The organism is Micromonospora sp. AMSO31t (assembly GCF_008868175.1).
In the GTDB taxonomy this organism is placed as follows: Bacteria; Actinomycetota; Actinomycetes; order Mycobacteriales; family Micromonosporaceae; genus Micromonospora.
In genome coordinates this window covers 1-57,671 of sequence record NZ_WBKT01000011.1, presented here as the reverse complement: position 1 = coordinate 57,671, position 57,671 = coordinate 1, and the positions used below count along the sequence as shown (strand labels likewise).

The following is a 57,671-nucleotide window of genomic DNA, read 5'->3' as shown; positions in this document are numbered from 1 at the left end:
GCCTCCCGGCGCAACTCATCGCCGATTTCAGCGGCGTGGCGCTCGGCCACCGCGTCGTAGCTGCGGCGCATACCCATAGGTGTCCTTCCTCCCGCCAACGCCGCTCCAGGCGCGTGCCGGCGCCCCGCCATGCGCTGCGTTCCGGTTTGCGGACCGACACAGCTCACCAGAGCAAGCGGCGCTGTGGACTCGCCGTCACCGGCACGAAGGGTCGTCGAAGTCGGCCTCGTCGGCCCGGGTCATGTCGAACGAAGCCGTCGGTGAACCGGATCCGGCGGCGACCGTGCCATCGGCGGCCAGCGTGGTGAACGACGTCCGGACCCGGAGCAGGTCGCCGTCCCAGTCGCCGTCGAGTTCGTTCAGGCGCTGGCCCGGCCCCTCGTCCTTGGAGCGGGTGTGCAGCGAGAAGCGGGTGCCCCGATAGTTGATCGGGTCCCCCCAGATCTCGTAGGTCTCGGCCCGCCCCGCCTGGCAGACCTTGATGCCGCCCTGGAGATCGGGGCAGTCGCCGCACCGGTCGGTCGCGCTGGGCTCGTCGTCGGTCAGGTGCAGCACGACCCGCCGGTCGTCGCCGGGGCCGTACGCCACCACGCCCTGCCAGTAACCGGTCAGCGCCGGCCGGCCCGGCAGCGCCAGGGCCCACGGGTTCGCCGCAAAATGAAGCCCGTATACCAGGCCGAGGCCGACGACGATCAGCCCGGCGAACATGGCGAAGAAGCGCACCTTGTTGGGCTTGCGCCGCGGTCGGACGGCCATCCGAATCTCCTTCGAGTCGGCCCGCCCACACCGTACGCGCCACGATCGTTCGCCCGCCGCCCCATCACCCGGGGCTGTGGATCAAAAGCCGCTGACCGAGCGCATGGCACCGGCCTGGCGGAGGTGACGATCAGCCAGTTCGGTCGTCAGCGGGACGCTGGTCGGTCGACGGCTGCGCCGCCAGCCGGGGCTCCACATCCTCCGGCAGCTCGGCACCGCAGAGCGCGCAGACGTAGTCGTCGTCCCGGATCAGGTTGCGCTCGCCGCAGTCGAGGCAGCGCCGGAAGACGACGGCCACGGTGAAGTCGTCCGGGCGGTCGATGCCCGCGCGGTCGAGGGCACCCGCCACTGCGGTCCATGAAGTGGGATCGGGGCAGTACCCGGTGGAGTGGTTGCTCACCTCGGTGACGACCCAGCCGCCCCGCTCACCGGCGAAGCCGATCTCCCCGGCGCCGAGGACCTCCCCGCCGCCGGCGCAGGCGACGTGCTCGCTGCGTCTCGGCGCGAGCCGTAACGTACCGCCGGTGTCGACGACGTAAGTGAACGGCTCGTCACGGTCGCGGGGATCCGCGGCCACCAGGTAGGTGTCGAGATCGCCCGGCGATCGGACGGGCCTGCCCTCGGGCGCGCCGGCGACGGACGCCTGCACGTCCGCCGGGCCGACGTAGCGGTATCGACGCTCCGCCCCTACCACGCTGCCGACCCTACGCCGGTGCGGCCGAGCACGGCGGAACGCCGCGGTCCAGCGGGCGAGAGTCGCGAGGAAGGGTCCGGGCAGGACCTTGTGGTCCTGCCCGGGCGCCCGGTTGTCATTGGTGCGTGCCGTGGGTGTCAAGCACGATGGCGACGGTGATCAGCCCGGCGTCGACCAGCCCGGTCGAGCTGAGACGGTCGCCGAGGAACAGCGCCGCCACTGACGGCGAAGGCCAGCCGCTGAGCGACAACCTCCTGTCCACGGCTCCGATCCTCGCCCTGCACAGCGGGTTCGGAATCGGCCCGGCGGCCGGCCGGTTGGCCGGCCGCCGGGGCTCGGAGTCTCGCCGGGGCGGTCAGTGACGCCGCTCCCCCACCCGGTAGGTGACCAGGTTGGGGTCGGCCCGCAGCTGCTTCTCGGTGTACTTGATGGTGTCCCAGCCCTTGCCCGAGTACAGGCGGGTCTGGTCGGCGTACCAGGGTGAGTTCGGGTTGGCCGACTGGGAGTAGGTGAGGATCTGCCGGCCCGACGGCCCGTTTCGGCCCAGCTCGACGGCCATCACGAACGACGAGCCGTGCTGGACCTTCGTGTAGCCGACGCCGGGCTGCAGCACCCCGATGATCATGTTGAAGACGCCGGCTTCCGCGCGGCCGCCGTGGATCGGGATGCGTTCGCCGCCGCGCGGCTCGGTCTGGATGTCGCCGAGCCGGGCGTCGAGCGGGATGCCGTCCAGCTTGCGGACCGCGTTGGCGAGAGCGGTGCGTACCCTCGGGTCGTCGACGGCGAGCCGGCTCGGCGTGGTGAGGGGAGCGGCCGGGTCGAATGGGTCGGCGAAGCGCAGGCCGCCGGCCAGGGCGAACTCGGTGAACAGGTGCGCGCCCCGGCTGTCGAGGTTGACCTTCAGGTCCCAGCCGCGCAGGGCGGCGCAGGCGGCGGTCAGGTCGACGGTGGTGCCGTCGGAGGCGGTGGCGGTCGGCTGCGCCTCGCAGGCCCGGACCAGGTCGTCGCGGACCAGCTCACCCCCGTACGCCCGGTCGCGGAACGTCACGTCCCACAGCTTGCCGGTGGTGAAGCCCTTGCCGGGGAGCCCGTCGGTGCCCGCGATCCGCTGCTGCACCTGGTGCACGCCGAGCCGGGTCCGCAGGCTGCGCGGCGTCCGCTCGTCGCCGATGATGCGCGGGTAGCCCTCCAGCGGGCGGGCCGGGTTGGCCAACCAGTAGCTGTCGTTGGAGTTGGTCACGTAGTCGCCGCGGACCAGCGCGGGCAGGTTGCCCGGGCCGAGGATGCCGGGCACCGCGGCATCCGGGTCCCGGCCCAGCTCACAGGCGGAGCGGGAGCCGTCGAGGACGGCCTGGCCGCTGCTGGCGTACAGGGGCTGGAAGGGCGCCGGGATGCACGCGGCCGCGAGGGAGCCGGTGACCCGGGGCACGACGGAGTGGTCGGCGTAGAGGGCGCGGCCGTCGCGGTCGGCGGCGATGACGTTGACCCAGGGCAGGAACTGCCGCCGGTCCAGCACCGCCCGCAGCTCACCCACCGACTTCGCCCGTCCCATGGCGAGCCAGCCGTCGAGCGCGCGGTTGTTGGCGGCGTTGACGTCGGTGATCGCGTACGCGGCCTGCGCCGTCCAGTCGAAGGTGCCCGGCACCACGACGACCGGGCCGAAGTGGGTGTCGTAGAAGGTACGGGTGACCGGCCCGCCCGGCGTCTGGACGGTGACGGTGCGGGAGGTCATCTTCCGGGGCTGACCGTCGTAGAGGTAGCTGGTCGGGTCGCCGGGCACCAGGGTGAGCCGGTGCCAGACGAAGCGGCGGGCGGTGGAGACGGTGTGCGACCAGGCGATCCGGCCGTTGTGGCCGATCTCGACGATCGGGTCGCCGACCAAGGCCGCGCCCTCGACGTCGTAGCGGCCGGGCACCTTGAGGTGCATCCGGTAGAAGCGCTCGCCGCCGTCCCACGGGAAGTGCGGGTTCGCGAGCAGCATGCCCGCGCCGCTGGCGGTGGCGTCACGGCCCAGGCCGTACGCGTTGCTGCCCACCCCGGCCGGCGCGCCGTCCCGGGCGGTGACGACGGCTTCGGCCTGCGGGGCGCTGCTCTTGTTCGTGGTGGGCGGCGCGCTGGTCCCGGCGGGCGGTGCGGCGGCCACGATCCCGTCGGCGAGAGCGCCGGAGCTGGCCCGGATCATCCGCGTCCAGTTCGCCCGCCACATGTCCAGCTCGGTGATCGGGCGTACCCAGTCCTTCCCCTTGCAGGCCGGGTCGGTGATCTTGTTCTTGGCGCCGCGGAGGTAGGCGTTGTAGCCGGCGACGAAGCCGCGGATCTGGTCGCGTACCTCATTGGAGGGTGCGTGGAGGCCGTCGCGCGGGCCGGTCAGCCAGCGTTCGGCGGCGCGGGCGTCGATGGCCTTCTGGTGGAACAGGTCGCTGGTGACGTTGCTGGTGGTCGCGCCGAACCAGCGGGATCGCTGGGCGTTGACGGTGACCATCTGCTCGGCGATCAGGCAGATGTTGTCCTCGGCCTGGACGTGGCCGACGCCGTAGCCGAGGCTGGCGAAGTCGTGGGCGGTGATGTGCGGTACGCCGTACGAGGCGCGCTGGATCAGGGCGGAGTAGCCGCGGCCGTGGGCGGCGGCGGTGCCGGCGTTGATGGTGAGGCCGGCGGCGACCAGCCCGATGGCGGTCGCCGCCGCTACGAGTGGACGCGTCCTCATCGGGCGCTCTGGTGGTGGTGTGGACGGAACATTGGACGTCCTCCCCGGGTAGTGACTGTCCAGATCCGACCGACGCTAGCTGTGAAAGTTGCTCAGGTCACGCGTTGATCGTCGCCGATTACCCTCATCCCGTCCATGGCCGTGCCGGCGCTCGAGGCTTTACTGCTCGGGCAGGTGGCGCTGGGCGTCGGCACGCACGCTCGCCGGGTCGACGTCGAGGAGACGCAGCAGCCGAGCTGCCGGACCGGCGGGGTCGGCCAGCAGCTCGACGAGCAGGTGGGTGGTGCCGGCGTACGGGTCGCCGCGCCGGAAGGCGGCGAGGCTGGCGCCGCGCAGCGCGCTCAGCTCGCTGCGGCCGTGGGCGGGCGCGGCGAACGGCGCCTTGGGCTCGTGCCAGCCCTTGTCGGGCAGGCCGTCGAGCCGCCGCTCATCATCGACCGACGGCAGGCCGGGCAGGGCGTGTACGGCGGCTCCGGCCGTGGCGCCGTGGCTGACGAGGATCTCGCCGGCCTGATTCCACCGGTGGACGTCCGGCCGAACCGGGCGCCCGTCGCGCAGCAGCTCGTCGTGCATGGCCAGCACCGCCATCAGTACGTGTGCGCTGGTCACCACGTCGGCGCCCGCCCGTACCGCCAGCTGTCTCGCTCGTTGCTCGACGAGCAGGAGCATCGGATGGCCGTACCGGGCGCCGTGCCGGCGGTACGGACGGCCCAGGAACGCCCCGGTGACCAGCCGGACGAGGGCCAGTCGCAACGGTTCGGTGGCCCCGGGCGCACGGTGGGGCTCCACGATCCGCGGGAGGGTCAGGTCATCGGCCGCACTGCTGCGAGGGGTGACCGGCAGCCGGCGGGCCACGCGCCGCACCTCCTCGTGGAGATCGCTGCCCGGCCCGGCTGGGCTGCCCGCGGCCAGGGTCAGGACCCGGACGGCAGCGGCGTCGGGCACGCTGAGCCCCAAGGTGAGGTGAGCGGTGCCGACGTGGCGCAGGCCCGCCCGGCCGCCCTCGTGCAGTGCCTCGTAGACCGCGTGCCGGACGGCCGGGGTGAATGCAGGCAGCGGCGGTCGTCACCCGCGGTGCAGGGCGCGGGCGCGGTCCGCACCGTTGTAGGCGGCCTCGCGTAGCTCCGCCTCGGCCAGCCGGGTGATGTCGTCGTCGAAGCCGGGGGCGAGCCTGCTCCGTTGCGGCGGCTCCGGATCGGTCAGCTCGCTGCGCCCCCGCCGCACCGCCCGCACGGCCGGGTGGCGGAGATCCGGCCACAGGCCCCCGAGCGTGCGGACCCGGACGAGGGTGAACCAGAGCACCAGGTCGGTGCCCACGAACGGCAGGCCGTGCCGGACCGCCCGTCGGTAGGCGTCCGCCAGCGCGCCGCTGAACCCGACACCCGCTTCGATCACGGAGTCCTCCTTCCACCGGCATGATCGCTGACCAGGGCAAGCCCTTCCACCGTGCGCGGACGTCCCTATCCTGCCGCCCCGGTGGGACGGCGAGGCTTCGGCAGCCGCCGGCTCAACCGTGGCTTGAGGGCCAGGACCAAGGTGCCTGTCGCCGGTCTGGCGGAACGTGCCCTGGCGGATTGCGCTGCACTGGACTGGCGTCACAGTTCGGTGATGAGCAGCACGGAAATCGGGGGTTGACTCGGCGGCCGTTCCCGGGGCGTACTCGATATGCGTTCCCGCACGGCCGGCTGGCGCGGTCGGACAGAAGACGAGCGCGGGCGCCCTCAGCACGGGGTGCCTGCCGTCGTTCGCGCAGGTGTTGCGGAGGACATGGAGAGATGGGAGGTCCCACATGAAGGATCACTCATCGGCGAGTTGAGTCACACCACTGTGGCGCTCGTCCAGCGCTGCCGGTGACGAGAGTCGTGACCCTTGTGGCGCGTCCTGGCCCTCTGCCCTCCTACGCTGCCCGTTGACCTTGACCTGCAGTACGCGTCGTAGCGGCACCCACCCGCCCGGGTGCCGTGCCCCCGGGTTGTTTGCCGGCTCGATCACAAAGAAGTGTTGGGCGACTTCCGCACGCACAAAGGGTTCCGCCTTGCCGGGCATACCCCGGCAAGGGGCCGCCGCGCGAGAACAGACCAGATTCGCGTAGGCGCACCCGACGGCGCTGTTTCATCGCTGGTGAATCCCTACAAGTGAAGCTGGAGCACGAACATGATCTCAACCCCCGTCAATCCGAACGGGCTGGCGACTGCCTTGCCGGTCCGCCGGACCAGGGTGACGCCATTCGAGGCTCCACCCGGACGACGTGTCGACAGGTGGTGGGCCGTTGGCACCACGTAAGCAGCGGCCGCCGGACCTGCCCGCCGAGGTGCGGTCGGGGCGGGAGCGGCTGGAGAACCGGATCCAGGTGCTGATCATGCTGTTGATCGGCGGCGCGGCCGGCGCAGCCTCGTTCCGTCACGTCCATGACGTCGCCGCGGCGCACGGCCAGCCGGGCTGGCTCGCCTGGGCCGACGCTGTCGTCCTGGAACTGGCCTCCATCTCCGCCGGCCTGGAACTGCGCCGCAACCGGCGCTGGGGCAAGAGCATCGCCTTCCCGGCGACCGTGCTGACCGTGGCGGTGTTCCTGTCCCTGGCGGCCCAGGTCGTGGAGGCCGAAGCGTCGGTGATCGGCTGGGTCGCCGCCGCGCTGCCGGCGCTCGGCTTCCTGACGATGGTGAAGATCGCCCTCGGCCGCGCCGACCCGGCCCCACCCGACCGCACCGCCCGACCCACCCGAGGCGAGCCAGGACCGTCGCATCTCGTGGACGTGGTAGTCCCGGACACCCGCAACCCGGTCCCGGGACCGCCGCCGGTCCCCACGAGCACTGCCACGGTCCGGGACCGCACCGCCACGGTCCCGGCTGCAGCGGACTAGGACCGGGCGGTCCGGGACCGCCGCCGCAGCGGCCCGCCGGTCCGGGGCCGGAGCCCGGACATCGGCTTGCTGGTCCCGGCCGCCCGGACCGCCGCCCACACGCTCGCCACCCACGGGATCCCGCTGTCCCGCAAGGAACTCGCCCGGCAACTCCGCGCGGACGGGCACCACCTGTCCAACGCCACCGCCTCCGCACTCGTGCGCGTCCTGCGCGCGGAGGCCACTCCACCGGCCTCGGCCTCGCCGAACCTGTCCCACCCGGAGGCCGCGTGACAGACCGACACCCCGTGACTCCTGTCAGACCGAGCCGCCCCGGTCAGACCAGCACCTGTCAGGAAGCCGGCTACCTGACAGAACCTGACCGGACCTGTCAGAGCGAACACCGTCGCGCCCGCCGCGGCGCAGCAGCCAGTGCACCCGCTGCCCCTTCAGCCGGATCCCGACCCGCACAAGGAGCAACGAGCATGTTGAACCAGGTCAACGACCCCCACCCGCGCCACCAGCGCTGCCCCCAATCCGCATCACCCGCCCTCGCACCCCTGGGTCCAGGCGGTGTGCCCGGCAGTGCCGGTGTCGGTGTCGATCTCCATCTCACCGGCCGCCTTGATGTTGACCCCCAAGCCGACCCCGCTTCCTCGCTGACAGCCCAGGTCAGGCCCACTGTCAGCGGCGCCGATCGGTTCCAGACACACCCTCATGTGTGGGGTGTCCCCCCAGGGGCCGCCCATGCGTAAACCGCTGCCAGCCGCGGATCCGCTGCTGCGTCTGCAGGCCAGCATCACCGCCCGCGACGACCTGCTCCTTGGCTGGCTCTACGACCACGGACTGCTGACCACCGACCAGATCGCCGTGGCCCTGTTCCCGTCCCTGGATTTCGCTCAACGCCGGCTGCGCCGCCTGACCGTCCTTCGCGCGGTGGACCGGTTCCGGCCCAACAAACCCGACGGTGGCTCCTACCCGTACCACTACGTCCTGGACCAGCTCGGCTACAGCCACGTCCGTGCCCAACGCGGCCTGGGACCACCACGCCGGGACCAGGCCCGCCGCCGCAAGCAATCCCTTACGTCGCGCCCAGACCTACCCCACCTGCTCGGCAGTAATCAGGTCTTCATCGACCTCGGCTGCCACGCCCGCACCCACCCCAACAGTTGTCTGGACCGCTGGCAGCCCGCCTCCGCCTTCCACGAACCGGGCGTGTTCTACCGCGAAGGCGGGGACCCGCAGATCATGGTCCACGGTCCGAGCGGCTTGCCCCGCCCGGACGGCGCCGGGGTGTGGACCGAGCAGGACCGGTCGGTGCCGTTCTTCCTCGAATACGACACCGGCCGTGAACGCCTCGACATCCTCACCGAGAAGATCGCCAAGTATCAACGCTTGTACGCGATGAGCACCTGGGCATGGCCGGTCCTGTTCCACCTACCGTCGGCGCGACGGGAGGCGAACCTGCACCACCGCCTCACCGGCACCACGCCACGAGCGGTCGTCGCCACCACCACCGCCGACCTACGCGCCGCCACCGCCGCGAGCCCCGCTGAGCAGGTGTGGCACCTGGTCGGTGGCGCCGCCGGCCATCGCCGCCTCATCGACCTGCCCTACATCGACGCCCGCCACGACCAGGAGTTCCCCACCCGCACCGCGCCCGACCCGCACGGGCGAGCATCCTGATGGCCTTGACGGTGTGAGCAGCTCGGTTGACCGGGCTGCTCACACCGTCTTTTCCGTGCCGGCGGGTGCGGGAGGACCGGAAGCCGGGCGGGCTCCTGCGAGCAAGCGGCAAGCCAGCCGTGAGATCAGGGAGCTTGGTATGTCCGCTGCTCCGACTGCCATGCCCGTAGCGCGCCCTTGATCCGCTGGTTCTCCGCCCGCACGTCGTCCCGCTCGCGGGTACACCGCTGCAGCTCGAAGGCAAGGCGATGCAGCAGGGCATCGACTTCGTCGACCTGGTAGCCGCGCCGCCCTCGTCGGGTCAACGGCAACGGCGCCGCGGCGATCCGATCCGGGGTGAGCGGGCCGCGCAGGGCGTGCCGGCTGCGGTAGACGGTCACCGTCACGGGATCCGTTCCGACAGGTGGATCCGCTCGCCCGGCACCCCGGCGGCGAGCAGCCGCAACCGCGCGCCGGCCAGCATCAGCGGCGGACCGCAGACGTAGACCTGCTGCTCACCGCGCAGGTGGTCGAGGGCGACGGTCAGCGCGTCGCCCCGCTCCCCCGGCTCAGCGAGCGAATCGTGGGAGAACGCCGGCACGACGGTCAGCCAATCGTGGGCCTGCTGAAGCTTGTCGAGGGTGATCGCGTCGTACAGGCTCGCCACGTCACGGCTTCCCGCGATCAGCGTCACGCGCCGGCCGTCCGGGGCGGCGGCGGCCTGCTCGACGATCGCGCGCAGCGGCGCCAGCCCGGTGCCGCCGGCGATCAGCAACAGGTCCCCGTCGTGCAGGCTCAGCCCGGTGTCCGCCGGCGGGCCGAGGTGGAGCAGCTCGCCGGGGCGGACCTGATGGACCAGGCTGGTGGAGACGGCGCCGCCGCGGACTGCGCGGACGTGCAGCTCGACAGTGCCGTCCGGACGCGGCGCGTTCGCCGGGCACAGCCAGCGCCACCGACCGGGCCGGCGCGGCGTGCAGACCGGCACCGCCTGGCCGGGCCGGTAGAGCAGCCGCCGCCACGGCCGCACCGTGATGACCCCGACCCCGTCGCAGGCCAGATCATGGTCGAGCACCTCCACCGGCCACCAGGCCGGGCCGTCCCCTGCTCTTGTGGCTGCCCGCTCGACTTCTTGCCACGGCACGGTGGTCCGTAGCGCGTCGTCGATGACCGCCTGATGCTCTGGTCGCAGGCCGAAGCGGTGGTACGCGCGGCCCAGGACGCTCAGCAGCGCCACCTTCTCGGGGCGGTCCGGGCGGCCGGTGAGCCGGCGCAGGGCGGCCTCGATCAGCGGGGCGTACCGCTCGGGCAGCAGACCCGGGCAGCGGTCCTCGACCTCCTCCCAGAACGAGGGCCGCCGCAGGTAGCTCTCCGCGCGGCGGTGCTCGGCCTCCGACCAACCGAGGTACGGCAGCTCGGTGTTGGTGGTCAACGCTCTTGCCACCTGCTGCGTCAGGCGGTCCCGGTCCACGCCGATCAGGTACGGGGACAGTTCCGCGTCCGCCGCGACGAGGCTGAGCCAGCGGGCGACCGCCTCGGGCGGCGTCTCCTGTTCCGTCACGCCGGCTCCCCGAGATGCTCCTCGGTGAGGCTGGCGGCGTGGATGGTGGCGTGGGCCCAGCGGGCCGGGCCGCACGGGTACGGGACGCGTTCGCTGCGGCACGCCTGGCCCTGCGGCGAGAGCTCGGGGGCGTGGACGCGGACCGTGTGGACGGCGAGCGTCAGGTCCTCGTCGGTGACCGGGGTGAGCACGGGACTCTCGGCGAGTACGGCGGACATGGGTGGGCGCCTCCGGCGGTGGGGTGCGTGGAGTGGCGCCGGGGCGGGCGAGGACGGCCGACGCCGCACGGGGAACGACGCGGCCGGAGCCCAGCACCCGCCCCGGGCCATGCGATCACTGTCCAGTCAGTTCAGGGGTGCCGGTATGCCGCGATGATCGTGCGCCCCATGCACGCTGTGCATACGGCTGGTCACGCTGATAAGGCTGGAACGGGCTGCTGGGTCTGCGGTGCGCCACGTCTTCGCGGGCGGCGTGGGTGAGCGGCCAGCGATGGGTCCGGGCGTGGTCCGCCGCAGCCGGCCCAGCGCTGCGAGAATCGTCGATATGCGCCGCGCGTATACCGCAGGCCCGAAGAACCGCTTGAATGGATGGGCTCGACTGAGCACCATCGAGATAGCCACCCCGAATGGCGAGGTTGTCGGTGACACGTTCGAACTGCCCCCGCTGCGGGGGACGCCTGGCCCGCGACAACGACAGCGGACGCTGCGGCCCCTGCCAGGCCGCCGAGCGCGATCGGCTGAGCAGCCCGCCCGTGGTGCCGGCAAGCTTCTGGGAGCACGAGCCGGTACGCCACGCGCTCGCAGAGCGGCACCTCGGGCGAGCGATCCGGGCGTGCCGGTACCACCCGTACCACGGGCGGAACCCGTTGCCCCAGACCGTGGTCGCGGGGTGGCTGGGGATTACGCAGGCACAGTTGAGCCGAGTGGAGAACGGGTTACCGCTCGTGCACTTGGACCGGCTCGCGCACTGGGCAAGCCTGCTTGGGATCCCGGCATCCCGCCTCTGGTTCGCGCTTCCCCGCAAGCTCCCCGTCGTCGCGGACCTGTCAACGATCACTCCCGAAGAAGGTGGCGCCACGAACCGCCGACAGTTCCACGCCGTAGCCGCTCTCACTGGGATTCAGGCGAGCGGCTGCTATGACCTGCTGCCGCCGCCGGCCGATCTCCCGCCGACCGTTGGGATGGAGCAGGTGCGGTACGCCGGCTCGCTCGTGGATGAGTTCCGCCGGGCGGACGCGGCGGTAGGCGCCAACGCGCTCTGCGACATCGCAATGCAGGTACACAAGCGGCTCTCGGCCTGGGCAGCGATGGCGGCCTACAGCCGATCGGTGGGTGACGCGCTGCAGAGCGCTCTGGCGGATCTGGCGATCCAGGCGGCCTGGCTCGCCATCGACGCGGATCGCCGAACGGAGGCACGCCCCTTTCTGAACGAGGCGATCACCCGGGCACGGATTGCGGACGACTCACGGGTCGAGGTGCGGGCCTTTGCCTGCATGTCGTTGCTGCTGCGTGAGGAACAGCCTGGCGAGGCGGTTCACTGCGCCGAAGCAGCTCTGCGTGCTTCGGCCGGGTGGGCCACGCCGAGGTTGAGCACGCTCTTGCACCTGCGGGCGGCCTACGCCTACGCCACACTCCGGGACATGCTCGGCTTCGAGCAAGAGATGACCAGGGCTCGCCGGGCCTTCGATGGCGGCACCCACGAGGACGATCTGCCGTTCATCTCGTTCGTGACGGCACAGGAGGTCACCGGCATTCAGGGCCTGTCATACCTTGTGCTTGACCGGCCCGATCGAGCGGCCGAATGCTTCCGTTCCGTGACAGGCTCCCCCTCCGCCGCTCACCGGCGCAACCAGGTCTACTACACCGTCCAGCTCGCCCTGGCGGCGAGCCGGCAGGGTGATGTCGGCGAGGCAGCACGGGTGGGCATGAGGGCGTTGCCGAAGGTGAACCGGGTGCGATCAGGCCGCGTGACCCGGTTGCTCGCCGAGGTGCGGTCCGATATGGCCGTGGCTGGCCGCTCGGTGCCGCAGGTTCGCGAGTTCGTCGAGGCCTACGACAGAGCGTTGGTCTGATGTTGGAGAACCTGCGGCTGCGGCACTATGGCGCAGAGCGAGCTCAGGAGCTGGTCGATCAGCTCATGGACGTATACCTGGACGCGCATTCCGAGGACGGGCCGCTCTACAACGCGCAGCGGTACCAGCGGCAGCTCACGTTGCACATGCCAAGGGCCGGCTGGGAGCTGGTGGCGGCGAGGGTCGACAGGGAGCTGGTCGGCTACATCTACGGGTTTCCGCTGGCACCGGACACGCGGTGGTGGGACGGGATCCAGGAACCCATCCCGGTCGGCTTCACGCATGAAGACGGCCAGCGGACCTTCGCGATCAGTGAGCTGTTGGTCCGCCGCAGATGGCAGCGCCGAGGCATCGCCCGGGCTCTGCACGACGAGTTGATGAGCAGTCGGACTGAGGAACGTGCCACCCTCCTCGTACGTCCGGCCAACACGGCTGCTCGGAATGCGTACCGCGCGTGGGGTTGGCAGTCTGTCGCCAGCCTCCGGCCGGCCTGGGAAGATGCGCCTACCTTCATGGTCCTGACGAGAAAGCGAGATCAGCGCCCATCAACCGGCGCCGAATGATCATCGGACGGACGCGGCTGCCGCCTACCCCCTGCCAGGCAATCAACGTCAGCTTTCCGGAGTGTCGGTGCGACGCCCCATCCGCACTCATCCAAGAAGGATCTCCTCCGGTCGCTGCGCCTCTACACCGGCCTGCTCGGCAAGCCGGAGACGGTTGTCCCGGACTTCGAGTACGCCAGCTTCGACCAAGGCGCCGAGACCGTCCTCGCGATGGTCGGCGGCCGCGCGGCGGAGGCGGTGCTGCCGGTGGGCCGGGGTGACGGCGGGGTACTCGTGGTGGTCCTCGTGCCCGACGTTGTCGCCACCATCGCCGCCCTTCCGGCCGACGTGGTGGTGGCCGCGGCCGCCGACCGGCCTGGGTGGGGTGTGCGCTCGGCTACCTGCGCGACCCGGAGGGCAACCCGGCGCACCGCAGCATCCTCATCGAGGATGCGGAGAAGGCGCTGCGGCACTCCCACTTCTGGTACTCGCACCTGGTGCTCCTCCAAGCGCTCACCCTGCTGGCCCTCCCCCGGGATCCCAGCAAGACGCTGCGCGAGCGGGGACACGGTTCGGACTCACAGCCTGGTCACCTACTGGACCTCTTTCGCCGGCGGCGGCATCGCGCCCCCGCTGCCCGGCAGCGGTGCGGCACACCCGCTCGTCCTCGAGGTCGCCGACCTGTGGGTCGAGGCGCTCACCGACCGCCACCCGGAGCGGCACTGCTGGGTGGACGGGCGGGAGATCGTCGGGCGGGTGGGGTGGTCAGCCCTAAGCCCGGCGTCCGCCGGCTCTAGGACTCCGGGTTGCCGCCGTCGCACGGCTGGGCTGTCCTGCAACCGCGGGCCCAACGGTTGCTGGCCGACGTGATGCTGCTGCTCAACCTCGCTGACCGCGGACAGGACAACTCCTAGCGGGCGCGTCGGCTCAGCCGGGCCAGCCGGGCCGTGCTGCCCCCATGCCTCACCATCGACCGCAGCGCCATGCGGTCACCCTGAGCCGCCGCCAAGCCCACCACGTCCAATCGGGCGCCACCGGCATCGACGACTGCCCGCTCCTGCTGTGCCCGCTGCCGCCGAAGGGCGACGAGCTGCCTTACCAGTTGGACGAGGCCTTCTGCTCGCACCAGGTCGGTCGTCGGGCGCTGGCTCCGCTCGCCGGGGCGGCGGACTGGCAGGCGGTCAACGGTTGCGTCCACGGAAGTGGTGTACGACTTGCCCGTGATGGGCGTGTTGCGTAGATAGGAGGCGGCCACCGCGCGATCCTTCGAGACGGCTAAATCCAACGAAGGAGAGTGATGCGCGATTACACCACCAGCGCGGACGTGACCGCGACGGCTTTCCACCCGAAAGCTTGCTTGCCCGCTCCACCATCAGCCGTTTCATCGATGGAAGCGGCAAGTGTCCGGGATCTGACACGGCTAGGGTTGTCCGACACGAGTGATAGGGAAGACGGCGTGCAGGAGCTTAGGGGCGCCACCACAGCAGCGTGCGGAGTCGTGGCGATGACTAGCGGATCCGGAGGTTTGCCTGGCGGTCGGCAGCCAGCACCGTTGAGCGAAGCCGTCTCCAACCAGATGAGGCGGATGCGCCGGGCCTCCACCAAGCCCGAGCTACTCGTCCGCCGAGAACTACACCGCCGCGGTCTGAGGTTCCGGATCAACCATCCTGCGCTGCCGGGACGACCTGACATCGCCTTCACCAGAGCACGTCTGGCCGTCTTCGTTGATGGGTGCTTCTGGCACCAATGTCCAAAGCACGGGGTGATGCCGAAAAACAACCGTGAGTGGTGGCAGGCGAAGCTGCGTCGAAACGTCGAACGGGACCGGGAGAAGGACGCGGCACTGACGGCGCTGGGCTGGCAGGTTCGGCACTTTTGGGAACACGAGGACCCTGCGGCCGTGGCGGAGGAGTTGGAGCAGACATGGCGGCATCTGCGGACACCGCCGGCTCCTGTTTCAAGATCACGACGTAGGTTGTGACATCCTGGTCGTCACCAGGGACGACTTGACGGAGGTGGGCGGATGCCCGGCAAGACGTGGTTCGACGTCGCACCCTCGGCTGCACGCCTGACGAACTCGCTGCGCGACATCGGTTACGACTTCCCGACCGCAGTGGCGGACATCGTTGACAACAGCGTCGCCGCCGGCGCGTCGCGGGTGGAGGTGATGATCGAGTTCGCTGGGTCGAAGACGCGGGTTTACATCGCTGACGACGGACGCGGCATGTCTCCCGGAGCGCTGCTCGAGGGACTCCGGCTGGGCACACGCCGGACGTATAAGGCTGGTGAACTCGGCCGCTACGGGCTGGGGCTGAAGACGGCATCCCTGTCGCAGTGCCGCTCGGTGGCCGTGATTTCCCGGAGCAACCCCGACGTCGTGCGGACCTCAGCCCGAGTCCTCGACCTTGACATCGTCGAGGAGTGGGACCAGTGGGTAGTGGTCGACCCTGGCGCGGATCCGGATGTTGCCAGAGCTCGCCAGTGGCTGGCCGAAGGGACGGGAACCGTCGTCCTCTGGCGCAACCTCGACCGCGTGCTTCCTGAGAACCGCCCCGAGGGAGGTTGGGCGCGCCGGCGACTGGAAGCGCTGGCGACGAAGACAGCGGAACACCTCGGGATCGTTTTCCATCGATTCCTGGAAGGGGTGGGCGGACACGCCCCGATCGTCATCACTGTCAACGGTCAGAAGGTACGACCGTGGAACCCGTTCGCCCCTGACGAGGACGGTCGTTCTGAGCTGCCCGCACAGCGCTTCGAGGTCGCCGTCGGCAACGTGTCCGGGCACGTTGACCTACGCCGTTTCATCCTGCCGTCCCGTGACAGGTTCTCCAGCCCGAGCGAATTCGAGCGACTGTCCGGGCCACTGAACTGGAACCGACAACAGGGGCTCTACGTCTACCGCGCCGACCGGCTGGTGCAGTGGGGTGGCTGGAATGCCATCCGCGGCATCGACGAACACACCAAAATGGCCCGGGCTTCGCTCGACTTCAGCACGGACCTCGACTCCGCCTTCAACATCAACGTCGCGAAGATGCGGGTCTCACTGCCAGCCCAGCTGCGTCAGATGCTGGAGGCACCGGTCAACGAGCTGTGCCTCTACGCCAACGACGCCTACCGCAAGAGCGCCCGGGTGAAGGCAAAGCCGTTGCCACAGGACCTGAACATGTCCTCGGACGTCCGGTCCGCCACGCAGGCGGCGACGACCACCGGGCTCGCCCTGAGAGCGGCGGCGATGCAGTCCGGCGAGTGGGCCGCCTGGCAACGGATCGCGGCGACCCTGCGCAAGGACGCCCCCGAGATCGCCCAGTCGCTGGGTCTGGAGCCATGAGCCGCTGACGGACCCGGCTCAGAAGAGCCGTAGCGGGTCCGCGCGCGACTCCGAGCAGAGCTTCTGGAGCGGGCAGGCGTTGCACTCCGGTTCCACCGGACGGCACAGGCTGTTGGCCAGCTCGACCAGCCCCAGATGGGCTCGCCGGGCGTCCGAGTCGGCGCCGATCATCCGGGCGATCTCCAAGCGGCCGTCCGTGAGTCGGTTCCGACGATCGACAGGATCACCGCTGAAGCGGGCGGCGACACGGAGTACACCCTTCGTCACGAGAACCGGCTCCTCGGACTCCTCTTCAGTGTGTGCGGGCACCACGAGAATCGCGAGATCGGCCACCGCTTCAGTCAGCCCCGGGACCTGGCGGAGCTGGTCGTCGTCCCGGAGCAGCTTCGGGTTGTCGGCGAGTCGGCCGGCCAGTTCCAGAATCGCCCCCGCCCGACCCGGCCGCCCTGCCCACTTGCTGATCTCCAGCAACTCAGCCTCCGCGAGGACGGTTTCCTGCGGCTCACGCCAGCGGGCCAGAAGTGGCCAGATGAAGCGCACCACCTCGGCCGGCGCGCGGTCCAGAAGCATTTCGGCCTGAATCACCTGCCAGCGGGTTTCCGCCCTCAGCCACGGAAGGCCGCGGACCACAGCGCTGTCGAACCACGCGGCGAGAAGCGCAGCAATGTCCTGCGTCGTCGCGGGCACCGGTCGGGGATCGTCCAGAGCCGCGCGGACAGCACCGGCGAGGTGCTCTCCCAGCAGCGGGGGAACGGCGTTGCCGATCTGGCGGAACGCCGCAGACGGCGGCCCGGCAAAGCGGAACCAGTCCGGGAACGTTTGAAGTCGTGCCGCCTCGCGAACCGTGATGGTGCGGTTCTGCCGCGGATGGATGTACCAGTAGCCGTCCTTTGCGATGTGCGCGGTGATCGTGCGCGACAGGTTGTTCTCGTCGAGCCGCTTGTACTTGTCGTCGAAGATGTCCTCGCGGTATCGCTTGACCTCATCCGGGAGATCCCGGTACCGCGTGGTGGCGTCCATCGCTTCGAAGGCGCGAGCGTCATCTTCGCGGACGGGGCGCGTGATGTGGTCGAAGATCTTGTTCGCGTCGTCCGCAGGCACCGACTTTCGCATGCGCCGCTGAAACTCGCTCTGCGGTCGGTCGTAGTCGCTCCAGCCCTCCGCCCCGCCCTCCGGCCGCCATCCACCTTCCACTTCCGGAAGATCACCGATTGCGTTCCAGACCGTCACCCGCTCGCGCTGCTCCTGCGGCCAGGCAAAAGCTGCGCCGCCCCGAAGCGCCACCAGAATGAGCCGCTGGCGGAACTGCGGAACGCCGTAGCGGAAGGTCTCGACCGAGCGCTCCTCGACCGAGTAACCGATCGACTCCAGCTCATGCACCATGGTCCGGAGAATGAACATCTCCTTGTCCAGGGCCATGTCCGGCACGTTCTCCATGAGCACGGCCTGAGGGCGGGCGGTGCGAGCGATCTCAAGGAAGGAGCGCCACAGGTCCCGGCGCTCGTCGTACGGGTCGCGCAGCCCGTGACGGACCCGATGCCTGATCTTGGAACGCCCAGCCTTGGAGAACGGCTGACAGGGAGGGCCGCCAGCCAGAAGTTCCACTCCCGCCGTCTTGATCAGTTCGGCCACCTGTCGAACCCGCTCCGGGTCCCCGAGGTCCCAGTCAACGCTCATCCCGCCGTGGTGGTGTCGATGCGTTTCTATTGCTTCCTCGTCGTGATCCACCGCGATCACCACCTGGTAACCGGCAGCTTCCAGCCCCAAGCTGAGGCCACCAGCACCGCTGAAGAGGTCGGCGGCCAACCTGCCACCATTTGCCCTCAGCCTCGACGCCAAGGAAGCGAGCTCCTCGGGCTCGGAGCAGGCGTCAGGGTGAGGAGCAAGCCGAACGAAAGGACCGCGCACCAGCTTGACCCCGTACCCGCGGCGACGAACAGGGGCGGCGGCGGGTTGGTCTTCACTGGTCACGATCAGGCAGGTTACCGCCAGGTCGCCTGTCTCGACGATCGCCCATCCCGACACACCGCCGACTCATTGCGTGCTGCTGTCAACCCGACCGTTGGCCTGAGCAACCAACCACCCGTACGGGTGGAAGCATCGCGGACAAAAGATACATAACGCTCGGAAGCGCAATAAGCGATCTTGACGTACCTCGTGAGAGGAGCGTCACCTCCCTATACTCGCGCTGTCCGATTCAGCTCCAACGCTGCACCCCACTTCGGGGCGCTGACCCGGTCGGACAGCAACGAACGCAACTGTGCGGCGCCCCAAGCTCCGTGCCCGACTGGAGCCGACCTGCTTTGAGTTACGACATCGCCAACCCGGATCCCGCCGGAACCATCACCTCGCTGCGGTCCTTCGGGTACAGCGTCGAGGCCGCCGTCGCGGACCTGGTTGACAACAGCGTCTCGGCGGGCGCCCGGCACATCGACGTCTACTTCACCTGGGCGGGTCCAGCCTCGTGGGTCGCGGTCGCCGACGACGGCAGAGGCATGACGACCGAGGACCTGGTCAGTGCGATGACCGTTGCGGCTCGCGGCTCCTTCAAGGCTCGCGCATCCGAAGACCTCGGCCGTTTCGGCATGGGTCTGAAGTCTGCCTCGTTCTCCCAGGCCTCGCGGTTGACTGTCGCAACGAGGCCCGGCGCCGGCACCGCCGAGGCCGTTCGCACCTGGGATCTGGGCGTCGTCTCCGCAACCAGTGAGTGGCGCCTGCTGCACGGCACGGATGAAGAGACCAGCGCAACACTCACCCAGCTGCGACGGCGCAGTGGTGCCGGCACGACGGTGATCTGGCGGAGCCTGCACCGGTTCAATGTCGACGGCCTGACGGTGGAGGACACCCGAGCGCAGAAGCAGTTCTACACGGAGGCGACCCGCGTCGAGGAACACCTCGGCATGGTGTTCGCCCGCTTCCTGACGGGCCGAAACCGAATCGCGATGACGGTTAACGGCACTCCGGTGGAGGCGTGGGACCCGTTTCTCAGCGGGCACCCTTCGGTCCAGCGACTTCCTACCGAGGACCTGCCGGCTGGTTCGCACACCGTCCGGATCGAACCATTCATCCTGCCGCACCCCAAGAAGCTCGACTCACGGCAGCAGGAACAGGCTGCCGGACCCGCTGGCTGGCTCGACCAGCAGGGCTTCTACGTGTACCGACGGGACCGACTCATTCTCGCCGGCGACTGGCTCGGCATCCGCGGGTTCCGACGTGACGAGCGGTACAACCTCGCGCGGATCGTCGTGGACGTCCCCGCCGAGGCGGACGCCGAATGGGCCATCGATGTGCGGAAGTCGACGGCGGTCCCTCCGGTCGGTGTGCGGCGCCACCTCCAACGCATCGGCACGGCTACTCGCAGCAGGGCCGCCGAGGTGCTCAGCCATCGTGGTCGGATCGCTGCCCGGGAACACGGCGCCGAGTTCATCTACGCATGGCGGGTGGACAAGCGCGACGGCAACATCCGGTGCCGCATCAACCGCGATCACCCCCTGGTCCGGGAGGTGATGCAGGGCGGTCCCGACGCCGCTGTCGACGCGAAGGCGCTGATCAGGCTCCTGGAAGAGACCGTCCCGGTGGCCGCACTACGGATCATGCACGACGGTGACGTGGCCGACGACCCCGAGCCGTTCCTCGGAGCCGCGCCCAAGGAGGTGGGCGACGTGGCGAACCGCATCTATGCCGCCTTCGTCGCCCAGGGCCGCACTCCCCGCGAGGCGAAGGAGCGACTTGCGCTCATGCCGCCCTTCGACCAGTTCGACGGTTTCTGGCAACAACGCTGACGGCCCTACCGCCGCCGACCGCACATCAGATCAACGGGGAGGGCCACATGACCGCGCATACGCAGGACAGCAATGACGCGATGCAGCAGGCGATCCGGCTCGTGCTCGCACTGTTGCCTCAGGACCGGCAGGCGACGCAGGAGGAGATCGCAGAAAACGTCGACCCGATCTGGGTGATGCAGCAATCCCGTGGGCAGCTGCTTGACCGGGACGTCCTGTTCAAGGAGATCGAGTCGCGGGTTGCGGTGTGGCAGGACGACTCGGTCGGCTTGAAGGACGATCGCAACCACATCGAGTGGCTCACCGAAGCTCAACTGGAGCGCAGCTGGGACTTTTGGGACCGCTACCGCCGGTATCTCGAGGACGTGCGCCTTATGCCGCCGAGGGTTGTCCGCCGGCTGGACCAGAGCACGGATCGCATCCTGCGCCAGATCGAGGACCCACGGCGTCCGGGCGCTTGGCGTCGTACCGGCTTGGTGGTCGGCCAGGTGCAGTCAGGCAAGACTGGCAACTACATCGGCTTCGCCTGTAAGGCGGCCGACGCCGGGTACAAACTCATCGTCATACTTGCCGGTATCCACAACAGCCTCCGGAGCCAGACTCAGCTCCGGGTCGACGAAGGCCTGCTCGGCTTCGACACGCAGTACCAGCAGCGCTACGACGAGACGACGAAGACGGCACGCATTGGTGTCGGAGTTATGCCAGGCGTGAAGCGGCTGAAGATCGCGTCACTCACGAACAGCTCGGAGGGTGGAGATTTCAAGCAGCAGATAGCCAGGAACCTCAACCTGCCGATCGGTGACTACCCAGTCGTACTCGTGATCAAGAAGCACAAGAGCATCCTCGAGAACGTCCGCAAGTGGATCGTCGAGGTTGAGGGTGTGCCCGCCGGGGACGGTAAGTCCAAGGTCGTGCGGGACATTCCGCTCCTCGTCATCGACGATGAGGCGGATCACGCATCCGTCGACACGACCAAGGACGATGACACCGACCCCTCGACGATCAACCGGTCGATCAGGCATCTGCTCAACAGCTTCGACAAGGCGGCGTACGTCGGATACACCGCGACGCCCTTTGCCAACATCTACATCAAGCCGAAGGCGGACCACGACACGTTCGGGCTCGACCTGTTCCCCGAAAGCTTCATCGAGAGCCTGCCCGCGCCTTCGAACTACCTGGGACCGGAACGGGTGTTCGGACTGAGCGCGACGGACCCGGAGGACGACGGGATCAAGCCGCTCCCGATCTTCCGCCCCGTTCATGATCACGAGAAATGGATGCCTCGCCGGCACAAGAAGGAATGGGTGCCGTCGGAGGAACTTCCCGTGTCACTCCGCGAGGCGATCGATGCCTTCGTTCTGACGTGCGCTGCCCGTCGGGTGCGGGGACAGGGCAGTCAGCACAACTCGATGCTCGTGCACGTCACACGGTTCGTCAGCGTGCAGAATCGGATCCGCGACCAGATCGAAGAATACGTTGAGCTGATGCGTGACCGGCTCCGCGACGGGATGGGCGGGGAGGCCGCCCAGTTGCTTGCCCAGCTTCGGGACCTGTGGGAGCGGGACTTCGCCGTCACCAGTGCGACGTTCCCGGCCGAGGAGGCCTCGCCGACAGGTTGGATTGACGTCGAGAAGGAGCTGCGACCGGCTCTCCGGAAAATCGATGTGCGGGCCGTCAATGGCACCTCCCGCGACGCGCTCGAATACTACGAGAAGCGCAAGGCCGGGCTGTCCGTGATCGCCGTGGGGGCGGAAAAGCTCTCCCGCGGACTCACGCTGGAGGGTCTCAGCGTGAGCTATTACCTGCGAGCGTCGTCCATGTACGACACGCTCCTGCAGATGGGGCGCTGGTTCGGCTACCGACCCGGCTACGAGGACCTGTGCCGGCTGTACACGACGTCCGAGCTCTTCAAGTCGTACGGGGAGATCACTGCTGCGGACAACGAGCTCCGTCGGGACTTCGAGGAGATGGCCCGCCTCGGTCAGACGCCGGAGAGCTTCGGATTGCGGGTCCGCGCCTCTCCCGCCGGGCTGGCGGTCACCGCCGCCAACAAGATGCGACGCGGCGTCAAGGTGCGGCTCAGCTACTCCGGCGAGCTCCCCGAGACGACGGTCTTCAGTTTGCACCCTGAGGCTGTCCGGCGGAACTTCGACATCCTCGAACGCTTCATCACCGGCTTGGAACAGCAGGGCGGTCCTGAGCACGACGGGACCAGCCTGGTCTGGCGAGGCGTTCCGCCAACCGAGATCATCGACGGCTTCCTCGACGGGTACATCTCCGACCGCGGCTCCTACCGCGTGCGTCCGGCGCTCATCGCCCAGTACATCCGCGGCTGCGTCGCGGTGGGCGAGCTGTCCCACTGGACGGTGCGGCTGGTGGGCACGCCCACCGGAACGTGGCGTGAGATTGGTAAGCACCCAGTTCGTCTCGTGACCCGCTCCCGTCCCGAAGGCATGGAGCCGGAAGAGGGGCGGCACACCATCAAGCGGGTCCTCAGCCCAACGGACGAGAGCAGGGACCTCTCCGATGAACTCCGAGCACGCGCTCTGGAGGCGACGAGCGCCGCTCGCCGGCTCGAAATGGCGCGCAAGGGGAAGAAGTTCAAAGAGCCGAGCATCCCCACCGGCCAGCCGCTCCGAAGGTTCCGACCCGTGCAACAGCCCTTGCTCCTGATATATCCGATCGAACACCCCGAGCGGGAAACCGACGCCAGCCTTCCTCCACTGGTCGGCTTCGCGATCAGCTTCCCGTTCTCGGAGCATCCGACTGAGACCGAGTACGTGGTCAATGACGTCTGGAGGCAACTCGAGATCGATCTCTTCGATGACGAGGATCCGGACGAGTGAGGATCCGAGAAGAGGACTGGGCGCCTCTCGAGGCTGAGCATCACCCATATGGCATCGTCGCCCGGCGCCTGTTTCCACGATCGCGGCACGACATCTTCCTGGCGGTTCAGCAGCCAACGGGGAGGCGGGTGCTCCTTCTACGGGTACCGGCGTCTGCCGGTCGGTCGGTGGCCGAGCGGTATCCATCATTGCCCAGCACCCGAGGTCTTGCGATCGAGTTCGCGACGGCTCCTGACGGACGCACCGAGCTTCGGGTCGTCCTTACCGCCGACGAGCGGCGGGAGGTCTTCAATCCGCTGATCGCCGACGTGGCCGCGACCGCAGACGCAGCGGAGGGCCCCGTCGAGGCTCTGACTGCGGCCATCGAGCGCTTCGAACACTGGCGTCATCTCCTCCAGTCCATACGTGACACGGGGCTCAGTGACGAGGCACGACGAGGTTTGTTTGGAGAACTGGTCGTCCTACGCGACCACCTTTGTCCGGTCCTGCCGCCTCAGGAGGCGGTGTCGGCTTGGCGCGGGCCGACGGGGGCGAATCAGGACTTCGAACTGGCAACCTGTGCCATCGAGGTCAAGACCGGGACGGGAAGAAGCCCTCGGAGCATCGTCATTGCGAGCGAGCGTCAGCTCGATGACACCGGGACGGATCATCTGCTGCTGGCCCACCTCTCGCTGGACGAGCGACGGGGCGGGTCGGGCGAGTCGCTCAACGCCATCGTCGGCTCGCTGCGGGAGAGGTCACCCTCGGCGGTGCGAGCAGAACTGGATGATCTGCTCATCAGCGCCGGCTACCTCTCCGAACACCGGCATCTGTACAACGAGCTCCGCTACACCGTCCGGGGAGCGGACTTCTGGCACGTCACCGGCGACTTCCCGCGCATCACGGAGGCTGACCTACGGCCAGGGGTCGGAGGCTGCCGCTACCGAATCAGCACTGTCGGACTGGACCAGTACGGTGTCTCCGCCGAGCAGGTCGCCAGCATTGTCAAGGGGGAGGCATGAGCCAGACCAGCCTGTCGGCCTACGCGCAGGAGCTCGTTGCCGACGTGCTCGCAACAGCGGAGGCGGAGAACGCCACCGCTCCGGACACCTTCACCCGCCGGGTGCTGGATGAGTTGGAGCAGGCCGGTGAGGTGGAGAACACCTTCACCGCATACCACAAGGCGCTCGGTCTTGAGGTCAACGGCTACGGGATGAACGAATCCCTCGGGACCCTGGATCTGTTCATCACCCAGTTCAGCCTCCAGCCGGAGGAAGGTCGTCTGACCCGAAGCCAGGCCGAGGGGCACTTCAAGCGGCTGCTGACCTTCGTCCGCAAGTGCCGTGACGGCTTGGCCAAAGACATCGATGAATCGTCTGACGTGCATGACATGTGCGTCTCGGTCCAGAAGGCTCTGCCCGACGCTCCGCGGATCCGACTGTTCCTCCTGACGGACACCGTCAGCGGAGTCTCGACGCTGCCGCCCGGCGAGCTGGACGGTCTCACCGTCACTCATGAGGTCTGGGACCTCACCCGGCTTCACCGTTTGGCCTCCTCGGGCACACTCAGCGAGCCGATCGCGGTGGAGTTCGATCCACCGCTCCCCTGCCTCGCCACGCCCGAGATCGACCGCAACTATTCCGTCTTCCTGGCGATCATCCCGGGACAGGACCTCGCTGACCTCTACGGCCGGCACGGTACACGGCTGCTGGAGCTGAACGTCCGGTCGTTTCTGCAGACCAAGGGTGGGGTCAACAAGGGCATTCGGGAGACGCTTCTGCAGAACCCCGACCGCTTCCTGGCCTACAACAACGGCATCACCGCCACTGCTTCGACCGTTGAGTTCACTGAACTGCCCGAGGGCGGTCAGGCCATCACCAAGATCCACGATCTGCAGATCGTCAACGGCGGTCAGACCACGGCCTCGATCCACTACGCGCACACGCGTGACAAGGCGGATCTCAGCCGGGTGCACGTGCAGATGAAGCTGACCCGCGTCTCTCCCGACCGCCTGCAGGAGATCGTTCCTGAGATATCCAAGTACTCGAACACCCAAAACAAGGTCACGGTCGTCGACTTCAGCTCCAACCATCCGTTCCATGTGGCGATCGAGCAGGTGACGCGATCGCTCTGGGCGCCGGCAGCGGACGGAAGCGGGCAGGAGACGAAGTGGTTCTACGAGCGTGCCCGAGGGCAGTACACCGACGCTCTGGCCCGCGAACGCACCCCCGCGAACCAGCGCAAGTTCAAGGGCCTGCATCCGACCGGCCAGAAGTTCACCAAGGCTGACGCGGCCAAGTTCATGCACTCCTGGGCCGGTCTTCCTTACCTGGTGAGCCGAGGGGCCGAGAAAAACTTCCGCGAGCTCATGGTGCGAATGGGTGAGAACGTCCCGGACGTCAACATCAGCTACGCGCAGCGTCTGCTTGCCAAGGCGATCCTGTTCAAGGCCACCGACAAGATCGTCGCGTCGAGGGACTTCGGCGGCTACAAGATCAACATCACTTCGTACTCCATCGCCCGGCTGGCGGAGGCCACCAATCGACGGGTCGACCTGGACCGCATCTGGCGGGAGCAGCGCCTGTCGCCTGCGCTCGCCGCCGCGCTTGATGGCCTGTGCGCGCCCGTCCGCGAGGTGATCGTCAACCCTCTCAGGGGAGGCGCCAACATCGGCGAGTGGGCGAAGCGCCCGGACTGTTGGGAGGCCGTGCTCGCCATCCCGTGGACGGTCCCCGACGACCTCGCGGCGGAGCTGACCGATCAGCCACTCGATGACAGCGCACCGACAGACACGGGTGACAGCACCAGCGGTGATGTGACCTTGGTGCTGGCGATTCCCGCCCCTGAATGGTTCGCCCTGGCCCGATGGGCCAAGGAGACGAGCAACCTCCAGCCGTGGCAGCGGCAGTTGGCTGACAACGTGGGCCGCTACGTCAACAACAGCTGGACAATCAGTGACAGGCAGGCAGCGCAGGCAATGCGGGTGATGGCCGAGGCACAGCGACTCGGGTTCAGAAGCACGCCCTGACATCGTCGCTCACCGTACGAGCATGAGAGGACCACTGCGTGACCAGCGCACCGTTCGGGGATCTCCCTCCCGAGGCGTATCACGACGCGCTCTGGACCCGGGTGCTGCCCTGGCTTGCCCATCACACGCCCGCCACAGCGCGGGAGCTGACCGATCTCACCCCGTCTCCCGACTGGTGGCTCACCGAATCACCTGCTGTGACGACAATGATGGCCGAACACGAAGTGCTCTGCCGTCACCTGGCTCGGTTCTTCCTGGCCCGGCATCTGGACGCGACCTTCGGAGAGAGCTTCCCGACGGTGCCCGGACGGATGCCGCTTGCCACTCTCACCACGGGAGCCAGGGCGCGGACGGCCTTCCAGAGACTTCAGGTGCAGACGGTCGCCGAGCTTGAGCCACTGTCGGTGAAGGATCTCTATGACGTCCGCGGCACGGGCCAGGGCACTGTGGAGGAGGTTGTCGCAGCGCTGGTGTCCGCTGCCATCATCCGGTCCGGCGATCTGCCCGAGATCGACGTCAGGGCAGAAGACACTCCATCCACGAGTTCATCAACAGTGAGCCTGCCACCGGCACAGGCTCAGCTACTCGAGGATCTGGCTCAGCTTGCCGCATGGCACCATCTTCGGCGACGCAGCGGTCAGTCTCTGCTGAAGGTCGTCATCGAGGACGGCGCACCCGAGCAGATTCAGGAAGTGGCGCTGCGGCTCAACTCCCTGACGGCAGCCGACATGGTGTCCAACGGCGCCAGTCCTGACCCGGTCCTGGAGTTCACCGCCTTCCTGTCCGAGCTCGATGAGCGGCAGTTGCAGATTCTCCGTGACCGGTTCCTCGGCAGACCACCGAGAAAGTTGGCTGAACTGGCGGTTGATTTCGACATTTCCCGCGAACGGGTGCGCCAGATCGAAGTCCGGCTCAAGGAACTACTGGCACGTACCTTCCACTTCGGCACCAGCATCGGAAACCTGCTGGCCAGTCTTCGGGCCGAGATCCAACCGATCGCTGCGCTTGACCGGTTAATCACCCTGCACCCCGATCTCGCCCGTGATGTTCCGGGTGTTGAGGTGCCCCTGTGGCTGGTGCTCGACCGCTTGGACGATTACTTCGAGGTCAGTGACGGGTGGGCCGCAGCTCCCGATGTGGGAGCCGCGCGGGAGCAGACCCGGATCCTGCTCGAGGACTTCGCGACCGAACACGGTCTTGTCGATCTCGCTGCGGCCACCTCCGCCACCGCGATGCCGAAGGCGGAGCTGCTCGCATGGCTGACCTGGTGCGGCTATGTCGTTTACAACGACCAGATCCTGACCCGTACGCGATCCCTCAACGATCACGCGGCGAGCCTGCTGGCAGCGACGGGTGAACCGCTGCAGACCGACGAGTTGCACCAGGAGATGGGCCGGGACACCACCATCCGGAGCCTGACCAACGTGCTCGGCAGCGACGATCGGTTCGTCAGGACCGACAGGGCGACGTGGGGACTGGCGAGCTGGGAGGTTGAGGAGTACACGTCGATCCGCCAGCAGATCGGGCTCGAACTCGCTGCAGCCGGTGGGCAGATCGAACTCAGCCGGTTGGTGGAGTCGATCACGAACCGGTTCGACGTGTCGCCGAGCAGTGTCCAGGCTTACGCGGGCAACGGCGAATACGAGATCATCGGCCGCGTCGTACGGCGCCGGGAATCTCCAGCAGCGCCTCGGAAAGCCCCCAGCGCGACCCGTAGGCTGTTCCGACATGGCGATGTGTGGAAGCTCCGCATTGCCATCACCCGTGATCACCTCCGTGGATCCGGCTTCCCTGTGCCGTCAGGTGTCGCGAGCCTCGTCGGATGTGTGCAGGGCGAGGTGGTTGAGCTCGATTCGGATCTCGGCACCCAGAGCATCCGCTGGACGGGGCTCCAGCCTGCCAGCGGCACCATCAAGAGGTTCCTGGACCAGTCGCAGGCTAGGGAAGGGCAGAACGCCTTTCTCGAGTTCAAGCCGTACGGCCGCTTCAGCCTTACAGTCCGTGAGCCGGTTGCACCCGGCACGGATCCGTTGACCCAGGCTCTTGAACTGGTCGGTGCCGCCGACACCCGCGATGTGGAGGCCGCCAAGGCCGCCCTGGCCACTGCAGTCGACCTTCCTGAAGACGCAAAGCCTCGACGCATCCTGGCGGCCTACCGGCAGCGCGGCGACGACGACATCGCGGCGCTCCTCGAGCAGGTGTGGACACGCCAGCGGGACAACTGGACTGGCCAGCAGACCACCGCCGAGAGCCGGTCGGAGGCGTTCAAGCTCTCCATGGTCGAAGCCGACCTGCCGACGTCAGTGGACCTGGAACGTGACGCCGCACCGCACGCCGACGATCTGCACGTCAATTCTGTGAACACGGAAGACGCTGTTCGCGGCGACGGAGGACTGGACGAGGATTCGTCGGCCGCTTGGGTGCCGGTGCCTGCGGGGTATCGCAGCGTCGGTTGGGTTCGTCCCCACGAGGCGGAAGCTGCCGTCCTGGCGTACCAGTTGCACGCCGATGTACCCGTGCATGACGGTGATGAGATCACCGGCTGGGCTCGTTACGTGGACGAGGCCTCGACGAGGGCTCTCGATCTCAACGCCAACGTCAAGCTGGTGAGAACCCGTGGCCAGAGTGAGCGGATCGCCTGCTGGATCAGAGAGCATGAGGCGTTCAGCGTCACCCAGGCTTCGGCTGAAAGGCGTTCCGTTGCGGTGACCGGGCCAGACGGCGAGGCGGCCGGACTGGTGGAGTATTACCAACCAGGCAGCGAGGAGGCCACGCGCTTTCTGAGTTCGACGAGGCTGCTCCGGGGCCGCCCGCCGGGCTGAGGGAGAGCTGCCGTCCTGTTATGGGCAGGGACGGCAGCCATCTCAGCGTCACTTCAACGCTTCACGACGATGCTGCTTTCACACGGCTCCGGGCGACTTCTAGTTCCTGCTCAGTGAACAGGGCGTGGAACTCCGGACGCAGTGCGAGCGCCTCTGCCGTGAGATCCACTCGTCCCCGTTCCCACAGTGCGGTGAAGCCATCTGAGATCGCGGGGTTGTGCAGCAGTTGTCGCGCGCTGGCCAGTCCGCCCTTCTCAGTCACCAGGCGCAGCAACAGGCTCGGGTGATAGCTGACCTCGTCCCTCGCCCGCTGACAGATGCGGACCATCTCCCGGTGGAAGTTTGCCTCAAGGCTCCCCCGGTCAACGGCGCCGATTCCGGGAGCCACCGACGGGCCGGAAGTTCCGCCTTGTCGTCCATTGCTCTCGCCCGGCATCGCTGGGAACGTAGCGAGTTCATCCTCACCCGTCTTCTGCAGCAGGGCAGCCCGGGGCTCCGAATTGTTTGCTCCCTCAGGATTCACACCGGCTGGAACCTGCACCTCGCCGACGGGCGCCTTTTCGCTGTGTGGTGCAGCTTCCTCCCAGGAAGAGCGCAGCAGACGGGTGACGCTCCGGTTCCGGATAGCAGCCGGGCTGGTCGGGGCAAAGTATTGAACCAGCCCCTCCCTCCGACCGTCGTCGGTGTCGCAAGGGCTGTCCTTCCTTGTGCTCGCCGTGCGGACGACGGCCTCCGCCTCGTTCTGGCGTACCCAGCAGACGAAGCGCGCCCCCCCGGCGTCGGCTCGCTCGATGCGGACATCTGCTCGGTGGGGACGAGCTTCGGTTGAGGTGCCACCCTGATGCCGGGCCCAGCCCAGAACCTTGCCGCCATGACGGATGGGAGTGTCACGGCCGTGTCGGTAGCTCTCGAGGGCAGCCATCGCCTCGTACGGACGAAGCCAGGCGATGCTGCGGTAGCCGGGAGGCACCCACTCATCCAGACCGCTCTCGTCCTGACGCTTGCGGACCGGTGACGTGGCCGGATCAGGCATCGTCTGTACGGGAGCCACGACCACCGTCGGAACGACGGGTGCAGCGACGGCCAAGTGAGCTTCAGGAACATCGACGGCTTCAGGCCTGAGGCTTGGCGTCCCATGGCCTGTGGGTTCGGTGACGCCGATCTGCACAGATGCCTTGTCCTCATCCTCGGCAGCTTCTGGTAAGCCCTGCTCGCCACTTGTCGCGGAAGCGTCCTCGGCGGGCTCGACTGACGCCTCGGTCGCAGTCGGAACACCACTGTTCGCCGGTTTCGCCGCACGTCCAGCGGCCCCGCCAATGAGGCTCTCGCTCTCATCGATTCGCGAACGCTGATCCGGCACCCGCAGATCGGTCCGGACCTCGGCCGACTCGTTCCCGCCGGCAGGTGCCGCAGTAACTGGCAGGTCTCGGGAAGGCTCCCCAGTCGGCTCGGGAACAACGACGCCGAGTTCGTCGATGCGCTGCCACAGCGGCTCCAGCGCCGCCTCCGGATCCCGGCTGAACACGCTCCCCCGGATCCGTACGAAGACGCAGTTGCCGACGCGCTCCAGCACCGCCTGCCGGCGCATGTCGCTCTCCCACTGGTCCGGCCCGTGGTACGCGTCACCGTCACATTCGATGGCGAGCCGCCGCCCGTCTCGTGCGGGGAGGACGAAGTCGATCCGGTATCCACCGATGCGGAACTGTGGCATCGGCCGGTACCCGCGGCGCAGGATGCGGCGGAGCACCTCGCGTTCGAAGTCGCTGTCGCAGCGCTTCTCCAGGTCGTCGTACCCCTCGTCGACAGCGGCAACGTTCTGGCAGTAGGTGAGCAGCAGCCCGCGGGCGTCGTCCTGGCGCAGGTCGGCTGGCTGCACCGAGTGAAACACCCACATCTGGTCCCTGGCCCGGGAGGCCGCGACATTGACCCGCCGGTGGTGGTCACGCTTGGTGAAGGCGGAGACCGGGCCGTGGTGCGGCTCCACGACCATCGACACGAGGACGATGTCCCGCTCGTCGCCCTGGAAGGTGTACGAGTCACCGACGCGCAGCCGACGTCGTTCCATCTCCTCCTCGCCGATCTCCTCACGGAGCCGCGTGAGCAGGTAGAGGGCCTGGCCGCTGGTGCTGAGCAGGCTCACCACCCCGATGCTGCGTCCCTCGTAGGCCGGATCGGCGACGATCGTCGCGACCCGCGCGACGAGGGCTTCGGCCTCGGGGACGTTGACGTCGCCGTAGCTGGCGACGTTCTGGCGGATGCCCTCCGGCACGTGCACGGCGATGACCGGGTCGCCGATGCCGGCGGGCCGGTCTGTGCGCAGCGGTTCGATCTCCCCGCCGTAGTACGTCTCGCTGGAGAAGCCGATGATCGCCGGCACGGAGCGGAAGTGCTCGGTGAGCAGGATCCGCTCAGGGGAGCGTCGGACGGCGTGGTCGTAGAGGCTGCTCTCGGGGTCGAAATGCTCCGCGGAGGGCACGTCGACCAGGTGCGAGTTGATCAGGCCGGTGACCGTGCCGACGAACGACAGCTGCGGGCCGATCTGCTGGTCATCGCCGACGACGACGGCCCGTTCGGCGAGGCTGAGGACGGGCAGGGAGAACATGTCGGCCTGCGACGCCTCGTCGACGATTACGACGTCGAAGTGCGCGCCGCCGGCGAACTGCTCGATGGCCCGGTCGACGGACATGACCCAGACCGGCACGGCGTCGACGGCGGCGCTCATGGCCCGCTGGGCGTGCGCCTGCCACTGGGCGGCGTTCTTTCCCGTACCCTTGCCGATCTTGCGGAGGGCGGTGGTCCAGTCGGCGAGCGCGGCCCGCCGACGGTCGTCGAGCGCCAGGGAGACCTCGAGCCAGGAGGAGGCGACGACGAGTTCCTGGGTGAGTCGCCGGATGCGGTCCCGCGTCTGCTCGACCCGCCGCCCGAGCGCGACCGGGTCGACGCTGCCCACGACGGCGTCGAACCAGGTCTGGGCACGGCGCCAATGCCACCGGTGCATGCAGTCACCGCCGGTGCCGGCGAGGGCGGACGCCTCGCCACCGTCGATCTCGGCGGTCCACGCGGGGGCCGCCGGACGGAGCCGTTCGGCGAGCTCTACGAACCGCTGCGCGTCCGGGCGCAGACCGGCCAGGCGCCGCACCTCGTCCAGGAGGCCGTCCCAGCCTTCGACATCCGCCCGCTGGCGGGTCTGGTCCAGCAGCCGCCACAGCTCGCTCGCCTCGGTGTTCGACATGCCGTGCTGCAGCAGCGCACCGAGGTTCTGCTCGTCGGTGACGAGCCGGTCGTACTCGAAGACAGCGGCGCACCGGGCGACCGTGTCGGTGAGCGCGGTCAGCCGGCGTACGTCGACCGCCGGCTCGACCCGGGGCACCAGGCGGAGGATCGTCGCGTGCAGGGTGGGCCAGCGCCGGCGGTCCCAGTCCAGGGCGGTCGCCGCGTCGGTGAGCAGCCGGCCGGCCCAGAGTTCGGGCTCGCCGGTTTCCTGCGGCAGGTTGAGCCGGGTGCGCCACTCGGTCCACCGGGTGGCCAGTTCCTGCCGGAGCCGCAGGCGGTTGACGTACGCGAGGACGACGTCGACATCATCGGTGGCGCGCAGGATCTCACCGTCGATGCGGCAGTCGGCCGCGAGCTTGGCGAGAGCCCCTTGGAAAAGTTTGCTGACGCCCTTGCCGGCGGCGAAGCGCTGACGCAGTTCGCCGAGCTGAGCCAGCAGCCGGCGCGGTTCGGCGAGGTGCGCATCGGGGACGATCACCCGGTGCCCGGCAACGACCCGGGTCGCGGCAGCGAGCTCGGCGAGCGCGCGCTGGCAGGCCGCGACGTGGTCCTCCCACATGGCCCGCCAGTTGGGGTCTGCCTGCAGCAGCCTGGCGAGCATGTCCGTCCAGGCGCCCTCGCGGGCGGTCAGGAGGGCGAGCGCCTCGCGCAGGTGTCGGACCAGTTCATCGAGCGCGGGCCGGCCGAACGCCCGTACCTCCGCGAGCATCACCCCGTCCACGATGAGCCGGTCGAGCTCGGCGCGGGTGGCTGCGAGTTCCCGCCGCGCGGCGAGGAGCGCCGAGGCGGTCGGCAGCGCGGCTGCCGTCGGCAGGTGCCGCAGCGACTGCGTGCGGTCCTGGCGGACGGTACGGCGGGCGATGTCGAGCAGGTCGGTGAACTCCTCGACGGAGAGCGGGGCGTCGAGGTGCGGTGGGATCTCGTCGGGAATGTCGCCGTACCGGGCGGCGCGGTCACGTAGCCAGCTGCCGACGTCGCTCGGCGACAGCCGGATGCCGTCGATCTCGTAGTGTGCCGATTCGTTCTCGGCGAGGGTGCGCAGCGCGCCGAGCGCTTGGCCGAGGTCCCGTTCGGCATCCTCGAGCTGCCGGCGCAGCCGGTCCACCCGCTGCTGCTCGCTGCGCCGGTCCAGGGTTGCGCCTCGGTCGGAGAGTTCCCGTGCGGCGAGCTGAAGCTGGACGAGCTGGTCGGTGGAGCGGCCGAGTACCGCCAGGCAGAGCGACTGGATTTCCTGAGGCAGCCCGTCGCGCAGGACACGCAACGGGTCCTCCTTCTGGGCGACCACGAGCACCCGCTTACCGTGGGCCATCAGGTGGCAGATCAGGTTGCGGATGGTGTGGGTCTTACCGGTGCCGGGCGGGCCCTGGACGGCCACGTTGCGGTGCTGGGCGAGGCGGCGGGCGATGGACTCCTGCGCCTCGTTGGTGGGCAGTGGCATGAGCAGCCGCTCTCCCAGCGGCGTCCACCGGTCCGGCTGGTCGTGCGGCATCTCCAGGCGGCTCGGCTCGTGCGCGAGAATGGCGGCGAGCGCACCGATACTCGCGGTGTCACCACTGAGCAGGCGAGCGCGCAGTTCCTCGAGGAACCGGCGCAGCATCCGCTGCCGAGGCCGGACGAAGAGCACTCCGGTGTCGTGGACGTACGAGCCGGCGGGGGCGGGAGCGTCGGCGGCGCGAAGGGTCGGGTCGAGCCCGAGCCGACGCAGCGCCCGTCCGAGGAACTCCTGGCGGGAGAAGTCTTCCCAGACGTCAAGGTCGAGCTGACCGCCGGGACCGGCCAGCGCGAGCAGCTGGCTGAGGTACCGCTCGTCGAGACCGGTCAGCGGATCGGTCTGGAGGCGGCCGGCACCCTGCGGCACCACCGTGATCATCGATCGGTCGGCGTCGAACTCGATGGCCACCGGGGTCACGATCAGCGGGTACTGCACGCGGTTTGCGCCCACGTCCGTGCGCAGGACGCCATGCCCCCACACCAGCTCGTGGGTGGCCGCGTTCATGTCGACGCGGTGCTTGAGGTCGAACAGGCTCCGGTGCAGCCGACGTACTGCCTCCGTACGCCGAGCCTGCTCGGCCCACGGACGCCAGTCTCGCTCCCGCCATTGCTCGAACCGCTCACGCAGGCGCTCGACCGTCTCCTCGTCGCCAGCCAGCCGCGGTTCGGTCTCGTACGACAGCGGCCCGGCAACATACGGGCTGAATTCCGCGGGTGCCCGGAGCTGCTTCGGCGCGGTCGGGAGACCGACCCGCAGCCAGGCGCTGCCGTCGGGCGAGACGCCCACCTGGCAGTCTGCGTGAGCGGGTAGTTCGTGCTGCCAGAAGGCGTCGGCCTGCGACACCGTCCGGGCCGGTTTCTCCATCTGGGCGCGAACGGCCATCAGGTACTCGACCAAGGACGTGGCGCGGTCGAGGATCAGCGACGGCGATTCCGACGTGGGCGTGGAGCGGCTGAACATGTAGCACCTTCGGATCAGGTCAGCGGGCTGCGCAGCCAGCCCGACGACCGGTGAGTCTCAGGGGAACGTGTGTCGGGAAACGTGAACCCGAGCGAGGCACTGCAGCGTTCAGCCGGCAGATGCGTCTGCGGTGGGCCGAGCCCACCGACCTTGCAAGAGAGACCCCCGTCTCCCGTCTGGGCTCAGTCACCAGCCCAGCATGCACGGACCCACCTCCCCATGGCGGTTCTGCCGACCCTACAGCCAAGGGTCCTGCCAACGGGCCCCCCGACCGGCCACCGGTTCGCTACCAGTTGCAGGCCACAGGGCGGACTGAATGATCAATGTTGCGAAGGAAAGTATTGCGGTAGAAAGCACTGCCATGGGTCGAGCATGGAGCTTTCTGACGATCGACGATGACGACCGCCAGTTCGGGGGCAACTCTGGCTATCGGGACATTCTGGGCAGCCGCTATGCGTGGGACAACACCGTTCCGCATCATGCCTCCGTCCGGCCGGAAGACCTCGCCGTGCTACGTGACCGCAACTTCGTCCTCGGGGTGGGCTGGATCGACGAAGTCCACACCGAGACGCAGACCAAGGTGAGGCGTCGTTGCCCCGAGTGCCGGAACACCTCGTTCAAACCGCGTAAGGAGGCAACACCGCGCTACAAATGTTCACCCTGCCAGGCGACGTTCGATCTGCCGATTGAGGAGAGCATCGACGTGACGGTTTATATCGGTGACTACACCCGTACCTGGCGGCCGACCACCGATCTCCGCGTCACCGAGCTGGCACCCACCTACCTTTCCCGCTCCCAGCAGCACTCAATTCGGGAGCTTGACCCCGACTTGGTGATGCACCGTTTCTCCGAATCTGCCGACCCAGGCCTGCAGTGGTGGATAGCTGCCACCGATCCGCAGATCGCCGGCGGACACCGCAACATGCTCGGCCGCTACCGAATCGGTCAGGCGAAGTTCAGGCAGGTGCTCCGCCAACGGTTCGGTGACCGCTGCCTTATCACGGGTCCGCAGCCCGCTGCTGCCATCGAAGCCGCCCACCTTTACCGCTACTGCAATGCCGGTGAGCACGATGTACAGGGCGGCATTCTGCTTCGCCGGGACCTGCACTCGCTCTTCGATCAGTTCCTGCTGGCTGTCGACCCGTCCAGCTGGACCGTACACGTAGCGCCCCCGCTGTTGTCTTTTCCGGAGCTTGCGCTTCTCGACGGCAGGGTCTTAGCCATTCCACCTCAGGTCCGCCCCCGTCCGGACTACCTAGAGGCCCACTTGGCCTGGGCGCTGGACCTCTGGTCGTCGAAGGGATCGCAGGTATGAAATGTATTGCACCCTTCGTGCACTCCGGCACCAAGCCGTCTGGCCGAGGGCGAGGCCGGTAGCGGCCTCAGCCGCTCAGATACGCGAGCACCGTGAGGGCGCCGGCCGTACCGCAGCGACCGGCGCCGCAGTACGCGCGACGTCAGCCCACTCAATACGGGGCCGGCTTCCACAGACTGGTGGCCGCCGACGTGCAGTCGGCGGCCACCAACGTTCAAGCGGCGAACTGGCCTACTGAACGGCCACCCGCTGCTTGTTGTAGTTCTTACCTGGACCCTCCGGCTTGTAGTTGCCCTCAACGTTGCCCGCGATGTCGATCGAGAACCAGTTCACCGTGGTGTCGCTGTTCACCGTGATGTTCTGGACGCCCTCGCGCATGCCGGCCAGGGCCAGCTTGGGCGAGTTGTACGTCGGCCGGCTCCCGTCGAGCGTGTAGTACACGTTCGCCGGCTCACTGGTGCTGAACGTGAACGCCGTAGCCCCCGGCTCCCGCTTGACGACCTCCAGCGATGTCCGAGGCTGGCTCTTGTCCGTCGCGTACGCCCGGGCCACCTCGAGGATCGCGATGTTGCCGTTGGCGAACTCCATCGCCTCCTCGTGCCCCTCGGCGAACGGCGGCTGGAAGCCGACCGCGCTGAACCGCCCGGTCGCCGGGTCGTAGATGTCGGCGCCGACCTCGAAGTCCCAGCCGATGATCCCCCGGTTGTACCAGTGCTCGTCGGCGCTGTTGCCGGCCGCCGAGTAGAGCACGTCGGTCACCGGCCCGGTGCGGCCCGGCCAGATCGCCGTGCCGCGGTATTCCTGGACCCGGGAGAGGATGTAGTCCGAGGAGGTCCAGAAGTACGCCTCGGTGCCTTGGTCCACCCGCGGCAGCACCTCGCGCCCCTCGGCCTTGTACGCCCCCGGCGGCCACATGAAGTACCCGCCGTAGGAGTGAGTGTTCATCGACAGCTTGATGTTCGGGAAGTGGTCGACCAGCCAGACCTCGTTGCGCGCTTCCGGCTCGGACAGCTCGTTCGGCCCGGCGAACGTGTCGCTGGCGCAGTTGGTCGCCGACGCGCCGACGTAGCCGTCGAAGACGGAGCCGACCGAGAAGTTCCGGTTGACGTCGACGCCCCAGGCGTTGCGGCGGCCCGGGTCGGCGTTGGACGCCGGGCAGTAGTTGGTCATGTTCCGCCGCTGCATGTTGTAGTCGTACATGCTGTAGTGCGCGCCGTCGGGGTTGACGACCGGCAGGATGAAGATGTCCAGGCCGTCGACGATCTTGCGCGTGTTCGGGTCCTTCGCGTAGTTGCGCAGCAGCCGTTCGGCCGACTCGACGCAGACCAGCGGGGTCACCCATTCGCGGGCGTGTTCCTGGCAGTAGAGGAAGACGCCGACCTTCGAGCCGTCGCGGTGCTTGCCGATGCGCAGCACCTTCATCTGAAACGGCTCGCGGGACACGCTCGCCGGCGCCTTGAGGTTATCGGTCAGCTGGGTCACCGGAGCGGCGGCCACCACGCCCGTGCCGGCGTTGCCCCGGTACGTGCTGGCGGTGAGCAGTCTGGCCGCGTCGGCATTGCCGTTGACCGCGGCGACGACCTGCGCCGCCGTGCTGGTGATCGCGCCGGAGCCATCGGTGGCCAGGCGCACCGTGACGGCCTTGCCGGACACGCTCACCGTCGGCGGGGCGTTCGCCGTGCCCGGGTTGACGAGCGCCATGGTGATGTCGTTGCCGCCCTCCTGCCCGTACGCCGTCGAGGTGACGTAGAGGGTGCTGGCCGCCGCGGTGCCGAACTGGGCCTGCGCCTTGCGCCGGTAGCCGTTCGTCTTGTACGGCAGGTCGATCAGCTCGGTCAGCCTCGGGAACTCCGCGGCCAGGCCGGTGAACCGCGCGGTGACCTCGGTCGGGTCCATGTAGTGGTCGACGAAGTCCGACATGTACGGGTGCTTGCCGGGGTTCTTGCGCGGGTTGCCCAGCCACTTCGCGACTTCGACGGTGGCCGAGCCGCCCTTGTTGCTGGTGATGGTGGCCCTAGCCGGCTTGGCGCTGATGGGGACCGGGTTGCTGAACCGGTGGTACATGTACTGGCCGGCGTCGGTGAACCGGGACATGGTGGCGGTGCCGCCGGAGCCGATCGCCGTGCCGCGCCCGCTGTCCCAGCTCGCCGTCAGCACCGTCGTCGAGTCGGTGCCGGCGCTCGACTTCACCTCGATGTTGAGGAAGAGCTGGTTGTCGAGGCTGGTGAACCATTCGGCCCGCAGCACGGTCAGGGTGTCGGTGGTGGCGGTCGCCGCCGTCGCGGCGCGGATGGCGGCGGAGCGTTCGGCCATGTTCTGCGCGTAGTCGCTCTGGTCGGAGATGGCGTCCTGGACGTCGAAGCCCTTGTCGCGCAGCGCCTGGCTCTCCTCGGGGCTGAGGATGGCGTGCACCTCGATGCCGTTGCCGACGGGCTTGACGTACTCGGCGAGGTCGACGCCGAGTTGGTGGAGGCGGTCGATGCCCGACTTGTCGGCGACGACGATGCGCATGAGGCCGACGCCGTTTTGTTGGCCGGTCGATGACCGGTCGGGGGCGACCGCGCCGTCCGTCGTCGGGCTGGCGAGGCCGGGTGCGCTGACGGCAAGCGCCAGCGGTAGGGCGAGCAGGGCCAGGAATCGGCGCGGACGGTTGGATCTTCCAGTACTCCTCATGAGAGTCCTTCCGGCAAGCGATCCAGAAGGCCGCGCAGTCGAGGCGTCGGGGTAGGTCACCCCAGGCTGCCGCAGCTACACACAGCGTCGTCGCCGCCTCACCATCAGTCAAGATCTATGGCGGCCGCGCCCGCCCGGATTTCGACCACCCGGGGCGGTAGCTGCACCCGCCGGCGGCCAGCCCGTGAACGAGGTCGCCGCTGGGCGGGGGCGTTCCGGCGACGAGCCGGGACAGCTTGAAGGTCAGCCAGTGATGGTCAACTCCACCGGCAGGCCCTGCGTCACCTCCAGGACTGCCCGCTCCCCCAGTGGTCGCGACAGCTCGAGGGTGGCGCTGCGCTGCGCTCCGATGGCAGGGCATGCCTCGTCCTTGGCGTGCCGGTACTCGATGACGATCACGACGACCGCCAGGTCCGACTCGACCGCTTCGGCGCTGTAGTCAGCCCCGCACGTCTTGCTGCGGGGGCCGGGCGCGCCGGTGAAGGTGACGGTCAGTTCGCTGCTCGCGGTCGTGGTGGTCGCTGAGTCGATCGTTAGCCCCTCGTGTGGGTGATCGGCGTCCCAGGGTGGTGGGGTCACCCGGACGATGGCCGAGGGATCCACCGCCACCCGTGCCAACCGCACGGCCGTTCCCGCGAGGGTGTACTCCCACGCCGGGGCGGTCGCCGGGCCGCGGGTGGTCGGGACCGTCATCGTGGTCAGGCGAGCCCCCGTGAGCCTGAGCGGCGCGCAGCCGGAACAGTCGCCCGTTCCCGAGGCGCGCAGCTGCGCCAACGCCCCGTCCGCCGAGATCAACGGCACGTCCTGACGGGTGCCGCTGGCCCAGACGATGGTGCCGGCCCGCTCCGTCGCCACGGGCAGCGTCGTGGCGGCCTCGACGCGGCCGGCCGACAGGGTCTCCTTGTAGGACCCGTTCGCCGGCTCCCAGTCGCCGAGTTGGCGGGTCAGCTCTCCCACTGGAACGAAGGGCGCACCTCCCGCAGCGCGAACCGCCTGGTCGTACCGGGTCAGGGCGCCGCCTGCCTGCTGGCGCAGCCCGTCGAGCGGGTCGACGGCTGAGCTGTTCCCGGCGGACCCACAGCCGCCGAGCAGGGCCGTGACGGTGATCCACGGCAGTACCCAGGGCCGATGCATGCTCGCTGTCTCCACTTCCTTGAGACGCCCGCACGCCGGTCCGGGTTGCGCCTCACCGGCGTACCGGCGTCAGCTCGATGGGAACCCGTACGGCCGGTCCTGCGCCGCCCGAGCCGACCGCTACGCCTCCGCGATTCCTGCCGGCTCCGGCGAGGCGTGCCGCCCCTTGGCGGGCCGCTCGTCCCCATGCCCCGGCCACCAGGCCTTGTGCCCGATGAGCGCCGTCAACGCCGGCACGAAGAACATCGACATGACGAACGCCGACAGCACGATCCCGATCGCCACCGCGAACCCCATCTGCTGCAGGAACGAGATCGGCGCCAACATCAACACGCCAAAGGTCCCAGCCAGGATGAGCCCGGCCGCGGCAACGGTAGGCCCGGCATGCTCCACCCCGATGGCCGCCGCCTCGTGCGGCTCGTTCCCCTCCCGGGCCTCCTCCCGCAGCCGCGCGATCATCAGGATGTTGTAGTCCGTCCCGATCGCCACCACGAACAGATACAGGATGATCGGCAGCTGGAAGGTGACCCCGGGGTTGCCCTGCAACCCTTGGAAGACGTACACCGTCGCGCCCAGGGTCGCGGCGAAGTTGAGCAGCACCGCGATCACCAGGTAGATCGGCGCGACGAGGCTGCGCAACAGCAGCGCGAGGATGAGCGCGATCAGCGCCGCCGCCACCGGCAGGATCACCGACAGGTCCCGGTTGTTCGCCGAGTTGATGTCCGCGAAGATCGCCGTGGTCCCGCCGACCAGCGCCTTGGTGCCGGGCGGGGCCGCCTCGTGCAGGGCGGACCGCAGGTCGTCGCGGACGAGCGTGATGGCCTCGTTGGAGACCGGGTTCTCGTTCAGCAGCAGGTTGACCCGCGCCACGCTCGGGTCGCTGCTGCGCTCCGGCGGCTGCGCCTGGCCCACTCCCGGGGCCTTCGCGGCGGCCGCCGCGAAGTCGGTGACCTGCTGTTCGGTCAGCGGCGTCCCGTTGCCGGTGGTCAGGTAGACCTCGGTGGGCGCGAGGGCGCCGGCGGCGAACCCGCGCTGCAGGTCCTTGGCGGCCTTGGCCGACTCGGTGTCCTGCGGGAAGCCGGCGCTGAAGTCGTAGTCGGCCTTGTAGCCGAGCACCCCGGCGGCGAGCGCGACCAGCAGGGCGCCGGAGGCCGCCGCGACGAGCGCCGGTCGGCGGCCGACCGTGGTGCCGAGGCGCCGCGACAGGGTGGCCTTGGGGGTACGTTGCCACGCCTTGGACGGCCAGAAGACGTACCGGCCGAGCAGGGAGACGACCGCCGGGATGAGGGTGAGCGAGGTGATGAGCATGACGGCGACGGCGATGGCGAGCGCCGGGCCGAGCGAGCCGAAGAAGCCGAGCGAGGCGAGGAGCAGCACGAGGAACGCGACGATGACGGCTCCCGCGGCCGAGGTGATGACCTCGCCGACCCGCTGAACGGAGACGATCATCGCGGTGCGCTTGTCGTCACCGGCGCGCAGCCGTTCCCGGTAGCGGAAGAGCAGGAACAGGATGTAGTCGGTGCCGATGCCGAACAGCACGATCAGCAGGATCGTCTGCAGGTCCTGGCTGACGTTCAGGTCGAACGCCTTGCCCGCCGCGGCGACGAGCCCGGTGGTGATGGTCAGCACGGCGCTGACGACCACGACGGGCAGCAGCGCCGCGATGGGGCTGCGGAAGATGATCAAGATCAGTCCGATGATCAGGATGATCGTCGCGACGCCGACCACGGCGAAGGCGCTGTTGAAGGTGTCCTCGTTGTCGACGAAGCTCGCCACGTCGCCGGCCACGCCGGCGGTCAGCCCGCTGCCGGCCAGCTCGGGGCCGAGGGCACCCCGCAGGTCGCGTACGGCGTCGAGCAGCGCCGGGTCGTCGGGGGTGGTGGCGTCGAGCCCGACGGTGACCACCTGCACCGACTTGTCCGGCGCCACGGCCGGCGGGCCGGTCAGGTAGCCGGAGGTCTTCGGGATGTTGCGGGCCTTGAGCGACTGGGCGACCTGACCCACCTTCGCCTCGTCGGCGGGGGTGAGTTTCTGCCCGTCGGTGCGCTTGACCACGATGGTCGCCGTGGCGGTGGCCTGCTGCGGGAACGCCTTCTGCCCGAGCTCGGTGGCCTGCACCGATTCGTAGGAGTGGGGCAGGAAGCTCTCCTGGTCGGCGGAGGTGATGTCGCTCAGCGACGGCGTGGTGGCGATGATGGCGACGGCCGCGAGCACCCAGCCGGCGATGACCCACCACGCCTTGCCTACGACGAATCTGCCCAGCCGCTCGAACATGGTTTCCCCCGGATGTGTTCGGCTCACCTGTTGTCGGGAGCCCAGAGCACCAGTGGGCCCGCCCGTCACGATGGCGGCAGCCTTCGCTACCCGCGGTGCATCGTACCGTCGGGGTGCAATCCCTTTCGGACGCCGCACCGCCGCGGCGGGCCCTTATCGAGGGGCACGCCGTGCGGTCAGGGGCGGCGTGGCCAGCAGCGCGACGAGGTGTTCCTGCATACGTTCCAGGGGACCGTCGGCGCTGTGCAGTCCCTGGTGAAGGTCGCGGAGCACCTCGTCGGACCCGTTGGTGAAGGCCAGGATCTCGGCGAGGGAGAGCTGGTGGTTGAAGATCTCCGCCTCGTTCCGCCAGTCATGGAGCATGCTGGACAGCCCCTCGTCGCGCCCGGGGGACAGCACGGCCGACGACAGCGCGGCGTTCACCGCCGACAGGTTCATCCGGGGGTAGACCTGCCGGCGGGCCGGCTGCGCGGCTCCCACCGCGAAGGGCGGGGAGGCCAGCACCTTCTGGTTGTCCCGCAACTCCTCGGCGACGGCCTGGAGGGCCTCCGCGCGCCGCTCCCGGCCCGCCGCCCACCGTTCGGCGACGATGCCGGTGATGCCGCCGAGCAGGCCGAGGATCTGGACCGCCGGCTCGAAGCGCGACGTGCCGGCCGACCGGCTCCACCAGACGGCGCTGACGACGAAGGCCACCGCCAGGCTGCCGGCGGTGACCAGCATGATCCAGGTGCGGGGCGCCGTCAGCCACGACGGCACGGACGTCGGGCGCGGTCGTCCGCCCGTCATGTGCCGGGGCGGCGGAACACGTCCCGGGCGGCCGTGTCGTGGCCGTTGCCGCCGTCGCTGCTCGACAGGAGCATGAGGTCCATGCCGAACCGGCGGGCCCGCTCGTAGGCCTGGAACTGCGTGAACGCCTCGCTCTCCACGAACAGGCCGGCCTTGGCCAGCGCGGCCGCGAGGGCCTTGAGCTGGTATTTCCGGGTGATGAGGAGGCGGATGGTGTCGCCGCTCGGGAAGCTGACCTCGCTGCGGTTCGGGAGCACGATCTTGAGTTCCTCGGCGGACCGGTTGCAGTAGATCACCTTGATGACCAGGGACCGCCCCTCCTCGACGACCCCCTCGAAGCGGACGTAGTTCATGTTCACCGAGAGGTCGGTGTTCTGGCGCAGGGCGCTGATGACGAACTCGCGGAACACCCAGCTGGTCTCGTACTCGCGGGCGGCCTGCTGCGCCATCCGCTCGTCGAGGTGCGACGCGGTGGCAACCTCCACGAGCAGCCGGTCCTGCGGGCGCAGGAGTTGCCGGCTCAGCCGCTCGACCAGCTCGACGTCCTCGTCGAAGTTGGCCATCGTGTTGCCGAGCAGGGAGAACAGCACCGGCTCGTCCCCGATGAGCCGGTCCCGCAGTTCGTTCAGCTCGGTCACGTTCTCCTCGACCGAGAAGTCGAGTTGCACCGGCAGCAGTTGATTGCGGAACTGCCGGAAGAAGGGCAGGGCCTTTATCGGCTTCAAGCCCAGGCGCAGCATCTCCGCGCTCATGTCCACGGGCACGTAGTACATCTCCGGGTTCGCCCGCTGGAGGTCGGCCAGCACCACGGCGTCCTTCTCCCCCGTGCCGGGGCCGAGGCTGACGTAGTGGTAGGGACGGCCGTTGTGCCGGGAGTGCAGGCTCCGCCAGCGCCGGCTGAAGGTCTCGATCCCGTCCCTCATGACCGGATAGTTGGGGTCCGTGCAGGCCCGCTGCCAGTTGACCGCCGGTTCGATTCCCCAGTACGAGTAGCCGGACACGATCCTCTTCTCGTCACCGGTGGACGAGAAGGGGCGCTGCAACTCGGCGGCCAGCTCGTTGAGCTTGCGGGACTGGTCCTCACCGACCAGGCACAGCGACCAGGAGAACTCGGTTTCCGAAATGACCTTCTCGAGTCTGCGCAGAAGCTTCAACTGTTCCCTGGCCGGCTGATCCATGTTGTGCCATCCCCGAGCGAGGTCGGTCCCCATGCTCCGCCCGCCAACCTTAACAGCGTCAAAGTCTCCTCTGTGGACCCGTGATCAGGGCCTCGACAAGGTCGCGGATTCCACGACGGCCGGGCGCGGGAGCGCCTAGCCTGGCGGAGAGGCGCAAAGGGGGGAAATCGTGGCGAACGTGGTCTGGGACGCCCTGGACGGGGTCCGCGAGGTCGAGATCACCGTGACCGGCCGGAGGACCGGCCGGCAGATCACCCACCCGGTGTGGTTCGTGCTGGACGAGGACAGCGTGTTCCTCGTCCCGGTGACCGGCTCGGACAGCCAGTGGTACAAGAACGTCCGGCAGACCCCGATGATCGAGGTGTCGGCGAACGGGACGGCACTGAGTTCGAGTGCCACCCCGATCACCGAGGCCGACCGGGTGAACCACGTGGTGGAGCTGTTCAAGGCCAAGTACGGCGCGGACACGGTGGAGAGCTACTACCCCAAACACGACGTGGCGGTCCAGGTCCCGCTCGGATAGCGGAGCTAGTCGTTGCGCGCCGTCTCCGGGCCGGTGATCCGGCGCAGCAGCGGCAGCGTCGAGGCGACGATCGCCAGCGACGCCGCCAGCCCGCCGGCGACCATCAGGTAGAACGACCCGTCCGGCGCCAGCAGCGTGTAGCCGAGCTGCGCCCGCAGGAACAGGTGCGCCGCCAGGAACCCCATCCCGATCGCCACCACGGCGACGAGCAGCAGCGGCACGACGGTTTCCAGCGCCACCACCCCCCGCAGCGTGCGCAGCTGCACCCCGGTCAGGCGCAGCATGCTGAACGGCCGCTTCCGGTCGCTCAGCCCGCCGGCCACGCTGACCGCCAGGCTGCACCCCGCGATCGGCAGGCTGGCCAGCATGATCACGTTGGCCAGCTGCTGGAACTGCACCATGAGCCGGGCGGAGTTCGACTCCCACTCGGCGACGCTGGACGGGAAGCGCACCGTCGGGAACGCGTTGATCAGCATGGTGCGGGCCTGCTCGAACGCGGCGCGGCTGGTGGTGTTGACGACCACCGACCGGATCGGTTGCCGGTCGACCTGCGCCGGATCCATGTCGGCAGCCGCCCAGACGTAGCTGTCGTTGGTCAGGTCCCACGCGCGCTCCCCGATGAGGTCGTCGGCCACGGCCGCGACCCGCGCGCCGGTGGGGCAGCTGCCGAACACCGCCAGCCGGTCCAGCTCGGCGCAGGTGATGACGCCCGGCCACCACCATCGATAGGCGGGTGATTCCGTCCCGTTCACCTCCATCGGCGGTGGCTCGGTGACGGGATTGGCGCGGACCAGGGTCACGCTGCGTACCCCGGGGATCGTCGCGAGCCCGGCCGGGATCCGGTCCGCGCTCGGCGCGGGGCCGTCCTCTGGCTGGAACCACATGGACAGGGACGTGGCGGCCACCGAGTCGGTGCGCGGCTCGCCCCGGTTGGCCACGTAGGTGGTGATGATGCCGGTGGCCACGCTGGTCACGAACAGCGCCACGATCAGGCCGCTGACGGACCGGAAGCCGGCCCGGGGGTTGTCGGCGAGGCGCCGCCCGGCGATGAGCGCCGCCGGCCGGCTCGCCCGCCCGGCCAGCAGCCGCGCGCCGGCCATGGTCAGCCAGGGACCGGCCAGCACCAGCCCGATCAGGATCAGAAGGAACCCCGAGAGGTACGCCGTGAGCTGCCCGTTGGTCGTGGGCGGGCGCCGACCGACGAAGTACGCCAGCTCGACGAGCCCGGCGACCAGCGGGATCAGCCGCCAGGCGCGCGGCGGTTTCGGGGTGACCCGGCGCGCGACGCCCAGCGGGGAGATCTGCACCCGGCGCAGCGCCAGCCAGGAGGCCACGACGGCGCCGAGCGGGATGCCGAGCGCGACCGCCAGCACGTCGACGGCGGTGAGCGACAGGTCGCTGGTGAAGAACGCCTCGCCGGTGAACGGGATCGCGGCGATGCCGGGCCGGGCCGCGAGGAACAGGGCGAACCCGGCGAGCGTGCCGGCCACGGCGGCGAGGGTCGACTCCACGGCCGAGATGAGGGAGATCTGCCGCGGGGTGGCGCCGATGAGCCGCATGGCGGCGAAGCGCTGTTCCCGCCGGGTGGCGGCCAGCCGAGTCGCGGTGCCGATGAAGATGAGCACCGGGAAGAGCAGCGCGGCGGCGACGATGGACAGCACGAGTGCCATGCCGTCGTGGTTGATGCCGACGTAACAGCCTCGGGAGCAGCTGTCCGGCGAGGTGGTCATGATCTGGGTGACCTTGCGCGCGCCCAGCGGTTCGAGGTCGGCCGGGGTACGGCCGATGACGATCAGCAGCGAGTCGGGCGAGGGCAGCGCCTCCCGGCCGATGGTGCCGACGTCCCGGCCGGGGAATCGGTCACCGAGTTCCGCGGCCGGGGTGGCGCGCAGCAGCTCGCCGAGGGCGGGTGAGACGTAGAACTGGCCCGGCGAGGGCAGCTTCGGGATGCCCGGCGGGACGGGGGCGTCCGGCCCGGTCGCCGCGACCTCGACCCGGCCGATGGAGCGGCCGTGGAAGTAGTCCTCCCGGATGAGCCACCACATCGGCTCCGCGGACGGGTCGGCCGACGCCGGGGCGACGGCGGTGTTGAGCCAGGCGTACCGCTGGTTCTGCGCGTCGACCGCGTTCATGCCGGCCAGCGTGGTCAGGAGCATGCCGACGCCGAGCGCCACGGCGGCGGCGATGACGACGAGCCGGGTGGCGGCCTCCCGCCCACCGGCCAGGGACAGCCGGACCGCGAACCGGATCATGCCGACACCAGCGCCTTCACCCTGCCGTCGCGCACGATGACCTGCCGGTCGGCGTACGCGGCCACGCGGGCGTCGTGGGTGACGAGGACGACGGTCGTGCCCTCGTCGCGGGCCGAGGAGACCAGCAGGTCCATGACCTGCTCGCCGGTCAGCGAGTCGAGCGCGCCGGTCGGCTCGTCGGCGAACAGCGCGCCGGGCCGGGCGACGAGGCCACGGGCCAGCGCGACCCGTTGCGCCTGCCCGCCGGACAGCTCCCCGGAGCGGCGCCGCTCCAGGCCGGCCAGGTCGAGCCGCTCGAACCAGGGCCGCGCCTCCTTCAGCGCGGCGGCCCGCTTGACGCCGTTGAGCAGCAGCGGCAGCGCGACGTTCTCCTCGGCGGTCAGCTCGGGCACGAGCTGACCGGACTGGAACACGAAGCCGAACCGGTCCCGGCGCAGCACGCTGCGCTGGTTCTCGCCGAGGGTGTCGATCCGGCGGCCGTCGAAGTGGATCTCGCCGGCGTCCGGCACCAGGATCCCGGCCAGGCAGTGCAGCAGGGTGGACTTCCCGGAGCCGCTCGGGCCCATGATCGCGACGATCTCGCCCGGTGCCACCACGACGCTCGCGCCGCGCAGCGCCGGGGTCTCGCCGAAGGACAGCACCACGTCGCGCGCCTCGACCGCCGTCATCCCCGCACCTCCTTCGCGAGCGCGTCCAGCCGGGCGGCCGTGGTGTCGATCCAGTGCAGGTCGGCCTCCAGGTGGAACAGGCCGTGGTCGGCCAGCATGGCGTCGACAAGCGAGCCGGAGCGCTTGATGTCGGTCAGTTCCTTCATCCGGCCCAGGTGGGCGGCGCGCTGGCGGTCGAGGTACTCCTCGGCGGGGCGCCCGAGCATGAGCGCCAGCACGACCTTGGTGAACAGGACCGTCTGCAGGTTGGGCTCGGCCGGGACGGGTTCGGTGAGCCACGACTCGACCTCGGTGGCGCCGCGGTCGGTGATGACGTAGCGCTTGCGCTCCGGGCCGACGCCCGGCTCGACCTCGCCGATCACGATCTTGCCGTCGCGGGCGAGCCGGCTCAGGGTCGCGTAGACCTGCCCGAACGGCAGTGGCTTGCCTCGGCTGAAGAAGGCGTCGTAGTCGCGCTTGAGGTCGTAGCCGTGGCTGGGCTCGCGTTCGAGCAGGCCGAGGAGGGTCATGGGAACGCTCATGACGTCACCATACCCTGAGCGTATACCTCGCGTATATACCTTCAGCGTGCAGTCAGTTCGAAGTGCACGGTGCGGCCGGTCCTCGCCCGCCCGAGCCGGTGCGTCAGCGGCACGAGCACCCCGTGCAGCAGCGGGTGCTTCCCGACCAGCGCCCGGCTCGCCGCCCGGTACTCGGCCCCGTCCAGCCGCCGCGCCACCGCCTCGACCGCCTGCCCGGTCGGCTTGCCGAGCGCCGTCGACGGCGCCACTGTCACCCGCGGGTTGTTGCGGATCCGCCGGGTCTTCCACGCCTTCTCGAAGCTGCGCACGTACGCCCGCTCCCCCGCGACCGCGACGCTCACGGCCGTCGGCACGGCGGTGCCGTCCCGCTTGAACGTCGTCAGCACCACGGTCTTCTGCCGCACCAGCGGCGCCCAGCCGGGCGCCGGCGCGGGATCGACGTACCCGACCACCCAGCCGAGCTGCCGCAGCCGGGCGACCAGCGCGGCCACGGCGAGGAGGGCCGACAGCAGGACCAGCCAGGTCTGGGCCGCGCTGCCGCCCAGGTCGGCGTCGACCACGTGCGACAGGGTGTGCGCCGCCGCGCCGACCACGTAGCCGGCCAGCGCGACCGCCAGGGCGTCGGCCCAGATGAGCGCCAGCAGCAGGGTCGCCCCGATGCCGAGCTGGAACGCCCCGACGTCGTGCACGAAGTGCTCGTGCGGCGGGAAGTTCACCGCCGAGCTGAACGAGTCGGCCCGGGTCAGCGCCCAGACCCCGACGACCAGTGACGCCGCGCCGAGCAGGGCGGCCGTTCCGCGTACCAGTGCTCTCATGTCCGTGGGACGGCCCGGCGCCCGGCGGTGTGACCGCCGGGCGCCGGGAGATCGGCCTCAGCCCTCGTGCGGTCCCTCACTCACCCGCCGGACGTCCACCTCGACGTCGATGCCGCTCTCGGTGAAGACGTCGACGAACCGCTTGGCCCACTCGACGGCCTCCTCCTTCGACCGGACCTCGATCAGCCCGAACCCGGCGATCAGTTCCTTGGTCTCGGTGAACGGCCCGTCGGTGACGGTCTTCTTGCCCTTAGTGGCGGTGATCCGCGCCGACTCTTCGCTGCTCTTGCACAGCCCCTCGGCAGCCACCAGGATCCCGGCCTTGACGACCTCCTCCATGTAGGCCCCCATCCGCTTCATGAACTCCGGCGACGGCTCGAAGTTCCCGGGAACGGCCTCGTCCAGCTTGTGCATCATCATGTAACGCATCTCAGTGCTTCCTCTCGGTGATCGTGTGCAGGGAAACCGCGGTGAGCCAACCGAAGACCAGGGCCGAGCCGAGGACCATCCGGACACTGACGCTGTCCTGGTCCGGCCAGGCCATGACGACGACGGTCGCCGCGGCGACGAGGATCGACGACAGCGCGCCCACCCGCCCGAAGCGGCGGGCGAACACGAGGCAGGCGACGGTGAGCGAGCCGAAGGAGAGCATCGCCCCGACCCCGTGGCCGTAGGAGTGCCAGCTCATCGACTCCGGGTTGCCCTCCGGTGCGCCGGCCGGCCAGCCCATGCTCGGGTCGGCGCGGAGCACCCCGGCGACGACGAGGCCGACGCCGAGCACCGCGACCAGCGCCGGCCCCCACGTCCCGGCCGGCCCACCGCGCAGGGCCCGGCGGAAGCCGGCGGCCCCGGCGAGGGCCAGCAGGCCGGAGACGACGAAATTGGCGATCTGGATCCAGCCGTGCTCACCGAGGGCGAGCAGGCTGAGCGGTTGCCGGCTCAGGTCGAAGCCGTCGCGGGTGAACGCCTGGGCGAGGCCCAGGCCGAGGAACAGCGGCCCGGCGGCGGCGCCCGCCGCGAGCAGGGTGCGGGTCGAGACCCCTCGTGCGGTGCCGGCCCGGGTGAGTGTCGTGCTGGTCATCTCGATCTCCTCGTCATCGGTTCTCGCTGACGCGTCGAACGGGGCGACCGGGATCCGACATGACTTCTCAAGATTTTTTACCAGCCGCAGGCGGCGGCGCGGTCGAGCAGCAACGCGCGCTCGCGGGCGTTGCCGGTCAGCGCTGCCGCCCGCTCGAACTCCGCCCGGGCCTCGGGCAGCCGGCCGAGCTTGAACAGCAGGTCACCGATCACGCTCGGCAGCAGGTGGTAGCCGGCCAGCGCCGGCTCGGACTCCAGCTCCCGGGCCAGTTCCAGGCCGGCGGCGGGCCCGTCGGCCTGGGCGACGGCGACGGCCCGGTTCAGCTCCACCACGGGCGAGGGCACGAGCCGGGCCAGCTCCGCGTAGAGGGTCGCGATCCGCGCCCAGTCGGTCTCCTCGGGGGTACGCGCCCGCGCGTGGCAGGCGGCGATCTCGGCCTGGAGGGTGTACGGGCCGGGATGGTCGGTGCGGGCCCGGTCGAGGGCGGCGAGGCCGCGCCGGATGAGCCACTGGTCCCAGCGGCCGCGGTCCTGGTCGTTGAGGAGGATCGGCGTGCCGTCGGGGGCGGTGCGGGCGCGGGTGCGGGACGCCTGGATCTCCAGCAGCGCGGCGAGGCCGTGCACCTCGGGTTCGTCGGGCATGAGCCCCTGGAGCAGCCGGACCAGGCGCAGCGCCTCCTGGGCGAGGGTGGGGCGCATCCAGTCGTCGCCGGCGGTGGCCGAGTAGCCCTCGTTGAAGATGAGGTAGACGACCTCCAGGACCGAGTCGAGGCGTTCGGCGCGCTCGGCCGGGCCGGGCACCTCGAAGGGGATCCGGGCGGCGGCGAGGGTCTGCTTGGCCCGGGTGATGCGCTGGCCGACGGTGGGTTCGGTGGTGAGGAAGGCGCGGGCGATCTCGCCGGTGGTGAGGCCGCCGACCAGCCGCAGGGTGAGCGCGGCGCGGGCGATGGGCGACAGGACCGGGTGGCAGGCCACGAAGATCAGCCGCAGCAGGTCGTCCTCGATGTGCTCGTCGAGGGCGGCGTCGAAGTCGGGGGTGACCTGCTCGTCGAGGTCGCGGCCGAGTTCGGCGAGCGTACGCTGCTGGGTCTGCCGGCGGCGCAGCGTGTCGACGGCCCGGCGCTTGCCGACGGTGGTCAGCCACGCTCCCGGGTTGGCCGGGACGCCGTCGCGCGGCCACTGTTCGAGGGCGGCGACGAGGGCGTCCTGGGCGAGTTCCTCGGCCAGGCCGACGTCGCGGACCAGGGCCGCGATGCCGGCGACGACCCGGGCTGCCTCCATGCGCCACACCGCCTCGACGGTGCGCCGCGCGTCGGACTTCCCCACGCGCACTTGACTTCCTCCCCGTGCCTCAAGGGCGGGGGATTCCCGTGGCTGAGGCGTGTTCACGCCGCGAGCCGTTCGGGTGGTTGGCGTTTCACAGACAGCCCTGCGGCTAGGTCTCCACGCCCTGTTACCGCCAGCCCGGCGGCGAGGATGTTCTTGGCCGCGTTCACGTCGGCGCGGTCCTGATGCCCGCAGGCGACGCACCGGAAGACCGCTTGGCTCTTGCGGGACTCCGAGGCGACATGCTTGCAGGCGTTGCAGGTCTGCGACGTGTACGCGGGGTTGACCTTCTCGATCTTTGCCCCGTGGTAGCGGGCGGCGTGTTCGAGCTTGAGCAGGAATCCGCCCCACCCTTTGGCGAGGATGGCCCGGTTCAGGCCAGCCTTCTGGCGGATGTTACGGCCGGGCTGCTCAACGGTGCCCTTCGCGCTGGCCGTCATGTTCTTGATCCGCAGGTCCTCGACAGCGACCATGCCGTGCTCGCGGACCAGGCGCACGGCGGTCTGCGCGGCGAAGTCAGCTCTGCGGGCCCGGATACGGGCATTCAGCCGGCCGAGTTGCGCGCGGGTAGCGTCGCGACGTTTCGATCCGCGGTTGCGGCCATGGACCCGCAGCGACCGGGACATGCGCTGCTGCAACCGCTTGAGCCGGGCCGCCTCGCCCGCGGTGACGAACTCCCGCTCGTCCAGCCCCCCGTCAGAGGTGGCCACAGCCACGGTGACACCCCGGTCCACACCGACCGGCGGCTTACCGTTCGGGGCAACCTCGCTCCCGCCGTCCTCGACGCAGAACGAGATGTACCATCGTCCGCCGTCACGCAAGACCGTGGCGTTGCAGATGGCGCCACCCAACGGCCTGGTCCACCGAAACCTGACCGGCCCGAACTTCGGCAGGCGCACCTCACCCCACCTGCGGTTCAGCCGCTGCATGGCGATGTGTTTGGGGTCGGGAAACCGGAACGACGGGGCCGTGCGGGCCTTGGACCGCCAGCGCACCTTCCACGTGCCATGCGTCTTGCACGCCCGGTCCAGGTCCCGCAGGGTTTGCTGCAACGTGTGCGACGGCGCGTCGGCCAGCCACGCGCAGTCCGGGTCTTTCTTCGCCTTGGCCATCTGCCCGGCCTGCTCGTTGTAGCCGATGAACGCGCCGCGGCGGCGGTACTCACGGCGCTGCTCCAACGCCGTGTTCCACACCGCCCGACACATTGCGCCGACCTGTTCGGCGTAGGCGGCCTGCTCGTCGGTGAAGGCGAGCAGATAGCGGCGGCCGGTCAGCATTCAGCGGCCCTTCTGCTGCTCAACGTACCGCTGTACCGCGGCCAGTGGGGCACCGCCGGTGGTCGCCACGAAGTACGAGTTCGTCCACAAGGTCGGCAGCCGGGAACGTAGCGACGGGAAATCCTCACGCAGCACCCGAGACGTCCGTGCCTTGATCGCCTTGACGAGCTTGTGGACGCCGAACCGCGGGTCCACCTCGACCAGCAAGTGCACCTGATCAGGCATGACTTCCAGCGCCACCAACCACGCCCCTTTCTCCTCCACCACCTCACCGATGAGCTGCTTCAACCGCTCCTCGATCCGGCCGCCGAGCACCCGGCGTCGGTACTTCGGGCACCACACGACGTGGAAAGCGCACTGGAACACGACGTTGCTGTTCGACCGCAGGGCAACAGACACCTGTGCAATATACAGCCTCGTGCTATCTACTGCCCGTCCAAAAATGACACGCTAACCCCACGGCTAAAGCCGGGGATCTTCGCGCTACGCACTTCGATCCCAGCAGCCCGGTCCCACGTTCACCAGCAACTGTGCGGGCAGGCACGATGGCGGGATGGACGAGGACGAGTGGTACAGCCGCCACGGTCTCCGCCCGGCCGACCTCGGCCCGGTGCGCGCCCTGCTCCACGAACAGACCGCGCTGGGAGTGCACAACGACAGCGCGCTCATTCACCTCTGCTGCGTGCAGTTGTTCCTGCGCGGTGACCTGGCCGACGTGCTGCCGATCTGGCGGGCGAAGCACTCCAGCTTCGACGCCGCCTGCTCGGTGGAATGGCAGCTGCTGTGCGGCGCGGGCCGGGAGCGGACCCTCGACCACCTGCGGTCGCTCGGCACGCCGGAGGCCGAGGAGGTGGTGGCGTACCTGTCGTACACCAACCCGGCGGACGTGGCGGCGTTCGACGTCGAGGAGCAGTCCCGCTGGCACGCGCAGTACTACGAGTCGGAGGAAGTGTCGTAGGCGGCTCCTAACCTGGCGCGGTCATAGCCGATTGCAGGGAGGCGTTGTGCTCGACCACTTCTCCGTCATGGTGCGCGACCTGCCGGCCAGCGCCGCCTTCTACGACGCGGTGCTCGCCCCGCTGGGCGGCCGGCGGATCATGGAGCCGGGCCCGATCGGCTACGGCGTCGACAGTCCCGACTTCTGGCTGGTGCCCGCGCCCGCCGACAGCGGCGCGCCGCTGGAGGCCCACATCGCCTTCACGGCCCCCGACCGGGCCGCCGTGCAGGCGTTCCACGACGCCGCGGTGGCGGCCGGCGCCGAGGTGCTGCACGCGCCGAGGGTGTGGCCGGAATACCACCCGACCTACTTCGGGGCGTTCGTCCGTGACCCGGACGGCAACAACGTCGAGGCGGTCTGCCACCGGCCCGAGTGAGCCGTCCGCTCGTTGAACCCGGGGGCCCACGCGGGCCGGAGGGGCCTCCGGCATTCCTCGCCCGGCCGCCGGACGGGGCACGATGGGGGCGTGGACGTCGAGCCGGTCGACTGCGCGCCCGTGCGGGCGTTCCCGCGTGCCTGGCTGCGGCAGCGCTGGCGGGATCTCACGTTCCTGCACTGGGCGGTCGCGCCGGAGGTGGTCGCGCCGCTGCTGCCGGCCGGCACCCGGCCGGACACCATCGACGGGCTCAGCTATGTCGGGCTGATCGGGTTCCGGATGGTCGGGCTCGGTTTCGGCCGGGGACCGGGCGTGCCGTACTTCGGCACGTTCTGGGAGACCAACGTCCGGCTGTACTCGGTCGACGGCACCGGGCGGCGGGCCGTGGTGTTCCGCTCGCTCGACGCGTCCCGGCTGGTGCCGGTGCTGGTCGCGCAGGTGAGCCTGCGGCTGCCCTACAAGTGGTCGGCCATGCGGCTGGAGCGGGACGGGGACCGCCTCACCTACCGCTGCCGCCGGCGCTGGCCCGGCCCCGCCGGGGCGTCGAGCCGGATGGAGGTCCGGGTCGGTGATCCGATCGCCGACCCGACGCCGCTGGAGCACTTCCTCACGGCCCGCTGGGGCCTGCACACCCGGGCGTACGGGCGCACCCTGCACCTGCCGAACTGGCATCCCCAGTGGCCGTTGCACCGGGCCGAACTGCTGCACCTGGACGACGAGCTGGTCACCGCCGCCGGGTTGCCGCCGCCGGTCGGGCCACCGGTGAGCGTGCTCCACTCCCCCGGCATCCCCGTCGTGTTCGGCGGGCCGGCGCCACTGGGTTGAGTGTCAGCGCAGCGGGTCGTGGGTGCCGCGCGGGACGCCGGGCCGGCAGCGGCGCACCCGGTCGGCGGCCAGCCGTCCGCCCACCGCGAGGCCGTACCGCTCCACCGCCGCCAGTCCGTAGGCGCTGCACGTGGGGGTGTAGCGGCACTGGGCGGGCCAGCGGTGCGACAGCCAGCGCCGGTAGCCGAGAATGGCGGCGCGGCCGGCGCGGTCCACGGCCGGACGGCGCACCACGCCGGCGGCGACCGAGCCGAGGGTCAGCAGCAGCGAGAAGAGGCCGAGGTCGCAGCAGCCGGGGCCGTCACAGTCGGGCAGGTCGCAGTTGCACCAGTCCCGGTCCTTCTTCCTGTGGCGTCGCTTCCGCATGATCACGGAGCCATGGTGCGGCATCCGCGCCAGCGACCCGAGGCGCGCCGGAGGTCAGGCGGCGTGGGCGATCGGCGAGAACCGGACGTCGAGCCGCATGTCCAGCGCCCGGGCGAGTCGTTCAAGGACGACGAGCGTGGGTACGGTGCCGCCGGCCTCGAAGCGGGCCACGGCCGACTGCGTCATGCCGGCCGTGCGTGCGAGCTGGGTCTGGCTCCAGCCGGCGCGTTCCCGCAGGTCCCGAACGGTCTGCCCGAGTTCGAACGCCAGCCGGGCGGCCGCGTACGCCTCCTCCGCCCCCGGCTCGGCCATCCGCCGTCGGCGCAGGTCGGTCCAGTCCACTCGATCCGTCATCACTCCGCCCCCTCGACCACGGTGTGCCGCTCCGCCACGCACCGCTCCAGAGCCCGGCGCGCCCGCTCGACCTCCCTGTCCTCGCGCATTCGCGTCTTGCGGAAGACCGTCAGCAGGATGATCCTCCGCTCGGAGGCCATCCAGTACGTGATCCGAATCGCCCCACGTTCCAGATAGAAGCGCAGTTCCCGGAGCTTGCCGTCGAGTTGCCGCGTGTGCGGCTCACTCAGCAGCGGGCCCCGATCGGCGAGAAGATCGATGTAGAAGGCGGCTCGTGCGAACTCTGCGGTCGGCAACTCCTCCAACCAGCTACGGACTTCTGGTTCCAGCTCCACGCTACCCAGGCCATAGCGTTGATGCTATGGGCTCGGCTGTCTCCGCCTGGACCAGCGACGTCGCGTGTCGCGCCGGAGCGAACTGTGGATCCAGCTGTGTCAGGCGGTTGCGGCGGCCCGGGCCAGGCAGGCCGGCACGTCGCCGCGGTGGTAGGGGTGCTCGCTCGGTTCGATGCCGGCCAGGAACATCGCGTACACGGCGGCCAGCCGCAGCTCGGCGACCGGGCGGAGCAGCTCGACGGCGCGCTGCGGGTCGCTGCCCGGCACGTCGGCCCGCCAGCGCGCCGCCCAGGCGTCGCGCAGCCGGCCCGCGACGGGCGGGTCGAGCGCCTCGGTGAGGCGCAGGATGTCGAAGGCGGGGTGGCCGACGAACGCGTCGCCCCAGTCGATGACGGTCCGCCGGGTGTCGTCGCCGCGCACGTTGCCGGGATGCAGGTCGCCGTGGACGAGGGTGTCGGGCAGGCCGCAGTCGCGGACCCGGTCGAGCCGGTCGTCGAGGCCCGCGAGCAGGTCGGCGGCCACGGTCGGGTCGTGCGGGGCCAGCCGGTCGCGGATCCAGCCGGCCAGCGCCGGCCCGCGCCGATCGGGTACGCCGGCGGCGACCAGCGCGGCGGCCTCGCCGGCGGCGCGGAGCTGGACGCTGTGGTGGTCGGCGGCGACGGCGGCCCGCTCGGCCTCGCCGGCGCCGTAGCGGTCCTCGCCGGGCACGTGGTCGAGCAGCATCCGACCGGTGTCGTCGGCGGCGAGCAGGGTGGGGGCGGTCGTGGGCGCGGCGGTGGCCAGCCAGCGCAGCACGGCCGCCTCGTGCCGGAAGAACTGGGGCACCTGCTTGAGCCAGGCGCTGCCGGCCGGGCCGTCGAGCCGCCAGATCGCCGACAGGTTCCAGGTGCGCTGCTGCGCCACGGCGGCCACCGGCCGGCCGAGCCGGCGCAGCTCCCCGGTGGCCCAGGCGACGCTGCGGGCCGGGCCTGCGGGCTCGGCGTACGGGGCGCGCAGCGGGTGCGGCGCCAGGTCCACCGGCACCGGGGTCAGGGAGACGGCGGGCGGCTCGGTGACCTGGCCCAGGTAGGTGACGTGGCCGCCGGGCGGTTCGGGGCGGTCGCCGGTGAGCAGCCGCAGCACGGCCACGTCGACGCCGTACCGGCGGCGGGCCCCGTCGACGATCGAGCCGACCTGCTGCCACCACGGTTCCGGGACGTCGTACGGGGGCAGGGCGCCGAGCGGCCGGCCGTCGGCGTCGAGCAGGACCAGGGTCACGGTGCGGGACACGGGCCGGACGGTAGCGGGGCACCCCTGCGGGGCGCGAACGGTTAATCCGGGGACCGGTGGGGGTCCAGCCCCGATGTCCCCGGCCGGCCCCGGGACGAGGCTGAGGCCATGACCCTCACCGATTCCCGGACGCGTCCCGCGTACCCCTGGTTGCGGCCCGTGGGCGTGACCGCGTCGCTGCTGCTCCTCTCCTACGGCCTGCTCCGCCTCATCGACCGCCTGGACGGGCACAGCGACAAGGGCGCGTGGGCGTGGAACACCGGGCACACCCTGTTCCTGTTCGGCATCCTCGGGTTCGCCGTGCTGGCCGTCGGTCTGCACGGCGTGCTGCGTACCCGCTCGACCCGGCTCCGGGCGGTGGACGACGTCGCGGCGCTGGCCGGCCTGGTCGGCGCGGCGGCGTTCGTCTGGGTGATCCTGGGCGACCTGTTCCCGCGCTTCGCCGACGCCGTGGAGACGCCGGACCTGGTGCTGCTCGGCGGGCCCGCGCTGTTCGAGGTGGGCCTGCTGGTGCTGCTGTACCGGGCCGCCGCGGCGCGGCTGCTGCCGGTGTGGGCGCCGATGCTGGTGCTTGTCGGGTTCGTGGCGATCGCCGTGAACCTGGACCTGCTGCCGGTGGGCGCGGCCCTGGTCCTGGCCGGCCTGCTGCCGCTGCGTGCGGCGCCCCGGTCGCCGCGCCTCGCCGGCTAGGGGCGCGGGTCGGCCCGGGCGGTCAGGTCCAGAAGGTCCGGTGGTAGCCCTGGTTGTCGGCGCACGAGTCGCGCCGGCCGCCGGTGAGGCTGACCGTGCCGTCGCGGCACTGCACCAGCCAGCCGCGGCCGGACCAGAAGCCGGGCACGCAGTCGAACCAGTCGCAGACGCCCCGGGCCGGTTTGCGGATCCGGGAGCCGCCGCAGAAGTCGTACCCGTAGGGATTCGGTGGGGCGCCGCAGCGGCGCTCGGCGAGCGGTGCCGGCGGGGTGCTCCGCGACGGCGCGGTGGTCGG

General features: G+C 69.7%; 47 protein-coding genes and 1 pseudogene (1 of these 48 running past the window's edge). 18 read left to right on the top strand and 30 right to left on the bottom strand.

Going from position 1 to position 57,671, the window contains the following annotated elements; genetic code table 11:
• The 6 genes from F8274_RS31150 to F8274_RS04605 all read right to left on the bottom strand — a co-directional run.
• A protein-coding gene (locus F8274_RS31150; RefSeq protein WP_192579703.1) for a hypothetical protein crosses the window boundary here: on the bottom strand, positions 1-71 show its 5' end (the start). 94 nt of this gene lie to the left of the window's left edge; the window shows 71 of its 165 coding nt (coding positions 1-71); its start codon is at positions 69-71; the stop codon falls past the left edge of the window.
• Between the two features lie 124 nt (positions 72-195).
• Positions 196-756, bottom strand: a complete 561-nt coding sequence (locus tag F8274_RS04625; RefSeq protein ID WP_151461021.1) for a hypothetical protein — start codon at positions 754-756, stop codon at positions 196-198.
• Positions 757-886: 130 nt separating this feature from the next.
• Positions 887-1,450, bottom strand: coding sequence for a hypothetical protein (locus F8274_RS04620; protein ID WP_151461020.1), 564 nt, complete (start codon positions 1,448-1,450; stop codon positions 887-889).
• A 355-nt stretch (positions 1,451-1,805) separates the two neighbouring features.
• A complete protein-coding gene (locus tag F8274_RS04615; RefSeq protein WP_151461019.1) occupies positions 1,806-4,157 on the bottom strand; it encodes an acylase in 2,352 nt (783 codons plus the stop codon).
• Positions 4,158-4,316: 159 nt separating this feature from the next.
• Complete coding sequence (locus F8274_RS04610) at positions 4,317-5,102, bottom strand: Clp protease N-terminal domain-containing protein (protein WP_151461018.1); 786 nt, start codon at positions 5,100-5,102, stop codon at positions 4,317-4,319.
• 120 nt (positions 5,103-5,222) lie between these two features.
• Positions 5,223-5,552: a hypothetical protein gene (locus F8274_RS04605; RefSeq protein WP_151461017.1), complete on the bottom strand. Its 330-nt coding sequence runs from the start codon at positions 5,550-5,552 to the stop codon at positions 5,223-5,225.
• A gap of 874 nt (positions 5,553-6,426) precedes the next feature.
• Here F8274_RS04605 and F8274_RS31765 point away from each other — a divergent pair.
• From F8274_RS31765 to F8274_RS04595, 3 genes are all read left to right on the top strand, one after another.
• Positions 6,427-7,017 (top strand): DUF2637 domain-containing protein, encoded by a 591-nt coding sequence (locus F8274_RS31765; RefSeq protein ID WP_225853608.1) that lies wholly within the window; start codon positions 6,427-6,429, stop codon positions 7,015-7,017.
• Positions 7,018-7,083: 66 nt separating this feature from the next.
• A complete protein-coding gene (locus F8274_RS31760; RefSeq protein WP_225853607.1) occupies positions 7,084-7,290 on the top strand; it encodes a hypothetical protein in 207 nt (68 codons plus the stop codon).
• 453 nt (positions 7,291-7,743) lie between these two features.
• Complete coding sequence (locus tag F8274_RS04595) at positions 7,744-8,682, top strand: replication-relaxation family protein (protein ID WP_151461016.1); 939 nt, start codon at positions 7,744-7,746, stop codon at positions 8,680-8,682.
• Between the two features lie 125 nt (positions 8,683-8,807).
• Here the strand turns inward: F8274_RS04595 and F8274_RS04590 are convergent, their stop codons facing one another.
• From F8274_RS04590 to F8274_RS04580, 3 genes are read right to left on the bottom strand one after another with little or no spacing between them, the layout of a single operon-like run.
• Positions 8,808-9,062, bottom strand: coding sequence for a hypothetical protein (locus F8274_RS04590; protein ID WP_225853606.1), 255 nt, complete (start codon positions 9,060-9,062; stop codon positions 8,808-8,810).
• A gap of 2 nt (positions 9,063-9,064) precedes the next feature.
• Entirely contained in the window at positions 9,065-10,219 is a 1,155-nt protein-coding gene (locus tag F8274_RS04585) for an FAD-binding oxidoreductase (protein WP_151461014.1), read from the bottom strand.
• On the bottom strand, positions 10,216-10,437 hold the full coding sequence (locus F8274_RS04580) for a hypothetical protein (protein ID WP_151461013.1): 222 nt from the start codon (positions 10,435-10,437) through the stop codon (positions 10,216-10,218). The genes F8274_RS04585 and F8274_RS04580 overlap by 4 nt, the downstream gene beginning before the upstream one ends.
• A 704-nt stretch (positions 10,438-11,141) precedes the next feature.
• Here F8274_RS04580 and F8274_RS31755 point away from each other — a divergent pair.
• The 4 genes from F8274_RS31755 (at position 11,142) to F8274_RS04560 (ending at position 16,160) form a co-directional block, all read left to right on the top strand.
• Positions 11,142-12,290 carry a hypothetical protein gene (locus F8274_RS31755; RefSeq protein ID WP_225853605.1) on the top strand — a complete coding sequence of 383 codons (1,149 nt, stop codon included), beginning with the start codon at positions 11,142-11,144 and terminating at the stop codon, positions 12,288-12,290.
• Complete coding sequence (locus F8274_RS04570) at positions 12,290-12,853, top strand: GNAT family N-acetyltransferase (protein WP_151461012.1); 564 nt, start codon at positions 12,290-12,292, stop codon at positions 12,851-12,853. Before F8274_RS31755 ends, F8274_RS04570 begins: the two co-directional genes overlap by 1 nt.
• A 1,276-nt stretch (positions 12,854-14,129) precedes the next feature.
• Positions 14,130-14,813, top strand: a complete 684-nt coding sequence (locus tag F8274_RS32540) for a very short patch repair endonuclease (protein ID WP_370518194.1) — start codon at positions 14,130-14,132, stop codon at positions 14,811-14,813.
• A 42-nt stretch (positions 14,814-14,855) separates the two neighbouring features.
• Positions 14,856-16,160, top strand: coding sequence for an ATP-binding protein (locus F8274_RS04560; RefSeq protein ID WP_151461011.1), 1,305 nt, complete (start codon positions 14,856-14,858; stop codon positions 16,158-16,160).
• 18 nt (positions 16,161-16,178) lie between these two features.
• Here the strand turns inward: F8274_RS04560 and dcm are convergent, their stop codons facing one another.
• Positions 16,179-17,966: a DNA cytosine methyltransferase gene (gene dcm, locus F8274_RS04555; RefSeq protein WP_225853604.1), complete on the bottom strand. Its 1,788-nt coding sequence runs from the start codon at positions 17,964-17,966 to the stop codon at positions 16,179-16,181.
• 497 nt (positions 17,967-18,463) lie between these two features.
• Between dcm and F8274_RS04550 the strand changes: the two genes are divergently transcribed.
• From F8274_RS04550 to F8274_RS04530, 5 genes are read left to right on the top strand one after another with little or no spacing between them, the layout of a single operon-like run.
• Entirely contained in the window at positions 18,464-19,942 is a 1,479-nt protein-coding gene (locus F8274_RS04550) for an ATP-binding protein (protein ID WP_151461009.1), read from the top strand.
• Positions 19,943-19,989: 47 nt separating this feature from the next.
• Entirely contained in the window at positions 19,990-22,788 is a 2,799-nt protein-coding gene (locus F8274_RS04545) for a Z1 domain-containing protein (RefSeq protein WP_151461008.1), read from the top strand.
• Entirely contained in the window at positions 22,785-23,789 is a 1,005-nt protein-coding gene (locus F8274_RS04540) for a PD-(D/E)XK motif protein (RefSeq protein ID WP_151461007.1), read from the top strand. Before F8274_RS04545 ends, F8274_RS04540 begins: the two co-directional genes overlap by 4 nt.
• Positions 23,786-25,795, top strand: coding sequence for an AIPR family protein (locus tag F8274_RS04535; protein ID WP_151461006.1), 2,010 nt, complete (start codon positions 23,786-23,788; stop codon positions 25,793-25,795). Before F8274_RS04540 ends, F8274_RS04535 begins: the two co-directional genes overlap by 4 nt.
• A 38-nt stretch (positions 25,796-25,833) precedes the next feature.
• Positions 25,834-28,617: a sigma factor-like helix-turn-helix DNA-binding protein gene (locus F8274_RS04530; RefSeq protein WP_151461005.1), complete on the top strand. Its 2,784-nt coding sequence runs from the start codon at positions 25,834-25,836 to the stop codon at positions 28,615-28,617.
• A 61-nt stretch (positions 28,618-28,678) separates the two neighbouring features.
• On the opposite strand, the gene F8274_RS04525 is transcribed toward F8274_RS04530, so the two are convergent.
• Entirely contained in the window at positions 28,679-34,342 is a 5,664-nt protein-coding gene (locus F8274_RS04525) for an AAA domain-containing protein (protein ID WP_151461004.1), read from the bottom strand.
• A 316-nt stretch (positions 34,343-34,658) separates the two neighbouring features.
• Between F8274_RS04525 and F8274_RS04520 the strand changes: the two genes are divergently transcribed.
• Entirely contained in the window at positions 34,659-35,657 is a 999-nt protein-coding gene (locus F8274_RS04520) for an HNH endonuclease (RefSeq protein ID WP_151461003.1), read from the top strand.
• A gap of 231 nt (positions 35,658-35,888) precedes the next feature.
• Here F8274_RS04520 and F8274_RS04515 read toward each other — a convergent pair whose 3' ends face one another.
• The 5 genes from F8274_RS04515 to F8274_RS04495 all read right to left on the bottom strand — a co-directional run bounded on the left by F8274_RS04515 (position 35,889) and on the right by F8274_RS04495 (position 43,702).
• Positions 35,889-38,330 (bottom strand): M14 family zinc carboxypeptidase, encoded by a 2,442-nt coding sequence (locus tag F8274_RS04515; protein WP_151461002.1) that lies wholly within the window; start codon positions 38,328-38,330, stop codon positions 35,889-35,891.
• 243 nt (positions 38,331-38,573) lie between these two features.
• Positions 38,574-39,464, bottom strand: a complete 891-nt coding sequence (locus F8274_RS04510; RefSeq protein ID WP_151461001.1) for a hypothetical protein — start codon at positions 39,462-39,464, stop codon at positions 38,574-38,576.
• A gap of 120 nt (positions 39,465-39,584) precedes the next feature.
• A complete protein-coding gene (locus tag F8274_RS04505; protein WP_151461000.1) occupies positions 39,585-41,738 on the bottom strand; it encodes an MMPL family transporter in 2,154 nt (717 codons plus the stop codon).
• A gap of 153 nt (positions 41,739-41,891) precedes the next feature.
• Positions 41,892-42,494 (bottom strand): hypothetical protein, encoded by a 603-nt coding sequence (locus F8274_RS04500; RefSeq protein WP_151460999.1) that lies wholly within the window; start codon positions 42,492-42,494, stop codon positions 41,892-41,894.
• A 26-nt stretch (positions 42,495-42,520) separates the two neighbouring features.
• Complete coding sequence (locus F8274_RS04495; RefSeq protein WP_151460998.1) at positions 42,521-43,702, bottom strand: L-histidine N(alpha)-methyltransferase; 1,182 nt, start codon at positions 43,700-43,702, stop codon at positions 42,521-42,523.
• Between the two features lie 169 nt (positions 43,703-43,871).
• On the opposite strand from F8274_RS04495, the gene F8274_RS04490 reads away from it, so the two are divergent.
• Positions 43,872-44,225 (top strand): nitroreductase/quinone reductase family protein, encoded by a 354-nt coding sequence (locus tag F8274_RS04490; RefSeq protein ID WP_148427248.1) that lies wholly within the window; start codon positions 43,872-43,874, stop codon positions 44,223-44,225.
• A gap of 5 nt (positions 44,226-44,230) precedes the next feature.
• Here the strand turns inward: F8274_RS04490 and F8274_RS04485 are convergent, their stop codons facing one another.
• From F8274_RS04485 to tnpA, 9 genes are all read right to left on the bottom strand, one after another.
• On the bottom strand, positions 44,231-46,477 hold the full coding sequence (locus tag F8274_RS04485) for an FtsX-like permease family protein (protein ID WP_151460997.1): 2,247 nt from the start codon (positions 46,475-46,477) through the stop codon (positions 44,231-44,233).
• The gene (locus tag F8274_RS04480; RefSeq protein ID WP_151460996.1) at positions 46,474-47,145 is read right to left on the bottom strand and encodes an ABC transporter ATP-binding protein; all 672 of its coding nucleotides are present in this window, start codon (positions 47,143-47,145) and stop codon (positions 46,474-46,476) included. Before F8274_RS04480 ends, F8274_RS04485 begins: the two co-directional genes overlap by 4 nt.
• A complete protein-coding gene (locus tag F8274_RS04475; protein ID WP_151460995.1) occupies positions 47,142-47,666 on the bottom strand; it encodes a PadR family transcriptional regulator in 525 nt (174 codons plus the stop codon). Before F8274_RS04475 ends, F8274_RS04480 begins: the two co-directional genes overlap by 4 nt.
• 41 nt (positions 47,667-47,707) lie before the next feature.
• On the bottom strand, positions 47,708-48,481 hold the full coding sequence (locus F8274_RS04470; RefSeq protein WP_151460994.1) for a PPOX class F420-dependent oxidoreductase: 774 nt from the start codon (positions 48,479-48,481) through the stop codon (positions 47,708-47,710).
• A gap of 57 nt (positions 48,482-48,538) precedes the next feature.
• Positions 48,539-48,910, bottom strand: coding sequence for a YciI family protein (locus tag F8274_RS04465; protein ID WP_151460993.1), 372 nt, complete (start codon positions 48,908-48,910; stop codon positions 48,539-48,541).
• A gap of 1 nt (position 48,911) precedes the next feature.
• A complete protein-coding gene (locus F8274_RS04460; protein WP_151460992.1) occupies positions 48,912-49,562 on the bottom strand; it encodes a DUF998 domain-containing protein in 651 nt (216 codons plus the stop codon).
• Positions 49,563-49,639: 77 nt separating this feature from the next.
• On the bottom strand, positions 49,640-50,842 hold the full coding sequence (locus tag F8274_RS04455) for an RNA polymerase sigma factor (RefSeq protein ID WP_151461039.1): 1,203 nt from the start codon (positions 50,840-50,842) through the stop codon (positions 49,640-49,642).
• A 104-nt stretch (positions 50,843-50,946) separates the two neighbouring features.
• Positions 50,947-52,164, bottom strand: a complete 1,218-nt coding sequence (locus tag F8274_RS04450; protein WP_151460991.1) for an RNA-guided endonuclease TnpB family protein — start codon at positions 52,162-52,164, stop codon at positions 50,947-50,949.
• Positions 52,165-52,563 (bottom strand): IS200/IS605 family transposase, encoded by a 399-nt coding sequence (gene tnpA, locus F8274_RS04445; protein ID WP_151460990.1) that lies wholly within the window; start codon positions 52,561-52,563, stop codon positions 52,165-52,167.
• A 154-nt stretch (positions 52,564-52,717) separates the two neighbouring features.
• Between tnpA and F8274_RS31145 the strand changes: the two genes are divergently transcribed.
• The 3 genes from F8274_RS31145 (at position 52,718) to F8274_RS04430 (ending at position 54,362) form a co-directional block, all read left to right on the top strand.
• The gene (locus tag F8274_RS31145; RefSeq protein WP_192579702.1) at positions 52,718-53,122 is read left to right on the top strand and encodes a hypothetical protein; all 405 of its coding nucleotides are present in this window, start codon (positions 52,718-52,720) and stop codon (positions 53,120-53,122) included.
• A gap of 46 nt (positions 53,123-53,168) precedes the next feature.
• Positions 53,169-53,537 (top strand): VOC family protein, encoded by a 369-nt coding sequence (locus F8274_RS04435; protein ID WP_151460989.1) that lies wholly within the window; start codon positions 53,169-53,171, stop codon positions 53,535-53,537.
• A 90-nt stretch (positions 53,538-53,627) separates the two neighbouring features.
• On the top strand, positions 53,628-54,362 hold the full coding sequence (locus F8274_RS04430) for a YqjF family protein (protein WP_151460988.1): 735 nt from the start codon (positions 53,628-53,630) through the stop codon (positions 54,360-54,362).
• Between the two features lie 3 nt (positions 54,363-54,365).
• On the opposite strand, the gene yidD is transcribed toward F8274_RS04430, so the two are convergent.
• From yidD to F8274_RS04410, 4 genes are all read right to left on the bottom strand, one after another.
• Positions 54,366-54,728 carry a membrane protein insertion efficiency factor YidD gene (gene yidD, locus F8274_RS04425; protein WP_192579706.1) on the bottom strand — a complete coding sequence of 121 codons (363 nt, stop codon included), beginning with the start codon at positions 54,726-54,728 and terminating at the stop codon, positions 54,366-54,368.
• A gap of 54 nt (positions 54,729-54,782) precedes the next feature.
• A complete protein-coding gene (locus F8274_RS04420; protein WP_151460986.1) occupies positions 54,783-55,082 on the bottom strand; it encodes a helix-turn-helix transcriptional regulator in 300 nt (99 codons plus the stop codon).
• A complete protein-coding gene (locus F8274_RS04415) occupies positions 55,082-55,417 on the bottom strand; it encodes a type II toxin-antitoxin system RelE/ParE family toxin (RefSeq protein ID WP_151460985.1) in 336 nt (111 codons plus the stop codon). The genes F8274_RS04420 and F8274_RS04415 overlap by 1 nt, the downstream gene beginning before the upstream one ends.
• 99 nt (positions 55,418-55,516) lie before the next feature.
• On the bottom strand, positions 55,517-56,686 hold the full coding sequence (locus F8274_RS04410; protein ID WP_151460984.1) for an aminoglycoside phosphotransferase family protein: 1,170 nt from the start codon (positions 56,684-56,686) through the stop codon (positions 55,517-55,519).
• A gap of 108 nt (positions 56,687-56,794) precedes the next feature.
• On the opposite strand from F8274_RS04410, the gene F8274_RS04405 reads away from it, so the two are divergent.
• Positions 56,795-57,376 carry a hypothetical protein gene (locus F8274_RS04405; RefSeq protein ID WP_151460983.1) on the top strand — a complete coding sequence of 194 codons (582 nt, stop codon included), beginning with the start codon at positions 56,795-56,797 and terminating at the stop codon, positions 57,374-57,376.
• 22 nt (positions 57,377-57,398) lie between these two features.
• Here F8274_RS04405 and F8274_RS04400 read toward each other — a convergent pair.
• A pseudogene (locus F8274_RS04400) lies at positions 57,399-57,671 on the bottom strand (hypothetical protein); the annotation flags it as partial.

What these genes read in the sequence shown, in the direction of transcription:
- F8274_RS04615 (WP_151461019.1), bottom strand. Translation starts at nt 4,157, where the DNA reads ATGAGGACGCGTCCACTCGTAGCGGCGGCGACCGCCATCGGGCTGGTC.
- yidD (WP_192579706.1), bottom strand. Translation starts at nt 54,728, where the DNA reads ATGCGGAAGCGACGCCACAGGAAGAAGGACCGGGACTGGTGCAACTGC.
- F8274_RS04515 (WP_151461002.1), bottom strand. Translation starts at nt 38,330, where the DNA reads ATGAGGAGTACTGGAAGATCCAACCGTCCGCGCCGATTCCTGGCCCTG.
- F8274_RS04450 (WP_151460991.1), bottom strand. Translation starts at nt 52,164, where the DNA reads ATGCTGACCGGCCGCCGCTATCTGCTCGCCTTCACCGACGAGCAGGCC.
- F8274_RS04580 (WP_151461013.1), bottom strand. Translation starts at nt 10,437, where the DNA reads ATGTCCGCCGTACTCGCCGAGAGTCCCGTGCTCACCCCGGTCACCGAC.
- F8274_RS04535 (WP_151461006.1), top strand. Translation starts at nt 23,786, where the DNA reads ATGAGCCAGACCAGCCTGTCGGCCTACGCGCAGGAGCTCGTTGCCGAC.
- F8274_RS32540 (WP_370518194.1), top strand. Translation starts at nt 14,130, where the DNA reads ATGCGCGATTACACCACCAGCGCGGACGTGACCGCGACGGCTTTCCAC.
- F8274_RS04455 (WP_151461039.1), bottom strand. Translation starts at nt 50,842, where the DNA reads ATGGAGGCAGCCCGGGTCGTCGCCGGCATCGCGGCCCTGGTCCGCGAC.
- F8274_RS04570 (WP_151461012.1), top strand. Translation starts at nt 12,290, where the DNA reads ATGTTGGAGAACCTGCGGCTGCGGCACTATGGCGCAGAGCGAGCTCAG.
- F8274_RS04470 (WP_151460994.1), bottom strand. Translation starts at nt 48,481, where the DNA reads ATGAGAGCACTGGTACGCGGAACGGCCGCCCTGCTCGGCGCGGCGTCA.
- F8274_RS04510 (WP_151461001.1), bottom strand. Translation starts at nt 39,464, where the DNA reads ATGCATCGGCCCTGGGTACTGCCGTGGATCACCGTCACGGCCCTGCTC.
- F8274_RS04505 (WP_151461000.1), bottom strand. Translation starts at nt 41,738, where the DNA reads ATGTTCGAGCGGCTGGGCAGATTCGTCGTAGGCAAGGCGTGGTGGGTC.
- F8274_RS04460 (WP_151460992.1), bottom strand. Translation starts at nt 49,562, where the DNA reads ATGACCAGCACGACACTCACCCGGGCCGGCACCGCACGAGGGGTCTCG.
- F8274_RS04525 (WP_151461004.1), bottom strand. Translation starts at nt 34,342, where the DNA reads ATGTTCAGCCGCTCCACGCCCACGTCGGAATCGCCGTCGCTGATCCTC.
- F8274_RS04545 (WP_151461008.1), top strand. Translation starts at nt 19,990, where the DNA reads ATGACCGCGCATACGCAGGACAGCAATGACGCGATGCAGCAGGCGATC.
- F8274_RS04405 (WP_151460983.1), top strand. Translation starts at nt 56,795, where the DNA reads ATGACCCTCACCGATTCCCGGACGCGTCCCGCGTACCCCTGGTTGCGG.
- F8274_RS04595 (WP_151461016.1), top strand. Translation starts at nt 7,744, where the DNA reads ATGCGTAAACCGCTGCCAGCCGCGGATCCGCTGCTGCGTCTGCAGGCC.
- F8274_RS04465 (WP_151460993.1), bottom strand. Translation starts at nt 48,910, where the DNA reads ATGCGTTACATGATGATGCACAAGCTGGACGAGGCCGTTCCCGGGAAC.
- F8274_RS04495 (WP_151460998.1), bottom strand. Translation starts at nt 43,702, where the DNA reads ATGGATCAGCCGGCCAGGGAACAGTTGAAGCTTCTGCGCAGACTCGAG.
- F8274_RS04560 (WP_151461011.1), top strand. Translation starts at nt 14,856, where the DNA reads ATGCCCGGCAAGACGTGGTTCGACGTCGCACCCTCGGCTGCACGCCTG.
- F8274_RS04475 (WP_151460995.1), bottom strand. Translation starts at nt 47,666, where the DNA reads ATGAGCGTTCCCATGACCCTCCTCGGCCTGCTCGAACGCGAGCCCAGC.
- F8274_RS04480 (WP_151460996.1), bottom strand. Translation starts at nt 47,145, where the DNA reads ATGACGGCGGTCGAGGCGCGCGACGTGGTGCTGTCCTTCGGCGAGACC.
- F8274_RS04520 (WP_151461003.1), top strand. Translation starts at nt 34,659, where the DNA reads ATGATCAATGTTGCGAAGGAAAGTATTGCGGTAGAAAGCACTGCCATG.
- F8274_RS04625 (WP_151461021.1), bottom strand. Translation starts at nt 756, where the DNA reads ATGGCCGTCCGACCGCGGCGCAAGCCCAACAAGGTGCGCTTCTTCGCC.
- F8274_RS31145 (WP_192579702.1), top strand. Translation starts at nt 52,718, where the DNA reads ATGGACGAGGACGAGTGGTACAGCCGCCACGGTCTCCGCCCGGCCGAC.
- F8274_RS04420 (WP_151460986.1), bottom strand. Translation starts at nt 55,082, where the DNA reads ATGACGGATCGAGTGGACTGGACCGACCTGCGCCGACGGCGGATGGCC.
- F8274_RS04485 (WP_151460997.1), bottom strand. Translation starts at nt 46,477, where the DNA reads ATGATCCGGTTCGCGGTCCGGCTGTCCCTGGCCGGTGGGCGGGAGGCC.